Origin of the sequence: Lysinibacillus sp. NPDC086135 (genome assembly GCF_044746345.1) — a bacterium.
GTDB lineage: Bacteria > Bacillota > Bacilli > Bacillales_A > Planococcaceae > Lysinibacillus.
The window spans coordinates 1-57,671 of sequence record NZ_JBIVCA010000019.1 but is presented as its reverse complement, the minus strand read 5'-3'; the positions used below and the strand labels follow the sequence as shown (position 1 = coordinate 57,671).

Here is a 57,671-nt window from a genome sequence, read left to right as displayed (position 1 = left end):
AAAGTAGTTCGACAAATTACGCTGGATATTTTTACGCGCTAAACTAAATAACGTCATTTACTCCACCTCCGATGCCTCCAAGCACCTGTAAAATCTCTTGGAAGAATTGCTTTCTTGTTTGAGTACCACGGTGAATTTCCTTAGAAAGCTGTCCATCTTGAATAAATAGAATGCGCTGGCAAAAGCTTGCTGCGAATGCATCATGCGTCACCATCATAATAGTGGACGCTTGAGAATTATTCAAATCACTTAAACTTTCAAGTAAGTCTGTTGCTGATTTTGAATCAAGAGCACCAGTTGGCTCATCCGCAAATATTAATTTCGGCTCTGTAACTAATGCACGTGATGATGCTGTACGTTGTTTTTGCCCACCAGAAATTTGGTATGGGTATTTATCGAGTAACTCTTTTATCCCAAACAGTGTAGCTATGCGTTCTACCTTTGCGTTAATTGCCTTTGTTGGCACTTTTGCAATCGCAAGTGGCAGTACGATATTTTCACGAACGGTTAAAGAATCAAGTAAGTTATAGTCTTGGAAGATAAAACCTAGATTGTCGCGACGAAAATCTGCTAACTCTGCGTCCTTCATGCGCGCTAAGTTTGTATCACCAATAATGATTTCACCAGTCGTTGGTGTATCAATTGTCGCTAACACATTTAGTAGCGTCGATTTCCCAGCCCCCGAAGGCCCCATTACACCAACAAACTCTCCTTTTTCTACTTCAAATGATATATTCGATAGCGCTGTAAATGTATTTGCGCCTTTGCCGTAAGTTTTTTCTACATTTTGTACCTTTAATAATGGCGTCATAAACGCTCACCTCTTCTTTCTGACTTTAGTATACGACCCCAAACTTACAACAAAGTTGTCGCAAGCTTACAACAACCTTAAATCGTAGGCATAACGAGGGGGGTGATGTCCGTTCCGACTGGGGGCTTGTTGTTGCTGTCGCTTCGCTTTCGCACAAAGCAAAGCTTCCTCGGGGCGTCCAGTCGTCGAAGATCAACTTATCCACATGATATACGTTTTAACAAAATGTCATCCAACTTTTGGAGTTTTATCGGAGCACTTTTGCGTGTTATCGCCCAACTTTTGAAGTTTATCTACCAACTTTCACGTTTTATCAACCAACTTTTAATGTTTATCGACATCCACCTTTCTAATGAGCATAAAAAAGGATTCACACACAAAACTGTGCGTGAATCCTTTTTTATGCTAATGCTTTTTGTATATCATCCTCAAAGCTACTTGGCTTATCGGCCGACCCATAGCGTCCAATGACTTCACCATTACGATTCACAAGAAATTTTGTGAAGTTCCACTTTATACTGTTGCCTAGAAAGCCTTTAGAATGGGATGTCAAATGCTCAAAAATAGGGTGTGCATCTTTACCATTGACCTTTACTATTTCATGCATCGGGAATGTCACTCCATATGTCAAACGACATTGTGATGCTGCTTCCTCAGCAGTCGCAACTTCTTGCTTAAACTGATTTGATGGGAAGCCAAGAATAACAAGGCCTTTATCCTGATATTTTTTATATAGATCTTCTAATTCTTCAAACTGTGGTGTAAAACCACATTTGGAAGCCGTATTAACAATTAACATTGCCTTACCCTTATAACGATCTAAACTATATTCAGTACCATCGTCTAGAGCAACTTGAATGTCGTAAATGCTCATTTCTAATTACCCCCAATGTTATAAACGCCCATTTTTTCTGGCAATCTGCTGTAGAGGATCCCAAACACCATTGAATGGAGGCGCGTAGGCTAAATCTAAATCTAGTAAATCTGGTAATGTCATTTTATTGTATAAGGCGGTCGCAAACACATCGATCCGTTTATCAACACCTGCAGGTCCAACAATTTGTGCTCCTAAAAGTTGTTGATCTCGTTTACGAACAACAATTTTAATAAACATCCGTTGAGCACCAGGGTAATAACCTGCAATATGGCGGGCAGATAATTTAAAGGCCTCATACTCAAAGCCTAGCTCTTTAGCCTTGCGCTCATTAATACCTGTCGTAGCGATTGTTAAATTGAAAAACTTTAAGATTGAAGTACCTACAATACCACTAAACGGCGCAGATTTGCCTGACATATTGAGTCCCGCTAAACGACCTTGCTTGTTAGCAGTCGTGCCAAGAGGTACATAATCTAAACGTTCTTTTACAATATTAAAATGCGTTGCACAATCTCCCGCAGCATAAATATTTTCAACAGATGTCTCTAAATGTCGATTGACGATGACCGCACCATTTTTAGCTAGTGCTACACCTGTTCCCTCTAAAAATTGTGTATTCGGTTTAATTCCAACGGCCATAATGACTAAATCTGTATCAAAAGCGCCATTGTCCGTAATAACACGCTCAACACGGTGATTGCCCTCAAACGCCTCTACTTTTGTATTTAGCACAAGCTCGATGTCATTCTTTTTTGCTTCCTCATGAACATGTTGCGCAAACTCTTCGTCTAAAATTCTTGCAACATAGCTACCTCGTTGAATCAATCTTACTTTTTTACCGCAAGCATGTATCGTCTCGGCCATTTCTAGCCCAATATAGCCTGCACCTATAATTGTTACATTTTCTATATCTAACGTTAAATCAGCTAGTAAATCCTCTAGCTGCGGTATTGTTTTCACCGTGTGTATACCCGCTAAATTTGAACCCTTCTCCACTGGCATAATAGGATCTGCACCTGTTGCAATAAGTAGCTTATCATAAGGAATTTCAAACGCTTCCCCGGACGACTGCGTCCCAAAAACTAGCTTCTGTTCAACATCAATTCTGTTCACCTCATGACCAACACGGGCATCGATACGATACTTATCACGAAAAGTTTCTACATCTCTTGCTATAAGACGCTTTGTCGATGAAATACGCCCATCTACCACATAGGGTAAGCCACACTGCCCATATGAATAAATAAAGCCACGTTCTACAGATGTAATCTCTGCTCCTGGTACATTTCGATATATTTCCATTGCTGCTGACATTCCGGCAGCATCTCCTCCAATGATTACGTATTTCATCCAACAATCCCCCTTATTTTTTTCTCGTTGCTAGTAAGCCTGCGTAATAGTCCATAAATAAACGGCGTCTGCCTCCACTTACGATGACCCGTATTACATGAATAGCAATTACCATCGTTAGAACAAAATTCGCAATAAAGGCTAGCAATGTAATGACAATTTGCAGTACATAAAATGGTGAATCCATATCTAATTGAATATTTCCAAAAGTTGTTATCATTTCCGAAGTACATACTACCACGAGAATAGCAACACAACGGCGCCAAGATTGGCTTACAATACTTTTGCCGTTTTCACTGACCATTGTAAAACGCATAAATTTCATCCCTAATGTTGCCCCACTTGTTAAGCTTGGAACAACTCCAAATAGCAACATATACAAAGCAATTTTCACTAAAAACTCGAACATACCACTATAGCCTGTTACGACACCAACGAAGAACAAAATGAACTGTACGATAATCAAATCCACTGCTAGTGCTAACAAGATAGATAATGGCTTGATGATATCTTTTTCGACCATTTCTGCTGCTTTAGCCGCTACCTCTTCATGTGAAGGAAACAGCGCCCACACAACAGGGGCTAAAAAGAATCCTAATAGTGCACCAACACTGTTAAGCATTAAATCATCCACATCAAAGATTCGATACGCACAATTAAAGATGCCATAAATCCCCGTAAATTGAGTTACCTCATAAAACAATGTTAGCAAAAAGCTAAATAGAAATGCACGCTTCCAGTACTCCCTTTTTTTAAGAAAATAACGCAAGTATACACCGAATGGCATTAGCAGTAAGAAATTATAGAATGCTTGATAAAAAGCAGGCTGCTTTGGTATATAAATCCACGTTGATGGATTCGTCAGAACAATCCCACTATCCTTTAAAATATCCGTGACAAATTGAAAAGGATGTAAATTATAATGGACTGTATCTGCAGCTTGTAGAGAGCAAGTATCACGTGTTTCCGGGAAAGGTAGTAAAACTAAACATAATGCCGATAAAAAGTAAAAAATAAATGAGAACATAATAATCGTTTTGGATACTGATAAGTAGCCATATTTCCGATAGGTATAAATAAGCCAAGGTACAAATAGTACAAAGGATAAGAAAATTGTTATTAAAAAAGCTACCATAATAGAATTTGTATAAACTGACATAGAACACCTCTTCGTTTAAAAATCGGCTCTTCACCATAAAGTGTCGTTGATTTCCGTTTCGACTGGGCGCTTTCCTTGGGGCGTCCGATGAGCCGCTTCAGTGATAAACTTCAAAATAATCTTAAACTTAGTTTAGCACTTGAACACAACACGAATGTTTCACCAACCTTAAATAATCTTAACTAATGATGTAAAGTTAAAATTCCGCGTAGACTCCCAGGAGACAAACAAGAGTACGCCAATGTAGCTCGTGCCTGCCCACTGAAAGAAAAGCGGAATTTTACCAAATAAGAATATTAATTTTTGTTTGGAAAGGCTTTTACGCGAGCATATTATGCTTTTGCAATTTCCTCTTTACAAAATGCTAAAATTTCCTCTAGCTCTTCATCCTCTAATGCAAAGTCTAAATATTCGCCTTCAGCTTTTTCGATGATAAAGTAATTTAAAATAAATGACTCTTCACCTTTTTCAGCAATTAGTACACGAATTTCAATTCCTGCTTCGTGATAAAGCTCATCTTCTTCATCAATATCTACATCTAAAATAAATTCGTAGCGCTTGCCTTCAATAATGTTTGTTGGATCTAAAATTTCTTCCATCGAGAATTGTGTAATTTCCATTGTACGATCTCCTTTAAGTTAACCTGTTCTTATATATATTAAATCAAATTCAGCATGGGTCAAATAGAAAACTCATATACACTAGAAAGTAATTATGCCACAATGAAATAAAACTAGTTGAGAGATATGATTCTCATATGAATACTCTACATAAAGGGGGAGGCTTTTTCTTGAAAGAACTACTATATTATCAAGATGTTATGCTGCATGAATTTAATGCAACAGTTGTCAATAAAGGAATCGATATAGATGGCCGTAACTACGTGGTGCTATCAAATACTGCTTTTTATCCAACAGGAGGCGGACAACCTCATGACACAGGTACTTTAAATGATATCGAGGTCATCGATGTTGAGAAAATTAATGATGAAATTCGTCATTATATTCAAGGTGACTCTTCAAATTTAGTTGGAGAGGTGCATGGTAAATTGAATTGGCAACGACGCTTTGATCATATGCAGCAACATGCAGGTCAGCATATTTTAACAGCGGCTTTTGTCGAGCTTTTTGATGCACCTACCGTTAGCTTCCACTTGGGCACTGAGCAGGTCACAATTGATATTGCAGTGGATACCCTAACGGAAGAGCAGCTTGTAGCAGCAGAAGCTCGTGCTAATGAAATTATTCTAGAGAATCTTCCGATTGAAACGAAATGGATTACAGAAAAAGAACTTGAGAACTATAGCCTTCGTAAAGAGATAGCCGTCACAGGAGATATTCGACTTGTTATTATTCCTGATGTTGATTTCAACGGTTGTGGCGGTACACATCCAACATCCACAGGACAAGTAAGTGCGATAAAAATCCTTGGCACTGAAAAAATGAAGGGTAATATTCGTGTCTCCTTTGTCTGTGGTCACAGGGTTTTAGCAGAGCTTGCCATGCGAAAGAAAGTACTAGCTGACGTTGCAAGACAATTAAGTGTACCTGAGGTTGAAGCAGCTTCAGCACTTACAAAAATCTTAACAACACAGAAGAATACAGAAAAAGCACTCGTGGCAGTAAAAGAGGAGCTACTAAATTATGAAGCAAAGGCGCTAGTTTCTAGTAAAGAACGTATTATTACTGCAGCCTTTACTCAGCGTACTATGCAAGAGCTGCAAAAATTAGCAAGAACTATTGTCGCTGAGCAGACTGAAGCGATCGTATTACTTATTTCAGAAAATGAAGACAAGCTCCAGTTTGTCGCAGCGCGTGGTGCAAAAGTTGAGAAAAGTATGAAGGACATTGCTGCAAAAGCATTGCCACTCGTTAATGGAAAAGGTGGCGGCAGTGAGCAGATGGTACAAGGCGGTGGCGAGCGTATTATTTCTACCGAGCAACTTTTTGAAGCTATGCAAGAAGTAGTTAAATAACAAATCTTTTCGATGATAGGAGCTCCCCATTACTGGGGTAGCTCCTTTACTCATTTAGCACCTCATCATTGCTGAACATTCTATTGCTGCTATCTCCCCCATCGATGATTATCCACAGACATTTGCTCAGCTGCAGTAGTCGATATCTTATTTTCCCACATATTATCCACATTCAACGCACAACTTATCCACAATCTATCCCGATTACATTAAATTGAATCCTCAGTTGGATTAAATTATAAATTTTACCAAGGATACCTGATTATAATTTACTTTTTTTGCTGATTATAAAAAATAGAATAGTTTCTTTACATTTTGAGGGGAGGATTTCTATGAGTTCAGAAAAAGATATTTCACGTCGTGATTTTTTAAAAACGACAGGGATTGCAGCAGGTACATTAGTCGGCGGTGGATTAATAGGAGGCCTTGTAGGCTATAACATGCCTGGTAAAGGAACTGCCACGCTAGAGCATGGTCAGCATGGAACTGCTACTGAAGAGACTGGCTCGCCAAAAGCTAAAATGTTTTTTATGAATCAAAGAGATTTCAATATTTTAGCAAATGCTACTGAACGTATTTTCCCTGAGGACGATTTAGGTCCAGGGGCAAAGGGCTTAGATGTGCCTTACTTTATCGACCATCAGCTAGCAGGCCAATATGGTAGTAATTCTAAAGAATACATGCATGGACCATTCGGTGAGGGTGCTCCAACACAAGGTTATCAGAGTCGTTTAACGCGTGCGGAAATTTTTAAGCAAGGTGTCCAAAGGTTAGAGTCGGAAGCACAGAATCGCTATAAAAAGAGCTTCAATGATATAGATACTAAGCAAATGGATGAAATTTTAACTGCCTTCCAGAAAGGCGACGTACAAATGAGTGGCGTCACATCTGCTTTCTTCTTTACTTTATTACGTGCGGCAACATTAGAAGGTGCTTACTCTGACCCAATATATGGCGGTAATCGCAATATGGATGGCTGGCGTATGAAAGGCTTTCCCGGTCATCAAATGGCGTATATTACGCAAATCGAAGAACCGAAATTCCAAAAAATTGAGCCTAATTCATTAGGTAGCCACTAATAGGGGGTTAGTAAATGGCAAAAACATTACCAGGTGTAGACGTTGTAACAGTCGGGGTAGGTTGGACCGGCGGCATTATCGCTGCAGAGTGCTCGAAGGCTGGCTTAAAGGTCGTTGGCTTAGAGCGTGGACAAAAGCGCGGCACAGAAGATTATTTGACAATCCACGATGAGTATCGTTATGCAATTCGTTATGATTTAATGCAAAATCTCTCAAAGGAAACGATCAGCTTCCGTAATAATCGGAATATGAAGGCATTGCCTATGCGTCAGCTCGGTTCCTTTTTACTTGGTGAAGGGCTTGGCGGCTCTGGTACACATTGGAACGGTATGTCGTATCGCTTCTTACCATATGATTTTCAAATTAAAACAATGACAGACAAACGTTATGGTGCGAATAAGCTTGGACCTGATTATTTATTACAGGATTGGGCATTAACATACGATGAACTTGAGCCCTATTTCGACAAATTCGAAAAAACGTCCGGTATTTCCGGTGATGATAAAAATCCATTTAGCGGAAAACGTTCAAATCCTTATCCGACGGGGCCAATGAAAATGACACCGATGCTTACGCAATTTGAAACAGCTGCAAAAAAATTAAAACTATCGCCTTACATGGTACCTTCTGCAAATTTATCAGAAGTTTATAAGAACCCGGACGGTGAAACGATTAATGCTTGTCAATACTGCGGCTTCTGTGAACGCTTTGGTTGTGAATATGGCGCCAAATCATCTGCGGAGGTTACTGTTGTTCCTACTGCATTAAAAACAGGTAACTTTGACTTACGCTATAATTCCAATGTTGTTGAAATCTTAAAGAAAGGCAATAAAGTAACTGGTGTCCGATACATCGATACGATATCTGGTGAAGAATTTATTCAACCAGCAAACACTGTTGTACTTACTAGTTATGTCTTTAATAATGCCAAGTTATTGATGGTCTCTAACATTGGGGAACGATATGATCCAGCTACTGGAAAAGGGACACTTGGAAGAAACTATTGCTATCAAATACTCCCTGGAGCTGCAGGGTATTTCGATGAGCAGTTTAACACATTTATGGGTGCAGGTGCCCTTGGTATGAGTATAGATGACTATAATGGTGATAATTTCGATCATAGTGATTTAGATTTTATTCACGGTGGAAATATAGCTCTAACACAAACAGGTGCGCGTCCTATCGGCTCGAACCCAACACCTCCTGATACGCCAACATGGGGATCAGAATTTAAAAAACAATCTATTCATTACTATACACGCTCATTCGGGATTGGTGCACAGGGTGCTTCAATGCCACATAAAGAAAATTATTTATCTCTTGATTCTACGTATAAGGATGCTTACGGCTTACCTCTTGTACAGTTAACTTACAATTTTACGGATCAGGATCGCGCACTTCATAAATATATTTCAGCACGTGCAGCTGACATTATGAAAGAAATGGGCGCTAAAATTGTTGTCCCAAATGCTGAAATCACTGATTACAATATTGTACCGTATCAAACAACCCACAATACAGGCGGAACAGTTATGAGCTTAAAGCCAGAGGATGGCGTTGTGAATAACTACTTGCAACATTGGAATGCAGAAAATCTTTTTGCTGTGAGTGCCGGAAACTTTGCACACAATAGTGGCTATAACCCAACAGGTACTTTAGGGGCACTAGCCTACCGCTGTGCAGAGGGTATTGTGAAATATAGCAAATCAGGTGGTTCCTTAGTATAACTTCTTTTTAGCGGGTGTTTGGACACCCGCTAAAATAGAGGAACTCAGTCTAAGAACGCCACGTCCTTTGGCAACGACTAAGTGACCAACATCATGCTGCTGACGCTGCGTTGGCACTACGCTTTCGCGCAAAAGACATCTGTTGGCCCAAAGCCTCCGGCGAATGTCACCGAATCGGCAAGGAGCTCTTGGTGCTTGCACAAGGTCGATTCCAGACGCAATTATGCCGAGGCATGATTGCTATACTAATTTTATAAAAAGGAGGTAAGACTATGGGAGGTCTCGGAGCAATTGGTGTACCTGGGTTAATCATCATTTTAGTCATTGTTTTAATCGTGTTTGGTCCAAAGAAATTGCCGGAAATCGGCGGTGCAGTCGGTAAAACATTTGCGGAGTTCAAAAAGTCCACGAAGGGGCTTATCGATGATGAGGATGATTCAGTGAAAAAAGAAGAAAAAAAATCTGACGCTTCGTAGGAGGTTGTCCTATGGATCCATATGAAGAAGGAAAAAGAAAATATTTAAGTCCACTTGATAAGAAAGAAGCTGAGCCTCTCGCACCTGTGGAGGCTTTTGTTGAAGTTCCAGTTGAGACAATTGAACCGGATACGAAAGCCGATGGGCCACTTTTTCCAATAGCCTCATTGCTTGAACATCTTACGGAACTGCGAAAACAAATTATTAAAGGGCTTATCGTATTTATTTTATTTTTTATTATCACATTCTCTACTATTAATATTTGGTTTCCTTATGTAACCCGAGGGCATTCACTAATTATTTTAGGGCCGTTAGAGGTTGTCAAATTTTATATGACGATTTCTACAACACTAGCATTTGGGCTATCAATGCCATTTTTAGTTCATTTTTTGTGGAGTTTCGTAAAGCCAGGTTTAAAAGAAGAAGAAAGCCGTTTCCTCGGTCTTTATGCACCTGTCATGCTTTTCCTCTTTTTATTAGGCGTAGCTTTCGGTTACTTTATTGTGAATCCACTTAGCTATTCATTTTTAGTAAATGTAGGAGCAGCTAATTTTGATGTGATGGTATCCGCAAATGAATACATGCATTTTTTAGTGATGACAACTGTACCACTCGGACTACTCTTTGAATTACCAATTGTAGCCCTCTTTTTATCGTCCATTGGTGTACTAACGGCTGAATCCATGAAAAAAATACGGGGCTGGTCTTATATCGGGATGGGCGTTGGTTCTGCTGTAATTACGCCACCCGATTTTATTAGTCAGCTACTCGTCTTAATTCCGATGATTATTTTATATGAAATAAGTATCTACCTTGTTAAACGTGTAGAGCGTAAACAAATAGAAAGCACTGCGTAGCAAAGACGCAGTGCTTATTTTTTCTTTAATTCCATGACAACAATCTCTGGTGGATTAAAAATCCGCATAGGTACTGTACTATTGCCTAATCCTCTACTAACGGCCATCGTTGTTGTTCCTTCTTTAGAAAGACCAGCCGTATATTTCGGGAATATTCCCTGTCCTCGTGCGAAAAGACCGCCAATACCAGGGATTCGAACTTGTCCACCATGCGCATGTCCTGCAAATACTAAATCAATTCCAAACTCCACATACGTATTAAACACTTCTGGTCGATGTGCTAGTAATATCGTTAATATATTTGGTGGAACATTTTTTGTTGCTATCTCTAGCATTTCTTTCGTTGTTCTACCTGATAACGGATCTTCTATGCCAACAATCGCCAAGCGCTCCCCGTCGCGCTCAATGAAGGTCGATTCATTGGACAACACATGTACACCTAACAATGATAGCTCCTCATAAATTTCATTCACTTTATTCGTCGCTACTTCATGGTTTCCTAGTACATAATAGACATCCGCTAATTTAACTAATCCTCTAGCAGCTTGCAAGCTTCGCTCCAAATTATAACGATTACTATCAACTAAATCACCTGTAATAAAAATCAGGTCAGGATTTGTTGCTTTCACCTTTGCTACGAGCTTCTCTTGCTGTTCGCCAAAGAGAGCATCCTGTAAATCTGATATTTGTGTAATGCGTAGCCCATCGAAGCTGGCAGGCACTTTTTCTGACTCGAATTCATACTTGCTTACAACCAGCCAGTGATTGTTTACGTACAAAAAAATGACTATAAAAACAAGAAAAGAAGCTACATATAATAATTTTTTCAATCGCAATCGCTCACCCTAGGCTACTTTTTCATCAGATCAATTTCGCCTTGGCGTAATTGCCGCTGACGCTTTGCTTTCGCGCAGATAAACAATGCGTCCGGATTTTCAATTGTGCCCGCACATTTCATTCCTTTAAAAATCCGTGACATCCACCGGAGGCTTTGGCCAACATGATGTTGGTCACTCAGTCGTGTGCTGTTGTTGTTGCTGTCGCTTCGCTTTCGCACAGATAAAACCGTGTTGCTGTCGCTTCGCTTTCGCACAGATAACTTGCCACAGGACGTGGCGTTCTTAGCTTGAGTTCCTCTATTTCAGTAGGTATTTGGATATCCACTGAAAAGGAACACATGCACATTTATCTCATCACCTTCAGAGGTGGGAGATTCTACTGAATGAAGATAAAAATCTGACCCCCCTATTATAAGCATAAAATAAAATAATTGTAAGCACATACACATAAAATCATTAGATTGCACAAAAGAGTAACCCAAAAGTGCTACATTTAAAGAGTTCCCTCTAAAGTATTACAAACAAAATACTGTAGATATGAAATTCTATGTTTGCAACATCTTCTAGAATGTTAAAATCAAACTTTATTAAAAATTATTGATCTTTTTATATAACTCGAGCTTCAGTTAAAAACAATAGATATTCATTACCTTCATTCATTTTTTCATACCCGTGAAAACTATAATTAGTGCATTCTTAAAGACCTCTGTTTGAACATCCTCTTCCTTAATTCCCTTAACAATAATAGGTGATACCTAAAAGTAGGGTCTATCCAATAAAATGCGTCTTTTGGATTACTAAATTTTTTGCTATTTAATTTGTAGGCTTGTCCTCAAGTACTTGGGAACAAAATAGTACTGTTAAAAAAATACAAACAAGGTTTTTCATTTCGTAAAATACTCCCATATTTTCTGAATATTCCAATACGCGCCGTGATAAAATGTATAAAAAAATTATAAATAGGTGGTGCTTTATTTGTTAAAAAATACAACTATAGTTTCTTTTACTTTAGTACTCCTCTTTTTTTGTATCGGATGTTCTAATAATGCCCAAAAAATTATATTGGATATAGCCGATGACAAAGGAAATTATAAAGAACGTATAGAAATCCTAAATAATGACCAAGTTTCAATCGTAAATAAAATTCTTAATAACGCTGAATGGGAAGAAGAAAATGAGGCATCATTTGGGTTATTAAAATATAGAATGTCTTTTGCTTTTATAGATTCCAATAAAGAGGTTAAGTCTTCTTACTATTTAATTTATATATGTTCTAATGAACAATTAATTTTGGTAGAGAATGACGCGAAGTTTACTAAATTATCAATAGAAGATTCGAAAAAATTATTTGATATACTACCTAGCGAAACTTGAAGAGGATAGCTAAGGCGACTACGCCAGCTAATATCCACACACCAGTCATACAATAAAAAGAATTACCCATTGATAAGCAAACAAAGCCGTGGAAAGTTATGGAGGTCCCGAAGAGATAAAATAAAATGAATACTAAAACAAAAACAAAAAGCGCATTTAGACACTCCTTTAATTTAGTCTAAATGCGTTTTATCCCTTATAATATTTTTTCTAAGAAATCCTTCGCACGCTGAGTAGATGGTGCTGCGAAAAACTGTTCTGGTGATGTATCCTCAATTAACTTTCCGCCATCAAGGAATAGTATACGGTCAGCCACTTCACGTGCAAAGCCCATCTCATGCGTTACGATTAACATCGTCATCCCTGTATCAGCAAGATTTTTCATAACCGCTAATACCTCTTTTACCATTTCAGGATCAAGAGCAGAAGTAGGCTCATCAAATAACATTACTTTTGGATCCATTGCAAGTGCTCGGGCAATGGCAACACGTTGCTTCTGACCTCCTGATAGACGGTTTGGATATTCATTGCGCTTTTCAAATAGGCCAACCTTCGTTAATAAATCTTCAGCCTTTTTAATCGCAACTGCCTTATCCATTCCCTTCACATTAATCGGTGCATATGTTAAATTTTCAAGTACCGTTTTATGAGGGAAAAGATGAAAATGCTGAAATACCATACCGACTTCTTCACGGATCTTCATAATGTTTGTCCCTTTGTCCGTTAGAACGTCACCAGCAATTGTAATCTTTCCGCTCGTTGGCTCTTCTAATAAATTTAAGCAGCGCAGGAATGTTGATTTACCAGATCCTGATGGTCCAATAATAGCAATTACTTCTTTTTCTTTAATTTCTGTTGAAATACCTTTTAGTACTTCATTTTTTCCATATAATTTGTGTAAATCTTCAATTTTAATCACTTTTTCTCATTCCTTTCTCGATTCGTTTGCCAAGGAACGTTAATACAAGTGTCATAATGTAGTAGATTACACCTGCAAATAGTAAAGGTTCTAGATAGCGATATGTTGCACCACCAACAATGTAAGCACGACGCATAATATCAAGTGCACTAATAACTGTGACCACAGCGGTTTCTTTATTTAATGTAATAAACTCATTCACTAAAGATGGCAAAATATTTTTTATTGCTTGTGGGATAATAATATCTTTCATCATTTTTGCATACGGAATACCAAGTGCTTGTGCCGCTTCCATCTGTCCTTTATCTACCGCATTAATACCAGCGCGAATGATTTCAGAAATATAAGCACCTGAGTTTAACCCAAATGCAATAATAGCCGTTGGAACCGGGTCAATTTGAATATCTAATAACTGTGGCACTGCATAGTAAATAATCATTAATTGTAATACGAGCGGTGTGCCACGGAAAATCGATGTATAAAAATCTGCAAACCAACGCAAAACATTCACTTTACCAATTTTACATAACGCGAGTAATATACCAATTATAAAACCGATGATTGAAGCACCGATTGCAATTTGAAGTGTAACACCTATCCCTTTTAATATGTAAGGAATAGAGGGAATGATAGCTGTAAAATCTAAATTCACAGTGCCCCCTCCTTTCTTATGTTCTTTTAAAGAAATGAAAGTATAAGCGATAGCTCGAAATAGAGCTATCGCAGTTCAACTTGCTTATTTAACTTTTAACCATTTTTCTTCTAGCTCTTTAATTTTGCCTTCAGCAGCTAATTCTTTTAATGCTTTGTTAATTTTATCTTTAAGATCGCTACCTTTTTGAACAGCGATTGCTTTGAAGTCTTCAGGTTGCTCTTTAACAAGGAACGCCTCAAGTTTATCATTCGTATCAAGATAACCTTTTGCTACACCACTTTCTACAATCCCAGCATCTAAACGTTTAGACATCATGTCTTGAATAATTTCAGGAATTCGTGTACGTCCTTCAACTGTTGCATCTACTTCTTTAGCAATTTTGTTGCCTAATTTTTCTTGGACAGAAGCGTTTTGAACACCGATTTTTTTACCAGCTAAATCAGCTTCTTTTTTAATTCCACTATCCTTTTTCACGATAAACACTTGCTCTGTTTGATTGTATTTCTCAGAGAAATCTACAACTTTTTCACGTTCTTTATCAGGAGACATACCAGAAATAACAACATCCACTTTACCTGCTTGTAGAGCTGGTACTAGACTATTGAAGTCAATATCTTGAACTTGCATTTCTGCACCAATCTTGTCACCAACTAATTTAATTAAATCAATATCAAAACCAATAATGTCTTCACCTTTTGCAGCGTCAACATACTCAAATGGTGCATAATCAGATGAAGTACCTACTTTTAATACTTGCTTTTCTTCTGTGCCTTCGCTTGCATTTGATTTTTTATCGCTTGCCTTATCATCTTTTGCGCCACATGCTGCTAATACACCAATTACTAGAACAAGCATTAGCATGAAAATTTTGTTTTTCATATTCATGATCCCCTTTTTTTTATATTTTATTGTTTATGAAACTCGTGTTCTTGAAAATGATGAATGGATATTTATTCACTCTAGAGAATAAATATCTATCTGCTAATAAGATATACTTTTTTGAAGTAATAATCAAGCTAATCTGAAAATATCCCAATAAAACATTATATACTTAATCTTCTGATAAATCAATCTACTCAGATTTATCTATAAGAAAAAAAGCTCATCACCCTAACGTATTAACAAATGCAGCAGTTATATTCAACAAAAGACCCCCAAAAATGGAGGTCCGCCACTTATTTTATTTTTCATCTGGAAATAGCTTTTCCTTCAACTCATCCTCCCCAGACCCTTCTGCTAAAGGTACACGAGAGCGATACGCTGCACGACATATTAAATGCCCTGCTACAGGAGCTGTTACGAAGACGAAGATAATTCCTAAAATTAAACGTACACTCACATATCCATCATGCACCCAAAAGTAAATAAATGCACCTAGTAGACATGTTAAGACCGACAATGTTGAACTTTTCGTTGCAGCATGTGAGCGTGTGTAAACGTCCGGCAAACGAATCATCCCTAATGCACTAATAACACTTACAATGGAGCCAATCAATATAAGGGTAACTGCCGCCCATTCAATCATTTGATTTACGTTCAACAATCACACCTCTTTCAATATATTTCGTAAACGCAATCGTACCGATAAAAGCTAAAATACCCAATATTAAAATTGCTTCTAAATACGCCTTTGTTTTCAATATAATTGAGACGATAGCGATTGCTGAAAGTAAATTAACACCTATTGTATCAAGTGCTATGGCACGGTCGGGCAACGAAGGACCTCGAATCACGCGAAACAGCGACAACGCAATCGATACACTGAATAGCGCAAGAGCCAATAGCAAAATTTTTTCAGTCATTAACGTGTCACCTCCATGATTGCTTGTTCAAATTTCCCTATAGAACGAATGACAGCTTCTTTTGATTGTTCAATATCCATTGCATGAATATAAAACATATCTCCCTCTTCACAAACTTCCATCACTACTGAGCCCGGAGTAAGAGTGAGCAACAACGCAAGTGCTGTTATTTCCCAATCTCCTTTAAGCACTGTTTTATACGTAAATATACCAGGCGTAATATTGAGTTTCGGCGTAGTAATTTGTCTTATTACACTATAACTCGATAATAGTAGCTCCCAATTAAAGAGCCATAATAATTTAATAATTGAAAATACACGTCGTAAATAAAATTGCGTGCCGTAAAAGCGATGCATAGCATATAAAATTCCTATTCCGACGATAAACCCCATTAAAAATGTCGAAAACTGCGGTATAACTTCATCCTGTAACAAGAGCCAAAGTGTTGCGATAAATAAATTTAAGATAAATTGCATCGCCATTATTTATTCACCTCACCTTGCCATGTCGTACCATCCAGGACTGCATCAATATAGATGGATGGTGTGTAGAGCGTTTTTGCTGCATCTGTTACATACGGAGCCATCCATTCAGCTCCAATTCCTAAGCCAATTGTACAAGCTGCCAATAATGTTAGTGGCAAGACCATGCGCTTTGGTAACGGCTTTTCATCCTCTAGACTAATAATGGTTTCTCCAAAGAATGAGGAGAGGAATATTCGTAATAGTGAATACAAAACAATTAAACTAGATAAAAATCCTAATCCTAGTAGAACAAAATTTCCGCCCTCAATAGCTCCTTGTCCAATTAAAACCTTCCCTAAAAAGCCACTTAATGGTGGTATTCCAGCAAGGGAACACATGACAATAAAGAATAGCCAACCAAAAAGAGGGTAATTTCGAATGAGCCCACTCATTTTATCAATAACCGTTTCGCCAGTAACGTACATCATCATTCCAACTGCTAAAAACAGCATGGCCTTAGCTACCATATCATGCATCAAATAATAGGTTACACCTTGTAAAGCTGACTCCGTACCGATCGCCAGACCAGCTACTATAAAGCCGACACCAATTAAGACATTATAAGAGGCAATTGTTCTTACATCTCGCCCTGCTAACGCTCCCATACATCCAGCAATAATCGTAACTCCCGCCATAATCCCTAGCACCATATGAGTCACTTCAGTATTCGTTGGGAAAAGTAATGTAAAGGTACGGACGAGTGCATAAATTCCAACCTTCGTTAATAATGCTGCAAAAAGTGCAGCTATAGCTGTTGGAGGTACACTGTATGAGCCCGGAAGCCAGAAAAATAATAGTAGGCCAGCTTTCAAGCTAAAAACAATTAAGAAAATAAGAGCCACAGTCGTTATTAGTGGGTTAGCTCCTGCCTCCATAACACGGACAGAAATATGTGCCATATTCAACGTTCCAACTGTTCCATATAAAAAAGCTAATGCCACTAGGAAAATCCAAGATGCAACAATATTAATTAGTACATATTTTAACGCCTCGCGCAGTTGAACTTTATCGCCACCTAAACTAATAAGTGCATAAGAAGCAAGTAACATAACCTCAAAGCACACAAACAAGTTAAAAATATCCCCTGTTAGAAACGAACCGTTAACTCCCGCTACCATAAGTAGGACAAAGGGGTAAAAATACATCTTTTCAAAGCTCTTACCGATTGAAAAAATGGCATACAACAAACAAATGGCTGCGACAATATTCGCTACTAATACAAGAAGCATTGCGAATGAATCTGCAACAAATAAAATGCCGAATGGTGGTGCCCAGCCACTAAAATCAATACGCATCACACCTTGTTCTTGAATCTCTAGCAATAAAATGACACTAATAAGAACAACAAAGCTTAATGTCAATAAACTAATTATGCGCTGCAAAAAAACATTTTTACGTAAAAACACAAGTAAAATCGCCGTAATAACCGGCACAATTAATGGTAAGACAATCATATTACTCATCCGGCGTACCTCTCAATTCATCAAAATTCGCCGAATCGTTCGTTTTATACGCTCGGTAACCAAGAACGAGTACGAACGCCGTTACTGCAAAGCTAATGACGATTGCAGTTAAAATTAATGCTTGCGGCAAAGCATCTGTATAAGGACCTTCTGATTCTTCTAAGAGTGGTACATCCCCCTTTTTCAGTCCACCCATCGTTAATATCAGTAAATGTGCCGCATGCGATAAGACTGCCGTTCCTAAAATCACACGTAATAACTGTTTCGAGAGGATTAAGTACGTCGCAACAGCTACTAATACACCAACTAACACTAGTATTAAAGACTCCATTGGCTACTCATCCTCACTTATACTTAAAATAATTGTGACTACAACACCTACTACCGTTAAAGCCACGCCAGCCTCGAAAATTGTTACAGTCGAAAAGCCCATTTTCCCAAATATCGGGACATTTATATAACTATGTGTCTGCGTTAAAAACGGGACATCGAAAAATAATGAGCCGATTGCTGTGCCTGTCGCAAGTAATACGCCAAGCGCCGCAACTTTTTTAAAATCCAATGGCATTCCTTTATGCACCGTTTCAATGTCATATGCTAAATACAACAGAACAATGCCAGAAGCTAGCACGAGACCACCTATAAAACCTCCACCAGGAGCATGATGCCCTGCAAAGAATAGATAAATACCAAGGGTTAAAATAATGAAGACGACCGTCTTTGTGATAGTACGTAAAATGACGTCATTGATTTTCATGATCCGTTTCCTCCTTTCGTGGCTTTAGCTTCGTTAATGTATACACTCCTAAGCCTGCAATCAGAAGAACGACCACTTCTAGCATCGTATCAAATGCACGGAAATCGCCTAATATTGTGTTGACAATATTTGAACCACCCGCTAGTTCGTAGGAATCGTTGAAGTAAGTAGCCACTGGCTTAAAGCGATCAAAATGGACAACCGCTAAGCCGATTAATGTAACTGTGGCGCCAACGAAAATGGATATAATCGCCTTAGACCATTGCTTTTTTTTCTGAGAAGCTTCAGGCATTAAATCGGGTAAATATTTAAAGCATAGAAGGAATAATGCAGTTGTTACAGATTCAACGACTAATTGGGTTAATGCTAAATCAGGGGCACGGAAAATAACAAAGAAAAATGCAATTGAATAGCCGAGTACGCCATTTAATAACATGGCTGTTACACGTCCCTTAGCGAAAATTATCCATACTGCGGCGAACATCATTACAAATACTAAAATGAGCTCATAAGACTCAATTGTGGAATCCTTCGCAAAATTAAATGCACTAGCATCCGACCAAATAAAATATCCTGCAATTAGCGCAATAAAAAATACATAGATATAGACAAAATAATGCGTTAAATTGCCTGTCATATAACGATTAGTAAGCTTCGCACAACTATTTTCACTAAACTCAATCATACGATTGTAATACGTATTAAACGTATATCTTTGCGGGAATATCCGATACAAAGGCTTCCAGGTTTTTAACGTTTTAAATAAGATGACCCCAATAATAATTACACCGAGAGTCATTAACAATTCTGCATTTATGCCATGCCAAGCATGAATATGTGGTGTTAATTCACTAGTTGATGGGAATGTTGGATAAATACTCGCCATAGCAGGCTCTAAAATATAATGCCCTAGCACGTTTGGGAAAAAGAAAATCCCAACTACAAAAAGGCACAGAATGATTGGCGAAAATAGCATACCTAACGGAGCTTCATGCGGTTTTTTATCCAACTTATCTAGCCGTAGTTTTCCGAAAAATGTTCGACAGATCAAAATCATACAGTAAACAAATGTAAAGATACTTGCCACCCATGCCACTATTGGAAAGAGTAGTCCCAAATCAGCAATTGAAAATGCCTCTACGTTGCGAATCGCTAGTACCGCTGCGAAAAACATTTCTTTACTTAAGAAGCCATTAAATGGAGGTAAGCCTGCCATAGAAAATCCACCAATGACTGCAATTGTGAAAGTTATCGGCATTATGGCCATTAGCCCTCCGAGACGGCGAATATCGCGTGTGCCTGCTTCATGATCGACAATACCAACCATCATGAATAGTGCACCTTTAAACGTGGAGTGATTAATAAGATGGAACAACGCTGCAAAGCTTGCCTGCGTATAAAGAATAGTATCTGTAGCATAACCGTAATAATGACCTACCGATCCTAGCCCAAATAAGCTCATAATCAATCCAAGTTGACTAATCGTTGAAAAGGCCAGTAACGCCTTTAAATCGGTCTGACGCACAGCATTAAATGAACCCCAGAACAACGTTAGAAGGCCAATCACACTTACTAGCCAGAACCAAACAGCCTCTCCTCCAAATACTGGCGAAAAACGTGCAACTAAATATATACCGGCTTTTACCATCGTTGCCGAGTGTAAATAAGCACTAACTGGTGTTGGCGCCTCCATCGCATCTGGTAACCAAATATGGAAAGGAAACTGTGCGGATTTTGTAAATGCACCGATTAGAATAAGGATTAACGCTGGGATAAACAGTGTATGATCTCGTATAACGCCTACATTGGCTACGATTTCGCGAATACTAAATGTACCCGAAGCTACATAGAGCATCAAAAAGCCTGCTAACATTGAAAGGCCACCAAAAACGGTAATTGTCATAGCTTTCCTTGCACCAGCACGAGATGCTTTTCGATGATGCCAAAATGCAATTAACAGGAAAGATGACACACTTGTTAACTCCCAAAATGTGTATAAGACCATTAAATTATCTGAAAAGACGACGCCAAGCATAGCGCCCATGAATAGTAATAAATAGCAGTAAAAATGGTGAAGAGATTCTTTCGTTGATAAATAAAAAATAGAATATAAAATGACTAAACTACCTACGCCCGTAATCAGTAAACCAAAAATCATACTGAGTCCGTCGAGATAAGTTGTGAAATTTATATTAAAAGAGGGGATCCACTCATATGTATGCATAAACGTTTTACCCTCGGCAATTTGAGGAATGTAGCGCGCGAGTAAAAGAAACAAGATGAATGGAACGGATAACACAAACCAGCCTAGATGTGCAACACGCCTTAGTCGCCTATAAAGTAGTGGAATAAGTGCAGCACAGACAATTGGTAAAAGAATCGCAAAGAGAACTGTAACCAAGTGAAAACCTCCTACTAACAATTTCGTTCAACAACTGTATGATATGGTGCGAAAAACTTTGTATATGAGAAAATAACCGATAATAAAGTATTCCCAAATCTACTGAAGTTACTACTGTTTTATACTTTGCTTCACGCACAAAAATTTATAACAATTGCTGGAGATCCTTAAAAAAACTCACTAAAAATGAATAAAGCTAACTAACATATTAGAAATTCTCTTGAAATTTGATTCATGTAATAAAGTGTGTACTCCTTGAATCGGTAAACAAATGGTAAAGATCTAGCTCATTCAACATAGCACATATTTTATACAGGGAGAAGCTCTGGTGATTACACTGCATCAAACAAGGGGAATCTTTCAGGCTATGAACTTTATCTACTGAGAAGCCTAAATACCAATAGCGTATTGCCTTAGAAAATGGCATGACTTTTTGAGAGATAATATATACACACTATCCATGTCACTATGGTGTACCAAGTCACTTGACTAACTAATTAACTAACTGCATAATAGTGTGGCATATAGAGGCAATTGGCTTAAATGCACGGAATGCATAATTCAAATAACTGTAAAGTATAGTGATAACCCTGTTTCCTCAAGGTTTTCCCAATATATTATCATTAACTTTTATACGTTTTTTAGTATACAATATAAATGAGCATAATGCACTGTATCAGTATCGATTTTTGCTGTTTTAGGCTATTTTTTTCAAAATCGACTGTAGAAATGACAAAATAACGACAAGATAAGAGGTGTTAATTTTTATGAAGCATGTAAAAGGGCGTTTAGATGAAAGTATATTAGTTTGTGTCTACTATGGGCTTAACGGTGAGCGATTAATACGACGTGGTCATAAAATGGCTACAATGTTAGATTGTCCGCTCTATATTCTTTCGGTCGATTCGCAACCCCTTGATGCATTTGATGCAGAGAAATCTAGCTACATTGAGCAATGGAAAAAGTTATCTGATGAGCTTGAAATTGAAAAGTTCATATTACAAGATAATGAGAAGCGCCCCATCCAAAAGGTTATTGCAGAAGTGGCAAAAAATTACGGAATTTCCCAAATTATAGTAGGCCAAAGTGCACAAAGTCGCTGGGAAGAGATTACAAAGGGTTCCTTCTTAAACGTCTTACTAAAAGAGGTTCCTTTCGTTGATTTTCACATTGTAGCTGTCCAACGTCCAACTGACGACGATGCGAACGATACATACGAAAAAGGTGTACGTGCTTATTTAATCCAAGAACACGAAGATTTTAAAGTAGCATTTACATGTCCTAAATATGTATCAATTGAAGGTATATTTTTCAAAGAGATTGGCACTGACTTTGATAATGGTATTTTTAAATTCACTTACAACGATAAAATGCATGAAGTTCACATATCAGAGGGCTATGTACTAGATATAGAAAAACTTCCAGCTGAATTTTTATCTCCATTACGCCAATAATAAAAACGCGTTTCTCAAACTTGAGAACGCGTTTATTTTACGCCGCCGAAGCTGGTTTATCCTTAGGTAAGAAAAATGCTACTAGTAACAATAAAGGTAGCAAAGATACAACCATCATCGTAAAATCAATACCCCTGTGATCCATTAATACACCAATTACCATCGCACCGATTGCGCCCATTCCGAAAGCAAAACCAGTTGTTAAACCAGCCATTGTACCAATTTTTGTTGGAACAAGCTCCTGTGCGTAGACAACTGTTACTGAGAAGCTAATCATAATGAGTGTACCGATAATCACTAAAAATATCATTGCTGCCCATAACGGTACATAAGGTAATGCCAAACAAAATGGCATCGGCACAACAACGGACAGTAAAATAACGTTTTTTCTACCAACTCGATCTGATAATGAACCTCCGAAAAATGTGCCAACGACGCCAAAGGCCATAAAGGTGAAAATTAATATTTGTCCAAGACGAAGACTAACATCATAATGATCCATTAAATAAAACACATAAAAACTTGTAATATTAGTTGTATAAAATGATCTCGCAAAAATAATCGTAAATAGTAACGTCAACGCAATGCCTACTTGTTTCTTTGTTAATGGGGGTAAGTTAGAAACTAATACTCGTTTTTTCTTTGCCATACGTTCTTGCTCCAACTGCTTTTTATACCACTTTGCAATTTTACTTAATAGTAGAATACCAATTGCTGCCACTACTAAGACAATTGCGGCACCACGTTGTCCAAAAACAGCAAAAATATAAGCACTAATTAGTGGTGCGAGTGCTTGCCCAGAGTTACCTCCAACTTGATAAATCGATTGAGCAAGTCCTCTTTTTGAGCCTGCTGCCATAAATGAAACACGTGAACCCTCAGGATGGAAAATAGCTGAGCCAAACCCTAAAAATAATACTGCAATAATAATTATCCAATATTGTGATGTGAACGCTATAATAGCAATGCCTATGAATGAGCTTGCCATACCAATCGGTAGTGCGTAAGGCATCGGCTTTTTATCGCTAGCAAAACCAACAATTGGCTGTAAAGCAGAAGCAAACATATTTAATGCGAACGAAATAAGACCTATTTGTGTGAAAGTTAGCCCTAAATCACTCTTCAATATCGGGAACATCGCTGGAATAACTGCTTGCATCGTATCATTGATAAGATGGGCAAGAGCTATTGCAATCATAATTGGATAGACTGGATTATTTAAATTTTCTATTTTCTTATTCATGTCGCCACCTACTTCCAATTTTATTCAATCTCCATTTATAAGAGATCGTCGCATACTATTAACCTTTTTGCACAAGCTATTCATTGAAATAGCAGTTTTAAGGGAGTTGATTTATGTATGAATATAGACGAATTTTTTAAAGCTGATTTTTGGGAAATGATACTTAGGTCCACACTTTCCTTCTTTGCGTTACTCATCGTAACCCGACTACTAGGAAAAAAACAGCTTGGACAGCTTACATTCTTCCACTATACAACAGGTATCACATTCGGTTCCATTGCATCAGAAATAGCAGCACAGGCTGAGACACCCTTTTTAGATGGACTCATTGCCCTCATTTGGTGGAGCGTTTTAACATATTTAATGACCATCATTACCATTAAATCTAAAAAAGCTCGTGTAATTGTTGATGACAAGCCAACAATCCTTATTCAAAATGGAATTATTTTAGAGTCTGCCTTAAAGAAAAATCGTTTGCATATGGATGAATTAGCGATGATGCTAAGGGAACAAGCCGTATTCTCTGTACAAGATGTACAATATGCGTTACTTGAAACTACGGGTAAACTAAGTGTGCTACCAAGGCCTGCTGAACAACCAGCTACAAAACAAGATGTAAAGGCCGATGTCACACCACCAACCTATATACCAACAGAAGTAGCTTCAGATGGGAAAGTTATTTATGAAAACTTAGTTGAACTCCAATTAACTGAAGATTGGCTTATGAAAAAGCTGAAAAAGCAAAACGTCCAATCCGTAGAAGATGTTTATTTTGCTCAAGTTCAAGGAAACGGCTCCTTATATGTAAGCTTAAAGGATAAAGCAAGACGATCAAGCTCTTAACAGCTTGTCTCGTCTTGCTTAATCTATTTTTACAATATCTAATGGTGTAACAATGCCGATTAATTTTTGATGTGGTTTGCCATGCTCCGTTATTAATAAAGCTTCAAAGCGACGTCCCCGCTCCACACCTTGTTTAAAAATATCTTCGGCCTCGTAAATGGTTATGTATCTACTCACAAATTTATAATTCACCCTATTTTTTTCATGCATCAAAATATCATGTAAAGACGGAATCTTCTTAGGTATTTGATCGCCTCCCATCATCGTAGCTAGCCAATTTGTAATTCCTACTGTCGTCACAAGCCCTTTAAATTGATCTTTATGATATACGGGAAACTGTGTAAATTTACGATGACGTATAACTTTTAAGACATGTTTTAATGAATCTCTTTCCTGAAAAACTAATACTTTTTTATGAAACATTTGGCCAACAAGTGTTGGCTTAGCAAGTGTTGCATCTATATATTCAATTCTTTCCACAACATCTATATGTGGTTCAGCGATGACATACTCTAATGATATGCGATGATGAACAATTGCATTTCGTAAATCTGCATACGAGCGTAAATCGTCTTCGTATTTACGAACTAGTACTTCCTTCTTCTTCGCTTGATCGATAAGACGATAAAAGGGCATAAAGTCCTTTGCGCCAACAATATCTCTTAACCTATGATCTATCCGATTAAACGCTGTAAGAAAGCGATCGGAATTTTCTGTAGCCAATTTTTCCACATCCTCCTACTTATATTTTCATATTTTCCGAGTTATTTGACAAATTCTGTTTCATAGCTCCATTATATTCCTAAGTTATGGATATTCCAAGATAAGTGATTACATCATATAGCCTTGTAGCCGACAAATGTATTTTATTTAAGCTACTTTTTGGCAGTGTCTAAACACCCGCTAAAAGAAGATAAAGTTGAAGGAATTGAGAAGAAATTATAATGCAGATCAAATTCAGTGCAACGCATTATTAAACGAATGATGGAAAAAGTAGAGGAAGAATACAAAGGTGATGATTCCTTTTTTAGAAATATGCAGGAAATAAAGACGGCATTTTTTTGATGCTTGGCTTAGATGTTATTTTTGATCCAATTGCAAATGCATTAAATAATCACTCTGCTAGATTAGTAATGACAATTGTGAGGGCGATATTATTTGTCGGAAGTTGGCTAGTACCAAAGAAAAAAACATCGGGATCTCTTAAGCCGAAATCGTTTAGTATAGGAGCAATGATTGCTTTAGGATTTACGACTTCTCTTTTAGAAGTGGCAACAGCTTTACCCTATTTCGCAGCAATAGGTATTTTAACGAGCAATCATTTAGCCTTTTACGAATAGTTGCCCATCATAGCCGGATATAACCTAATAATGATACGCAAGCCTACCTGTTACTCGGCTTACACATACTGTTCAAACGCTCGTTCTTATTTTGCTGATGCATGGTCGTATGATTTAAAAAATAATATAGTAAAAATCCGCTATAGTTTTTCATCGATAGCGCCGCTGGTTTTAGTGCTCGTGCCCTATCTTAAAAGTTTACGCGGATTTTCACCTCAATACTTCCTTTAAATTTTCGTCATCGATGCGTTTTTCTTCATTGTCCAAATTCCTATACTCATACAGATTATGGTGATAACTAATGTAATAGATAGGCTCCACCAATAATCCGACATCTCCATCGTGCCCCTCATTAATTGAACACCATATACCGGTAATTTCCAAGGTGATATTGTCCAAAATGCCCCAACTAAAGCATCCAATATTTGCCCAATAAATATGACAGCAAATGCACATGCTGTTGCAACCACTGTTTTAAAAGTTGCACTCATCATTAATGTCAAAGCTATCACAAAGAGCAGCCAAGAAAAATACGTAAAAAGGCTTGCCATAAGTGTCCCTATCTCAAATGTCCCATAAAGTACAACCGTATAGTATACGCTCGCGGTAAAACCAGCTAAAATACTAACAAGGCCAACAGTACTCATGACGATAAATTTACTCATAAAATAAGCGCCGAACGATATTGGACGGACATACAATAAAGTAGCCATTCCACTTGCTCTTTCTTTACTTATGGCTCCTACGAAAGTAGCCATTAATACGAGTAAACCTATCGTTTGAAACTGTCCAATGGAAGCTTGTAATAGGTCCACTGGCATTAATTCTGGCATCAACATTTCAAAGCCTTCTGGTACGTTACCAACAGCATTTAAAATATCCATCATATAATAGTTCGTCAGTGGATCGCTCATCCCGAGCAAAGCAAATACAAGAGGTATCCATAAAAACTTCCAGCTTCGCCAAGCTTCTCTGAATTCCTTTTGAAGAAGTACAGTAAATCCTCTCATATCTTTCTCGCCACCTTCATGAAAATCTCTTCAAGCGATGCTGTTTGACGCTCCACTTTTCGTATTTTATAAGGACAACTACTCAAATGTTGAAGCAGCCCCTGCATACTTGGTTGTTCATCAATAATTTCTATATATACATGACTGCCCTTAGCTTTTCCTATAAGTTCAGATTGACTGGCAAAAAGTTGTGCTTCTTTTTCGGTGCTAAATTCTACAACATAATTTGATTCTTCGAAACGTTGTCGAACTTCACGTAATGTCCCCTGCTCTACTAGCTTTCCATCACGTAAAAACAGTAATTGATCTGTCATCTCTTCAGCATCATTTAAAATATGTGTCGAATATAAAATCGTTGTTTCTTGCTGTAAGCCCTTCAATAAATCAAGAACTTCCCTACGACCTACTGGATCCAATGCAGACACAGGTTCATCTAATAACAGTAATTTAGGCGTATGAACAATCGCCTGGGAAATGCCAAGCCGTTGCTTCATGCCACCAGAAAACGTAGAAATTTTCTTATTTAAATCATTACCAAGACCTACAAACTCAAGTGTTTTTTGGGCTTCTGCTTGTGCTTTTTTTGCGGGCACACCATTTAGCTTTGCTGCCATTTCAGTAAACTCTAACGCACTTAACCAAGGATGGAATTGCGGATATTGTGGCAAGAAGCCAATATTAGCTCTTAAATCACCATCTAGCATTTTTACACTTCCAGAGGTTGGTTTTAATAAACCTGTTAGCATCGATAATGTCGTTGTTTTGCCAGCGCCATTAGGTCCAATTAAAGCTGTTGATGTATTTTTTTCTAAAGAGAACTCAATCCCATCCACAACTACTTTTTCTGCAAATTGCTTTGTAAGTCCTGTTACCTGAAGTAATATCGTCATGATTGTTTTCTCCCAACTATAAAGTACGCAATCGATCCAATAATATTTGTAAAAATAATAAGAAACGCCCATAAAACTTTAGGCCCATTTGTTGCATGGACTTTACGTAAATCAACTAAAGCTACAATCATTAAAATAAATTGAACCACTATTAGTGGTGCTATGACTGCCCACGGAACTTTCGCTAATTCCTCCATCATATAGATTCACCTCATCTTTGTTATATTATCACTATAACAAAATCTGTTCTAATATGTATAGCACAAATTTATGTATCTGCTGTTAAAAATAATCCGGCTAAGCACTTTCTCGGGACGTCCAATGAGTCGCATCGCTTGTGCTACAAGATCTCATCCGTGACGCTGATCCCCAAGGAGTCACTTAGCCTTCACTCTGATCAATTTAACAAATATCATCTATATGTTTCTTCCACCTAAATCGGGTATGCATTAATTTGAAGCAAAACCGTTAGAACCATCGACTGCTAACGCCATAGCTAAAGCGTAGAATGTGCGACGTGCTCCAGCACAGTTTGGAGATTCTTTATCAGTAGTAGTTAGGTCTGTAGCCGAGCTAACAGTCCCATCTGTATTTGAAGCATCGGCTAATATATCTAAGCGAGCTAAATCCCAAAGACCTGAACGACCGTGTGATGGGAAGGCATTTTGACCATGTAATGCTCGACCAACTTCAAGTTGGAGTTTAATTGCTTCCCCGATTTTATTATTAATACTTGTAAATCCTTGACCTGCGAATCCAGGATAAACATTGAACAATCCGACCATGGCTTGATTGATCCCCTCGCCCTTATTAGGTATTTGCCATGGATTTTTAATCAACTCGGATGAACCTAACATTGCGTTTTCTGGAATGTACATACCCCAATATTTAGCTTGGCTAAGCGAATTATTCATTAAAGTGTTTTTGATAATTGAATAGTTTGTAAATATATCTTGGTAGGTATTAATCATCTGAACTACCATAATTCCAGAATCTGAATCAGAATTTGGAACAAGATTGTACCATGATGAAACTGTTGGATTTTCAATCAAGCTTGCAAAGATTTGTAAGAATGTTATTGCAAATGTATTATATGCCGGAGAATCAAATCGAGATCGCAGCATATTATTCGTTAAGTTTACTTCGGAATATCCATGAACCGGAAGAACTCTTTTAGCAGTTAATGCATCGTTAAATGGCTCTTGTTGGAAACACCCTTTAGCATCATTAGCAACTAACGTATTTGAACCCCAATGAGTATAGCTAAGAACATCTCTGATTGCATTTTTTAAGTTATATGCAGGATTTAATGAAGCTCCAGTCTTATTCACTTTTACATCATAAACATGTGCCGCCATCCATAATGCAATTGTATTTAGCGATTCGTTAAGAATAAATCGCTCGTTTTTAGTGTTGAAATAGGAATGGTGATCTATATAATCTCTATCACTTGTTCCTGGTTGAATACCAGCAAAAGAAACTTGTCCTGAGCTATCAAGAACTGTTGGCATCTCTAAGTATTTTTTTTGAGGATCTGTGGATAAATCTGCGGTAGTTATCCAGTATCCTATTTGACCCGAATAGGGTCCAGTAGCAAAACGGTACGCTTTTTCTGAGTCATTATATGTCCAAGCAGACGGAGTCCGATGATACATTAACGCATAGTTTTCTTTATAACTTAATACTTCATTAGCAAAATAGTCTCGGTATCGCACTAACAACTCATCTACATTAGAAAGTGATACATCGCTTTGAGATTCATCCAACTTCTTAAGCATCGCTACACCAAGATAAATAAAGCCTGCTAATGGATTGATTGACGGGAAATTATATGTTCTTTTCAAAAGTTTAGGAATAACAGCATTAACCATTTCTTTGTAAACTGCATCACGCTCTCCAACCAATGCCTTTTGTTGAGCGAACTGGGCACAGAACATCATTAATTGCCCAACACCTTGTTGATATGTGGAAGCATCACTTGTACCATTTAATAAATGATTCTGGAAAAATTTCCGCACTCGTGGATATCGACCTTTATCCTTCTTATAGGGATGGTTTACAGATACCTGCTCGTTAGACAATAGAAAAGCTTCAGTAAAGGCTTGAGCCTCTTGTAAGGGTGTAAATGTAGTCAATTGATTCACTCCTAAATTTGTATTTTTAACTTACAAACATAAAAGTGAATTATATTTTCAAAAATAAACCAATTTATTAATTTTGATCACCATAGTATGGGGTTATACATCCACCCTGCAAAGAACAAAAATGTATAATTCACTAACAAAAAAAGAAGATGTACCAAAGTTGAAAAAACTTTTGGTACATCTTCTCTTTTATTTGTATAGCTTCTGCAAAGCATCTGCCATTTTTGGACGAATTGTTACTTGTGAACGGGCTTTCTTTACCGCCCCTTCCGCTTCCTCTAGAGAATTGGCCATGCCAAGCTCCATTAATACAGCAGTGGCAGCCACTCCTGCGCGACCTCCCCCGCTTCCGCAATGGAAGTACACTTTTTGTCCATTCTCATAGGCAGAAACAATTTCTTTCGCAACTTTTCCAATTGATGGTGCAACTTCAATGTCCTCATCTGCAATTGGCATATGCTTGTACGCATATGAAGCCGCTTCTTGCTCCTCTTTAGATAAGCCATTTACTCGAACATCAATCACGATATCAACCGTTTCTTGTTCAAAAGCTAAATCTGCATCTTTCGCACCGCCAAAGAATAATCGATCCTTCACTAATACATCGTAATTTTTCTCCATTGTATGCACGCTCCAAACGACTATTTAAGTAAATGTTTAATATCATCATAAAATGGAAGAGCTGTTAATGCCCCTGCTTTAGTGGCTGCTAAAGCACCCAGCTTATTGCCAAAGCTTACACAACGAACAAGTTCCTCTTCCGTTGTAGGGAAACCATTGTAATGAACATCGCGTAATACACCAGCCATAAATGCATCTCCAGCACCTGTAGTATCTACTGGCACAACCTTTTCTGTCGGTACATGGCTAACCTCACCATTTAATACCGCATATGTGCCATTTTCCCCTACTGTTACTAAAATAATGGGCACTAAATAACTGTTTAATTGCTCAATGCCCTCTTCCAAGCTAGTTGTTTCTGTTAGGAAAAATAATTCTTCATCAGTAACCTTTAAAATATCTACGTGCTCAAAAAATGACGTGATCGTTTCACGGCAAATCTGCTCACTGCTCCAGCGTAGAGGGCGAATATTCGCGTCCATTGCGATAATTGCCCCTTTTTCCTTTGCCATCTCTACAGCAGCACGTGTAGTATCAAGGGCTGTAGGATGGAACATTGTACCTGAGCACACAGTTAAAGCAGATGCATGTTTAAAAGCTGCTTCATTTAATTGGGTTGCTTCTACTTGTAAATCTGGCGTCTCATCGACATAATCCTTAAAAATTCGCTCACATGCTTCCGTTAAATGTACATAGACACCGCTAACACGCTTCGCAGGGTTAAATACCGCATAATCCAGGCTTACCCCTTCTTGTGCAAGGCCATCTCGAACAAACTGAGATCCTTCGTCATCTCCTGTGATCGTAATTAATGCAGATGGAGCACCGATACGGCTAATTCCCGCAGCAACATTTACCGTTGCACCACCCATATATTTAGTAAAAGATGTATTTGTTACATCATCAGCGATATAGTCAATAAAAGCATCTCCATAAACTAAAATATAATCCTTATCTTCCTTTGTCATTGTTGTCCTCCCGAAACTCTAGTCATTATAGATTAACATGAAAATCGATGTCGTATAAAGTTTTAAACTTTCGGAATAATAATCAACTATGCCTTGGCATAATTGCGTCTGGAATCGGCTTTGTGCTTAGGCCTGCACGATGCAGGTCAGTTAGCCATTATCGCATGGATGCGATGGTTTTAGGCTAACATCCCCTAAGAACTTCTTTCCGATTCCGTGACATCCGCCGGAGGCTTTAACTTCTTTCGGCGGGTGTTTGGCACCCGCCGAAAGAAGTTAATGATGCCATCAGAATATCACCATTTACTCAAAAACTTGAGTCATCCTCTATCTTTGTTATACTTGCCTATAGAAAGGTAGGGATTTTGACAATGAGTATTACAATTCGACAAGCGCAACCACAGGATGCCCATGCCGTTGTACCATTAATTATTGATGCGATTGGTGATATTGCAAACCGTTTAACAGGTGAACAAACAGCGAAAGCCGTTGAACAAGAACTTACTGTACTATTCAAACGTGAGGACAATCGACATTCCTATTTAAATACTTTTGTTACTGCCCTGAATGGGCAAGTATTAGGAACTCTTGTTTACTATAATGGTGTCGAAGCCATTCATATGGATGCAAATCTCGTAAAATGGCTTGAAGAGAAAAATGCGCCTTCTATCATCATCGATAAAGAGGCTCATGAAGATGAATATTATATTGATACTATTTGTGTAGCACCAGAAGCTCGTGGTAAAGGAATAGGAACATTATTACTGCAATTTGCCGTAGAGGAAACACAAAAACGAGGCTATACAAAATTATCATTAAATGTTGAAACGGAAAAAGAGGACGCTCGTCGCCTTTATGAACGCATGGGCTTTGTCATTACAGAGCCATGGTCCATAATTGATGAACCATTTCATCATATGGTAAAGCAATTTTAGGAAGTGAAACAAAAAAACATGAAGAAAAATTTATTATATCCTCTTTTAATTGTCATTGCTTCTAGTAGCTACGGTGTACTATCGACAATTGTCAAAGTAGCTATGCAGCATGGCTTTACAACAGGAGAGGCAGTATCAAGTCAATATATTATTGGCTTTATGCTTGTTGCAACAATTTTTATAGTGACACAAAGACAATTGCCGAAGCTTTCTAAAAAGGGACTGCTTATTTTGGTGTGCGCCGGGATATTTACCGGAACTACAGGAATTATATACGGCGAATCATTAAAGTATCTACCAGCTTCTCTTGCAGTAGTAATGCTCTTCCAATTCACGTGGATCGGCTTATTAATAGATTGCGCCCTTCATAAACGCTTTCCAAGTCGGACTGAAGTGATTTCCATCATTGTATTATTTGCTGGAACGATTTTAGCCGCTGGCGTACTAAATGTAGATTTAAGCGATATTCCTATTCAAGGCTGGCTACTAGGTTTTGCTGCTGCCTTTACTTTTGCTTGCTTTATTCAATTTAACTCTCGTCATGTGGAGGGTATTACAACGACATCACGCGTGTTGATTGTTTCTTTTGTCGCCCTTATCATTATTGGTATTTTCCTAAACCCTGAAGTTCTTTGGAACGGCAAATTATTCGCCGGGGGGTTATGGAAATTTGGACTAGCACTGGGGCTATTCGGTATTATTTTGCCAATTTATTTATTCTCTATAGCTGTTCCGAAAGTGGGAGGAGCTCTTGCCTCTATTTTAAGTGCTATGGAGTTGCCCGTTGCCGTAACCGTTTCAGTTATTGTTCTCCATGAGCCATTAACTTCTTTACAAATAGCGGGTATTATTTTAGTTATTTTAGGTATGATGCTACCGACAATACTTTCGCAGCGACGACAAAAGGGAAAATCTTTAGAGCCTGTCAGTAAGTAAATACTTTAATCTAAATTAGAAAGGGAGATGGATCATTTTTTTGATACATCTCCCTTAATTTAAGTATGAACTTTTATAAACCAAGCGCTCGATACATGAACACTGTAAATTGTGCACGTGTTACGTTTTCATTTGGTCTAAAATTGCCGTTTTCATCACCTAGTGCAATGTTATGGTCCGCTAGTGCGGCAATATTTTCACTCGTCCAGTATGATGGATCGATACGCTTTAGAAAATTTTGAGGATTCCTATTCTCTCCTTGATAGAGAGCGGATCACAACCGAACCCTGTTTGCCTAGAATCATGAATTAGGGATCCCTTTCAAAATCACCAAAATCAATATTTGTTCACTTACATATTCGCTATTCTATCCCTCAAAACTCTTATACTTTAAACCTCCGCTACTTTAAAACGTTTCCAACTTTAGTGAAGCACCATCGCTATCTAATATTTACCTAGCTACGATGAATATAATTATAATTTTTTAATTTTTCTAACATTAACGCTAAGTTTTAGGATTATACTAATAGTATGTAAGTTTTTCACTATTAGGGAGGGGGAAGATTATGCAGAAAACACGAATTTTCGGTTTTTTACTTGTGCTGATGCTTCTTGTCTTAGCTGCTTGTAGTAGTGACAAGGCTGCTACAAAAGATAGCGACAAAACGTCCAGTTCTGAAAAGACCGATGTAGCAGCTAAGCCATCTGGAAAGCTCGTTATTTATACAGGGCGCGATGAAGAAATGGTGCAAAAAGTAATCGATCAGTTTAATGAAAAGTACCCGGACATTGAAGTGGAATTTTTAACGATGGGCGCACAGCAAATTTTAGAACGCCTACGTGGTGAAAAAGCAAATCCTCAGGCTGATTTTTGGTGGGGCGGTACGCAATCTGCACTAACTGTCGGTGCCAATGAAGGTTTACTTCAAGCTTGGAAGCCTAGTTTTAACGACTCCATTGATGCAGCTTATAAAGATGCGGATGGTCGTTGGTTTGGTGAAATGTTACTGCCAGAAGTCATTATGATTAACAGTGATGTGTTAAAGAAAGATACAGGTCCACAAGATTGGGATGAATTATTAGATCCAAAGTGGAAAGATAAAATTTTAATTCGTGGTGTGTTAGCATCTGGGACGATGCGTACTATTTATTCATCTATGATTTTACGTCAAGGTGCAGATACACCTGAGAAAGGCTATGATTGGTTATTAAAATTAGATGCCAACACGAAGGAATATACACAAGATCCGAATGCACTTTATTTAAAGATGACAAGACAAGAAGGCAGTGTTTCTTTATGGAATTTGCAAGATATTTTATTAAAGAAATATACGACTGATTATCCGTTTGATTATATTTATCCGAAAAGTGGTGCACCGATTTTAGTTGATGGTGTTGCTGTTGTCAACAATGCTAAAAACCTAGAAAATGCAAAGCTCTTCGTAGAGTTTTTATTTGGAAAGGGAATGGTGACTCAACTAGCAAACGATTACTATCAAATTCCTACTCGCTCAGATATCGATAAAGCTTCAATGCCTGAGTGGTATAAAGAATTAGACTTAAAAACTTTTGATATAGACTGGAAACTCATGTCTGATAAAGAAGCAGAATGGATGGAGTATTGGGATAACAATATTAAAGGACGCGGAAAAAAGTGACCGATTTTTAAAGATTTTTGACTCAAAAACACCTACAAATATTGTTCATATTTTTAAGCCTCGAGTATATTTTTGCTCGAGGCTTCATGTAACTAATTTTCTAACGAGAAAGGAGCATTTCAGTTGAAAAGTGTCAAAATAAAAAATGTCTCTAAGAAATTCGGTCACATTCATGGCGTAAAAGATTTAGATCTTCATATTAAAGCTGGTGAATTTTTCACCTTCCTCGGCCCAAGTGGTTGCGGGAAAACGACTACACTAAGAATGATAGCCGGCTTTTATTACCCAACAGAAGGGAAAATTCTTTTTGATGATTTTGATGTGACAAGGCTTCAACCTAATAAACGGAATATCGGTATGGTGTTTCAAAATTATGCCCTCTTTCCACATATGACGGTAGATGAAAATATCGCCTTTGGATTACAAGTACGAAAATTTTCGAAGTCGGAAATCAAACAAAAGGTCGACCGTATTAGAGGGCTTGTTCATTTATCGCAATATGGGAATCGGAAAATTAATGAATTATCTGGTGGTCAGCAGCAACGGGTTGCATTGGCAAGAGCACTTGTGATAGAGCCTGATATTTTATTGTTAGACGAGCCATTGTCGAATTTAGATGCTAAATTACGCGAAGAAACGCGCGTAGAAATAAAACGTATTCAATCCGAGCTTGGTGTTACAACCATCTATGTTACGCATGATCAAATGGAAGCTATGTCCATGTCAGATCGGATCATGGTCATGGAAAATGGGAACGTCAGACAAATCGGTACTCCGCTAGAAATTTATAATCGACCTTCTAACCGCTTCGTCGCAGATTTTATTGGTGAGACAAACTTAATTGAGGCGACAATTGATGCTGTTAATGGTGACGATATACAAGTAAAAACGGCAAGTGGACTTGTTTTGACTGGGCGAAAGCAACAAAGCTCCCCCACTTTCACGCATATGATTGGAGACAAAGTATTTATTTCTATTCGCCCTGAATCCATTAATCAAGGTATTGGTGAAAACACATTAACAGGTAAAATCACTTTTGTTGAATTTACAGGAATAAGTGTGAACTACATTGTAGAATGCCTAGATTTTTCACTAAAAGTAATGATTATCAATATGAACGGTCAACTTAAAAAAATTGGTGAAGACATCACCTTAAATATAGCCCAAGATTCACTGTATTTTTTGGGAGAATAGGAGGGTAACAACATGGAAAAAACACACCTCAATCCTTCTGAAGGAAATGCATGGACACGACTAACTAGCTCAAATTGGTTTGTCTATATTTTAGTTGCACCTTTATTTTTAGTGTTGTTTGCCTATGTAGTATACCCATTCTATCAAACTTTTACAGAAAGCTTTTCTGGTGATGATGTACTATCTAATTATAAAAATTTTTTTAATATAGCTAGCCCAGCAAATATAGAAGCATTATGGACTAGTATTTATATATCCGTTATCAGTGTTATTTGCTGTGCAATCGTCGGTGTAACTATGGCATTTTTACTGGAACGCTATGATTTCCCAGGCAGACGGATACTCTCTGTTTTAGTATTGATACCCATGGCTCTTCCGCCGCTAGTAGGTGTGCTGTCCTTTACATTTTTGTATGGAGAGAGTGGGATTTTCCCACGTGCGTTTCAGCACCTATTCGGTTTAGAGCAAGTTCCATTTTCATTAAAAGGCATATGGGGGGTTATCGTAGTACATACATTCACTATGTACACTTACTTCTACTTAACCGCCTCAGCAGCTATAAAAGGTCTTGATCCAGCTTTAGAAGAAGCCGCAACTAGCTTAGGTGCCGGGCGTGTTCGAGTATGGACAAAGGTTATTCTGCCCATGTTAACACCCTCGATTGTTGCCTCATCCCTACTCGTATTTATGATTTCTATGGCATCCTACACTGCACCTTTAATGTTCGGTGTTGAACGCACAATGACTATGCAAATCTATTTATCACGTACGAATGGGAATTTAAATATGGCAGCGACACAATCTATGATTTTATCCTTTGTTTCCATTACCTTTTTAATTATTATGCGCTGGTATCAAAACCGCCGAAATTACCAAAATCTTAGCAAAGGTATTAGTGTTCATCGATCTGAAGTGTCTTCAAGAGGCATGAAAGTTATGGCGACTATTGCATCTTTCATAGGTACATTAATTTTAATTTTGCCGATTTTAGTGCTTATATTAATTTCATTTTCCGTTGATGGTGCATGGAAAACGCAAATTCTCCCAACAGACTATACATTGGATCATTATCATGCTCTTTTTACAGATGAACGGACGTGGCGACCGATTTGGAATTCTGTTCGAATGGGGATTGTTGCCACGCTCGGCAATATCATTTTCGGTGTTGCTGCAGCCTATGCTATGGTACGGTTAAATTTTAAAGGTAAAACATTACTCGATATTTTAATCATGGTTCCTTGGGCATTGCCGGGTACGGTTGTAGCTGTCAATCTGATTGCAGCCTTTAGTACGGAAAATATATTCTCTTTTAATCAGGTTCTTATCGGGACATTTTGGATTTTGCCGTTAGCTTATTTTATTAGACATTTACCTCTTGTTTTCCGATCGACATCTGCATCACTTGTGCAATTAGATCAATCTATCGAAGAAGCATCACGAAGTTTAGGTGCAACATGGTGGTATTCATTTAGACGTATTGTACTACCACTTACATTTACGGGCATTTTGGCGGGTACATTACTAGCACTTGTTCAAAGCTTTGGCGAATTCGTAGCGTCTATTCTTCTTTACAGTACGTCAACGATCCCATTATCAGTGGCGATATTCCAAAAATTGTATTCTTTTAAATTTGGAACTGCTTGTGCATACGGTGTCTTACAAATTTGTTTAATTTTAATTGTACTTATTATTTCCGAGAAGTTATCTAAAGGCAGTGCTGGTTCGGCCATATAACTGCTAATCTACTAGGAGGCAATAACTATGTTTGAAGATTTCCGCAACAAGACCCAGCGGGAAGATGGGATGACCTTCCCTTCTAATATTTATCGTAAAATTGTCTTGCAACCGGCTTACGATGAAGCCAAGAAAAATTTTTTAACAATTATGTTGCAAATCAATATTGCACACTTAAAAATGTTAGAAGAACAGGGTCTAGTTAAACAAGAAGAAGCTAAAGAAATTGGTACTGCTTTAAAAAAACTAGACTTGAACTATTATCGTATAGAGGATTACAGCCCGCGATATGAGGATTTGTTTTTCCGCATCGAAAATAAATTAATAGAGCTTGCTGGTGATGTTGCAGGGAATCTTCACATTGGTAGAAGTCGTAATGATATGGGCATTGCCATCTATCGCATGACTTTAAGAAAAAAATTGTTATTGCTTATGCAAGAATTACTGACATTACGAGATGATTTAATCGCAGCTGCTGAGGAGCACGTTGATACGATTATGATTGGCTATACACATACGCAGCAGGCACAGCCAACAACCTTTGCGCATTATTTGAAAGCTGTCATCGATCAACTTGAACGAGATTTTGAACGTTTACAGCATGTCTATAAAACGGTGAATCGCAGTAGTATGGGGGCTGCGGCATTAACGACAACAGGCTTCAATATTAGTCGAGAGCGCATGCGTGAGTTATTGGCATTCGATGATATTATCGAAAATGCGTGGGATGCTGTTGCAGGAGCAGATTATATTGCTGAGGCAGCGAGTATCGTGCAACTTGCGGCACTTAATCTTGGCCGCACATCCCAAGATTTCTTACTTTGGGCTACACAGGAATTCAATGCATTTACGCTAGCAAGCCCGTACGTGCAAGTGAGCTCTATCATGCCACAAAAGCGCAATCCTGTTTCGATAGAGCATACGCGTTCATTGCTATCAGCAGTTGTTGGTGATGCTAGTACAGTATTACAAATGGTACATAATACACCTTTTGGAGATATCGTAGACACAGAGGATGATATGCAACCTTATTTATGGCGCGCCATCGACCGTTTAATAGGTATTTACAAACTATTTGGTTCACTTGTTGTCACGATGGATGTAAACAAGAAAAAACTAAGAAATCGAGCAGAAAATAGCTTTGCCAATGTGACAGAGCTCGCAGATACGTTTGTGCGCTCTGAAGGGATTTCCTTCCGCCAAGCACATAGTATTGTTAGTAAATGTATTAAAGTATTGCTCTCTCATGGGGAGGAATCTCTAGCAAGTCTTACATGGGGTCTTGCCAATACACAATCTAAATTAATTACTGGTAAGCCATTAAAAATTTCTGAGGAAGATTTTTATAGCACATTAAAACCAGAAACTTTCGTTGGTGTACGTACATTACTTGGTGGTCCAGCGCCCGCAACGATGAAAGAATCTCTGGAACGCTCCAAGGCAAATTCTCATAACCTTAAAGAGTGGGTTAGTTTGAAAGAGTCTAAGATTGTTGAGGCAGAAAAACAATTAACAGTAATTTTCGAGGAATGGAATCAATGATGGAATGGCTACTTATTATTGACGGTGGTGCTACAAAAACGGCATGTGCGCTCGTACATGCCGAGTCTGGTGAAATAAAATATACAACATCAACCAGTGGCTCGAATTATCAAGCGATCGGTGCTACAGCTGCTACAGAAATATTGCAAGCATTATTAGCAAATGTGCAAGGTTTTTTACAACAGCAAGATGACTCAAATATTGCTGTTGCTACATTTGCAATGGCTGGGATTGATTCTCCTAAAGATCATGAAGCCGTATCAGCAATCGTTCATAGTGCGCTATCTACATTACAGTTAAAGATAGATACGCTTATTATAGAAAATGATGCACAAGCCACTTTACTTGGTGTTACTGCTGGACAGGCAGGCGCGTTACTCATTGCTGGAACAGGAGCTATTGCGTATGCATTTGATGGTACACAAATAGTACGTGCAGGTGGTTGGGGGCATCGTGCAGGAGATGAAGGCAGTGGCTATTGGTTAGGACAAGAAATTATACGCGCCATTTTCCGTATGGAAGACGGGCGTGGTGAGCCGACCATATTAAAAAGTGCTGTCTATGATTACTTACGGATCCAAGATGTTACAGAGCTAGCTTCATGGCTATTCCGTCCATCCTACACAAACGCGAAGCTTGCAAAAATGGGTGCATTTTTGGCAGGGGCCGTGACCAAAAAGGATTCATGCGCTATTCAAATATCAATGCGTGCTGCTCATGAATTAGTACTCCTTGCATGCGCTGTGGTGAAAAAAATTGACTATAAGGGCGAAGCACTCAGCCTTTATTGTAATGGTGGTGCCATAAAGCATAATCCATTAATTTTTAAAACTTTTTCATATGAAATGAAATCGATGTATCCACAAATTGAAGTTTCTCTGTGTCAGCATTCGCCAATCCATTATCTTATAGAACGATCAAAAAAGGCCTATGACAATCTGTAATGTCATAGGCTCTTCATGTTGTTGAAAACTATTATGTTCAATGAAATCAAGGTGTCTATTTAAACAAAGTACTACTCTTCTGTAAGACGAGGGGTTGATTTCCGTTCCGACTGGGCGCTTTCCTGGGGGCGTCCGATGAGCCGCTTCACATAACGTGTATCTTCTGGCATGTCACTCATATCATTTTATTGATCAAGTTAAAGCGCCATTTTCTTTAGTTCATTTGTCGTGAAATATAAATAGTTGTCCTGCACAAATAAATCCTTCGTTTCTTCCCTATTTAATACTTTTTCGCCGCTTCCATCCGGGCGAATCTTTGTTAAATACGCTCCTTGTGAATAATTACTAAAATATAGCCAGCCATCTGCATAAACGATGTACTGTGCACGTGATTTAGTGACGCGTTTCGATTTACCAGTTTGTAAATCAAGCACGTACAACTTATTATCATCAGCAACATTACTATAAAATATTTGTTGCCCTACTTGTGCAGCGAAATCTACATTATGAAAGTAGCTATACATTGTACTCGTTGCTTTCGGGTAATCTTTAGCAATCCACGTATGATCCTTTGCCATCGTTCGATCATCCACTAAAAAGTATTGATAGCGAACCGCCCCTTTACGATCAGGTACCGGGTCATTCCATGTTGTATCGAGGTGATACCATCGACCATCCAACTTTACTAAATTCCAAGCATGTCCTTCCTGTCCGACATAGCCTATGATATATTTCGTTTCTATACCTAGCTTTTGTAACATCGAATGAACCAACAACGCATAGCCCTGACAAACACCACCATGTTCTGCAAGCACTGTATAAGCGCTATGTGGACTTGAATTCGTTTGATCCGTATAGGCGGTATTGGCGACGATATAATCATTGACAGCCCTAACCTTCTCTACATCACTTAATGATTTCTTATTGATTGAGGCTACAATCTCTTGCACATTCATTTCAACAAATGATGCCTGTTCTGGTGTCATTAAATAACTTTGCTCTCCAAAGATTTTGGCTGTTTTTCTCCCATATTCAAAACGAATTGAATGCTTACTAATATGTCCATATACATAATCATCCCGTTTTATAGCATTTTCATAGGCTTCTTCCACTAACTGTTCAAATCGTTGTGTATCGCCTTTATATTGAATCTCAAACGTAGGTGAAAAACTACTATAGTACGCATACATCGCATCAGCCATTTCCTTTGCATTTGTTACAACTAACTTTGCTTCAGGTTTTTTGGCTACAGGAGCTGTAACGGCTCCTCCTTCTGGCTTTTCTTCTATAGGTGTGGCCGTTTCAATGGAGGTATTCTCTGAAAGTTTAGCAGTAACATCTATGATTTTGTCCTTTGTTGAAAGAAGCACCGTTTCTATTTCATCATTATTTGCCCAAGTTATTACTTGTTGTACAACTGCTTTACCAGCCGTATAAATGGGGTCAATAAAAATAATTAAAATTACAATAATGGCTAATTTTTTCCACAAAATCCTCACCTCCAACCGTTTTCCTGTTTTCATTATATACAAAAAAAGCACAAAGGACTCACTCGGAAGTCCTTTTGTGCTGTCATTTTATAAATAGAAAAGAATATTTGAAGTTTATTTTATTTTAAGCTTCTGTTCTTTGCCATTAACAATATAAACTAAGTAATTATCATTAATTCTTAAATCAGAAACTACTTGCTTCACGAGCACCTCAGTTTTTAATGTTTTAAGATTTAATTTTGTTAAGTAGCCACTGTTACTGTAATCACTGAAATATAAAAAACTATCCGCTCCTGTAATATACAAAGCACGTTTATCAATGACCTTTGTTTTTTTACCACTTGCTAAATCCAGCGTATACAATTTATCTTTGTCTGCCGTATTGCTAAAGTACAGTGTATTATTAACCTGATATGCAAAATGAACATTTTGCATATAGCTATATTTTGTACTTGTTGCAGCAGGATAATTTGATGCTATCCATTTATGATCTTTCTTTAGCTGTGCATCCGTTACTAAAAAATAATCATACGAAGAAGCACCGAAACGATTTGGTAATGGATCATTCCATGTTGTATCTAAATGATACCATTTACCATCAATCTTCACTAAATTCCATGCATGTGCCTCGTTATTATTAACAGTACCAACAACATATTTTACATCGAATCCAGCTTGTTCTAACATTTTATAAGCTGTTAACGCGTAGCCCTGACATACAGCTTGTCCTTCCATTAACAATGCATAAGCACTATGAGGACTAGCCTTTGTTTTAGTACCATATGTAGTATTTGACACAATATAATCATTAATCGCTTTTACTTTTTCGAATTCTGTTTTCATTGAAGGCTTAATAATCGTTTTTAATATTTGATCCACTTTTTTTTGTACGGCCGCTTCTTGCGTTTGGTTTGTCAAATATTTCACTTTAAATGTCACATTACCCATTGAGTCTGCAGAAATAGCCGTACTCTCCATATGACCACTCGCGTAGACTGCTTGTTCCTGTGCTTTTTCAAAGGACTTCATAAAATTCTTTTTGAAATCAGTCATTGATCCACTATATGTAATTTTAATTTCAGGAGCGAAATTATTTAATTGCTTTACGATTTCTGTTGTGAATTGATCCCAAGTTGTTACTTTATTATCAGCTACTACATTATAAGCAAACACAGAGGAAGTATTTACTGAGCGAGCGTCTGCATGTTGAGCATAGGCTGCTGTTGGACTTAACATCAATAATGCTGCTCCGCTTATCAACCATTTCTTCACAATAAATCACCTTCCATTTGTTATATGTTGTAATTAGAATAACAGAGAAAGGAACTACAAATCTATCGGACAAGTTCACTATCCATGACTTTCAACGATATGTACAACACGTAATCAATAGGTATAAATACCTCGAAATAAAATATAAGTATCGAATTAAACTATATTTTTGTAAAAAAATAAAAACTCACCTGTTTTAAAGTGAGTTTTATGATGATCTTTTTTATAAGGTAGGCTTCCCTTTATTTAACGGCTTTTCACCACTAAATTAACTGCTTCTTGAATAGCTTCATTCATTTTCTCGCCATCACCTTCAGCATTTTGTACACATTCTAAAAGATTCGTACTAACAATAACACCAACTGTACGATCTACTGCTGAGCGTACTGCCGATAATTGAGTAATGACTGCCTTACAGTCCTTTTCTTCTTCCATCATTTTTAAAATTCCACGTAGCTGACCTTCCATCCGTTTCACACGATTTTTCACTTGATCTGAATATTCCATCATCATAGCTCTCCTTCTTTCTATACTTGCTACGTTCTTGAGTAATTTTTATTCTTTATCCTAGCATATTACTTCACCTATAGTTATTTTTCCTTGGATTTAAATAATTCATAAGCATTTTAGCAATAATTGACCCTGCATTTGTTATTTCATCATACTGGATCACTGTATTTTTCTTTATTCGTAGCTGGCCTATCTCTACTTCAAAAATTGGACACTTTCTTTTAATTGCCGCAACTAACATATTTGTGTCGTAGTCATATCGTTCACCTTTTACTTTCATCAGCCACGGTAGCTCTTTTTTAGAAATAAAGCGTAAACCAGTTTGTGTATCCATCAGTTTTCTATGATAAAGGATTTCAAAAAACAAACTTGTTGTTCGATTACCCCAATATGATAAAAACGTGCTGTCCGAGGAATGGAAATTACGTACGCCTAACACAATTCCTTCAGAAAATACCTTTGTCATTGTTAAAACTAGCTTCACATCCTGTAAAGAATGTTGCCTATGAGCACCTACTGTTATAACACCTTGAAACATCCCTCTTTGCTCCATTACATAGGCAAAGGCTGTTTTTAGTGCGCCTCCCTTTCCAATATTGTTGTCATGCTCTAGTACTCGACAGCAGTCAATCTTTTGTAATTCTTCAAATACATTTGCATATTTTTGGTCGCTACCATCATTGACAATAATAACTTGGCTAATAGCGGTGGCTAATAATTGGTGGACATAGGTTATAAGTGACTGTTGTGGATTATAGGCTGGTATAATTGCTGCAATATTTTTCATCATTTCTATCCCCCGGATAATATGAAACTTTGGCATATGCGCTCTCTAATAATCGTTACTGAATTTCAACAAATCTCCTTATAACAAATAGTATCATGTATCGAGGACAATTCAACAATAACGGTATTTTCCCGATATATGAAAAAAGAGGATATCATCGTAGTGTATTGTTGATTTCCGTTCCGACAGCAACAGCACGATATTGGTCACGAAGGCGTTACCATAGGATGTGATGGTTTTAGCCTTCGTTCCTCTATCGCTGATCTTCAAGGGTTCACCCAGTCGGAACAGAAATCAACTAATATACTCGGTGTTAACAAATTAAATATCCAGATTTTTAGTGAAGAGCATACAAAGAATGAAAGAGGTGATTGCTATCGTTGTACAATATGAAATCCTCCAAGATCAATGTAAGAAGTTAAAAGCTTTGTGCTTGGTGAAATTGGCTAATAATTTACAGGATGCTAGCTCGCTCGCCATTGCAAAGCCAGCTCTATCTCTTCAAAAATCACTCCTAGTACTGGAGGAAGTTTTATATGAACTTTATAAGCTGGAAATGCATACCGAACCGAAGCTAAAAAATATTCGATCATTACTCAATAATCGTAGCTTTGTTGCAAAAGTTCATCCACGTCGCATTTATTTATTAATGAATCTTGTAAGCAAAATGACTTCTAGTAATAGAAGTGAAGTTGTGGAGGCAAAGGCAGCAAAAATTGTTCTTGATTATATAAGTGATATTGTAGAATGGTTTATCGAACGCTATGACCGTACCTTCAAGGCAAAGTTGATGCGGCAAAGCTCCCGCTTTGAAGATATAACTTCAGCTTTTGATATAAATACGCTACTTCAAGATGACCAATCAACCGAGGCCTATAAAACTGCTGCAGACTGGTTTGAGCTTGCCGCAAAACAAGGGAATGCAAGTGCTCAATATAATTTAGGCGCTCTTTATAATCAAGGGCGTGGTGTTAAGAAAGATTATGCAGTTGCAAAAATGTGGTATGAACGTGCCGCTGCGCAAAATGATGCAAACGCGCTTTATAGCTTAGGCGTGTTCTATCATTTAGGTCACGGTGTTATCCAAAATTATGAAGAAGCCGCTCACTATTATAAAGCTGCTGCAGATTTAGATAACGCAGATGCGCAGTACAATCTAGGAGTCCTATACAATCAAGGACTCGGTATGCCACTAAACTTTTTCGAGGCGGCAAAATGGTACATGCTAGCAGCCAATTCAGGGAATACAAGCGCTCAAAATAATCTTGGATTCCTTTATCACAATGGAACTGGTGTCGAGCAAAGCTATGAGGAAGCTATAACCTATTTTGAAATGGCTGCATTAGCAGGTGATGCTAGTGCTCAATATAATCTTGGCTATATGTACCTTAAAGGTCGTGGCATCTCGCAAAATTTTGAAGAAGCTGCGCAATGGTTCCATTTAGCTGCACTTCAAGACCATACAAATGCAGAATTTCAATTCGCTATGCTATATAACACTGGACAAGGTATTCCTTATGATCACCTAGAGGCTATAAAATGGTTTAAGCTCGCAGCACATAAAGGACACTTGAATGCTCAATACTGTCTTGGTGTGCTCTATGTTAAAGAAAACGACATAACTTTAGCTAAAAAATGGTTACAGCTAGCCGCTAACAATGGACATATAAGTGCGGGCTTTGAGCTTGGACGTATTTATATATACCACCTCCAGCAACCAGAGGAAGCTCTCCCTTACTTCAAAGCGGCTGCTGAAAAGGGTTATGCTGATGCTCAGTACGAGCTCGGATTATTATATGAAGCTGAATTGAACTATGATGAAGCAGTAAAATGGTGGAGGGCCGCTACTGATCAATCCCATATTCAGTCTGAATATCAATTAGGCTTATTATATGAGCACGGATTAGGGATCGAGCAGGACCTAGAAGAGGCCCGACGCTGCTATCGACTAGCAGCGACCCAAGGACATGCCGGTGCTCAATATCAGCTCGGTAATTTATTTGATAAGGGTAAAGGTGTCGAACAGGATTATACTGAGGCTGCGAAATGGATTGAACAAGCTGCCACTAAGGGACATGCCAAAGCACAATATCAATTGGCTCAAATGCACAGTCATGGGCAAGGGGTACCAAAGGATTTTGTGAAGGCCGCCCAGCTGTATCGACTCGCTGCCAATCAAGGGCATCAAAAAGCACAATTCCAGCTTGGTATGCTTTACAAAAAAGGACACGGTGTTGCACAGGATTATACTGAGGCAACAAAATGGCTTAAGAAGTCTCTTGAAAATATTAAATAAAGGACTCGTTAGCTAAAGTGGGGTTGATTTCCGTTCCGACTGGGCGCTTTGTTGCTGACGCTTCGCTTTCGCACAGAAAAACATTTGTTGCTGACGCTTCGCTTCCGCACAGAAAAACATTTGTTGCTGACGCTTCGCTTTCGCGCAGAGCAAAGCTTTCTGAGGGCGTCCGATGAACCACTTCACTCAACCTATCCACATGAATACATTTTAACAGAATGTCATCCAACTTTTTGTTTTAGCGATTAACTTTCATGTTTTATCAAATGTCATATCTAGCTTTTGATAACGAGCCAAACAAAACTGTTCTTCATAAAAAATACCGTGTCACTCTTATTAAAGACGGTGACGCGGTATGTTGATTAGTTTTTCATTTCTTCTTTTTGATCTACCATAAACGTTACAACGATGAATAAAGCAAAGCTGTTATCCCACCTACGATAAAGAAAATCATTGTAAATGTTCTGCTAAAACTAAATGGACTCAAATTGTAAAACCACATGCCTAGCGTTAAGCCAAAAACACCGAGAACCGCGGATCAACCATGTACTGTCACTAATTTTTGTAATTTCACTTTAAAGGTACGATAGCAAAAACCCCATGCAAACATACTTAACCAATCTATGAGTAATTATGTGCATGTATCGGTTTATATTCGTAACTACCTGAGCTAGACATATGTGAGCCTAGATACGTATCAAATAAGGCAAAAATCGCAGCAAGACGAATAAGGCGTATACTCCATTTTTGTTCCAAAACGATACCCCCCTAAGCTTTTTCAACTTATTTAGCAGTTTATCTTGTGAACATAAACTTTACAGGTACTCCTCATTACAGTTTAGGTAAGTGGACACGCACCTTCGTACCGGAATTTATAACACTATCCATATGAACCGTTCCTCCATGTAATTCAGCAATTTGCTTCACGATGGCTAGTCCAAGCCCAGTACCTTGCTTTGTTCTGGACGCATCTACTCGATAAAAGCGATCAAATACCTTTTGTAGTTGCTCGACAGTCATTCCTATGCCGCTATCCTCAATAAGCACTTCAACTGAGGTTGAGGATTCTTGTATGTGAATATGAATTTCTCCACCTTCGACATTGTATTTAATGGCATTTGTCAATAAATTATCCCACACATTTTGTAATAACCCAGCATCGCCATCATATGTTACTGGTTCAAGCTGATACGATAATTGTACATTAGCGTCTTCAAGCTGCCAGCGATATTTCCTTACGGTTTCCTTTAATTGCTCATCTAAACGATAAGGTTCACACTTTAACAACCTTGTAGATTGATCGAGTGACGTTAGTAATAGTAATTGCTTCGTTAATGTCGACATACGCTTCGTCTCTAGTTCAATAATCGTTGTATATTCCTGCCTTTCCTTGTCGGTCAGCAAGGGATTCTTTAGTAAATCTACATAGCCTCGAATATTCAACAATGGTGACTGAAAATCATGCGATACATTACTGATAAACTCTTTACGTATTCGATCATTTTCCTGTAATTTTTCTGTCATGACATTAAAGCTAACCGCTAATTGTCCAATCTCATCTGCTCGATCTATATCCAGTAGCGTATCGAATTTTTCATGTGCAAGCTGATGTGTTGCCTCTGTTAGTTGTGTAATAGGGCGAATTAGAGCCTTAGCAAAAAGTAGCATTGCCAATAGACTAAGTACTGTCATCGTAAGCATAAGTCCACCAAGTATCGTATGCACTTCAGAGAACAACAAGCGAATATCAGGTCTAATGAACAGTGCATACTGCTTATTTTCATAAGTAAACGACACACCTATCGTATTAATTAACTCATTCGCAAAAAAGCCTGTCACAAAAGTCTCTTTTGGAAAATCACGCATACCATGATAAATTTCCCCGTTTAAAACACGCTTGACTGTATTTGATGGTAATGTTTTATCACGATACTCACCTCCGAAAAAATGCCCTTCGCCATCAGTTGTTACATAAATTTGATAACCTATTTCACCAAGAGTCGCTAAATAATTATCTAAATCGTTAGGCTTTGAAGACTCAATGTATTTCGCAATATCCTGCGCAATTTTCACATTTTTAGCATCGTTTTTTTCCTTTACAACTTGATGATAATACGTATTTGTCGCTAAAAAGCCGATACATAAGCTGCCAATCATAACGAGCATCGTCGTGACAACAAATCTACTATATAACGTTTTTATCATGTACTAACCTCAAGCTTATAGCCAACACCACGCACTGTTGTAATCTCAACACCTGATTTATAACGATGAAGACGTTCACGAATCCGCTTCACATGCGTATTTAAAGTCTGCTCATCCCCATCGTAATCATAGCCCCACACCTGCTCCATAATAAAGCTACGTGTAAACACCTGATTCGAGCGAGATGCTAGTAATGCCAATAGTTCAAATTCCTTTAGAGGTAGAACAAGTGTATCTTCCCCAATGACAACCTCAAAGCTTCGACGATCAATAACGAGTCTACCCACCTGGATGGTTACCTGATTTTTCTTATCGAATCTACGCAATATCGCGGCTATGCGAAACAGCAATTCTTTAGGTTCAAAAGGCTTTACAACATAGTCGTCTGAGCCTGCCAAAAACCCTCGTTCTTTGTCCTCAAGCTCGCCTTTTGCTGTTAATAACAATACGGGGATATCGTACTCCTGGCTCAATGTCTCGGTTAATGTAAAACCATCCATTCCTGGCATCATAACATCTACAACTGCCAAATCAGGCAAGTTTCCTTCAAGTAGTTTAAGAGCCTGTTGTCCGTTTTCCGCCTGTATCACCTGATAGCCCTCTCTTATCAGATAAATATTCACTAGCTGTAAAATATGTACATCATCATCTACAACGAGAATTTTCATTCAGGTCAACCTCCGTCCAACTTGTTTCTGGTACACTATTTTAACAAAAAATCCGCCGAAAAAAGTTAAAGTCTCCGGCGGATGTCACAGAATTATGCCGAGGCATAATTGATAACTTCATTTTTTCATATTATAACGAAAAGAAAGAAATAAACAGCAATATAAGTAACGGCAAACCAATTACGATATAGCCACGTGGATTTGCAAAATTCATCGTCCAACCGACCCCAAAGCGTTTCTCTACAAAAACGGAAGGATCTTGACGATTCGCATAAATTAATCCACCCCTCCAATAGCGATCCTCATCAACATCCATTACTTCTGAAACGACATTGTCTCCATAGCTCACCCTCAGCTTGCGTTTCTTCCAGGCGTAAACAAGGACTAAGCCAAGAACAAGCAATAAGAACAAAATAAATACCGGTAGTAGACTTTTTGCTGTAGCCATTGAAGGGTAGATGTTGCTTAGCTGTAATACTGTAAATAATATTGTAAAGGCATAGCTTAATAACATAATGCTCCAACTCATATACTTTCGGCTTTTTAACTGCTCTTCCAATGATTCTTCCTTACGATTAACAGCCAACCTGATTGCTGAACGCTTTATAGAATCTACAATTCCCCACATCATACATTGCATCATCAACATAACAAGTGGCAGTGAAACAGCAGTAAAATATGTTTTGCTTCTCCATGAATCCGCTTCACCACTAGGTCCCCAGTGTACAGCAATGTGATCTGGTATTTGATCATAATGGCGGAATGTAAAGATAATTAGAAACGCCGTAACACCAAAAGGGATTACATAAAATGGCCACGGAAGCATTTCATCACGACTACGTGCTGTTAAGTCAACAGCACGAACTTGTTTTATAGTTAAGCCCCATTGCCCTTCCTTTTTAAGTTTTAAAATTTTTTGATGGTTTATCCAATATAATGTCATACTGACTGCAAGCATTGCAAATAAGCATCCAAGCAGTAAAATACTTTGCATAAACTCAGATTGTGCAAAATAATAATAGCTAAAAATCATTATCATTAATAATATGACACCAAATATTCCAACGATTTGAGCATAATGCTTTTTCATATTACGTAATACAGGATGTTTTACATTTTGTTCAGGTACAGTAACGCCAAAAATGATTGTCTCACGTACTATATATGGAACAAATACTTGTAGAGCTAATGTTAAGAGGTAGACGGTTAAGAAAACGAAAAGTAGCATGTGCTACACCCCTTCTGCAGGTATTTGCAAATCAGAAAATACCTTTTTTATCATGTGCTCGATTTGTTCAGCTGTTGCGCCGAGCACCATTCCTTCTACCACAACAGGCTTTAGGTTTTTTTCAATTTGTTGAAATTGTTCAGGAGTTAATGCTCGCTCCTCAGTTGAACGAATAATAGCACCTGATTTGGCTCTTATAGTAATGATCCCCTTTTCCTCTAGCTCATGATAGCTTTTATTAACTGTGTGCATATTGACGCCCAGATCTGCCGCTAAACTACGTACAGATGGTAGGGTATCTCCTGGTTTCATTTCTCCTCTTGCAATACCTTCAATAATTTGCCGTGTTACCTGTTCATAGATTGGTACATCAGATTGTGGCTCTATTTGAATAAACATTCATATCATCTCCATTTTTGTTATACAAACAGTATAACAAACAATCATTACTTGTGCACAAAGGAGGGATATTGAAATTATAGAGAGTTCTTAATAGTTTCTATAAACTTTTGCACAAGTAAGCTATGCCTTTCATTCTTTCTTGTGCAAATTGCAATTTTATGTTTAATATGAACATCCTTTACATAAACCCTTGCCAATTGCCCACTATCAACATACTCTCGAACAGCTAGTGACGAAATAAAATTTGCACCGTAGCCCGCGATTACCGAACGAATCGTTTCATTGATTCCATTAAATTGTAGTGCGATTTTAGGTGGTTTGACTTGATAAGTTTTACATAAAGAAAAAAGATGCTCTCTCATTGAGCTCCCTTCCTCTCGCATAATAAATGGCTCTCTCATCATGTCAGCAAGTGAAATGGATTGATTTGCATAAGGATGTTCAGGTGCGACTACAAACCATAATTCATCCTCAAAAAGCTCCTCCCACGCTACTTCTTCTGGTCTTTCTGAGATACCACCTCCATAAATAGCAATATCAGCTTTATACTGTATTAACTGCTTGAAGGCATCTTGGGTATTAGTTGTCGTAATGACTAAATTAATATCTTCATTTGTACCTTTAAAGGTAGCGGCCCACTTAGGAATTAGAAAGTTAGCTGGTAAGTATGTAGCAACTATATGTATTGTTCCTGCTTTAGCAAGTCGATAATCTCCAATGAATGATTCAATATGTTCTTCAAGCATAACGAGTTTTTTGGCCTTTTCTGCTAAAGCCTCTCCAAATTCAGTTAATACTACGCCCCGTCCTTGCTGTTTAAATAATTGAACGCCAATCTCATGCTCAAATTTTTTTATTTGGCTTGAAACTGCCGGTTGACTTATACGAAGTAATTCCGCTGCTTTCGTAAAACTGCCTGTAGTAGCAACTTGATAAAACAATTTTAATCCATGAATATTCATGATTTCACCTCATACCCATAATCTAAAGTTATGAGTTAATAATAATAATATATTTTCATTATGATTCATTCTATCATACACTTTACATGCAAGCTTGCACGAAAAAATGCGGAAATGGGGACTGTTTGATGACCAATTTTAATGTTTGGAATAATGTAGATGAGTACTTTATGAAAAAACTAATACCGGCAGACACAGAACTTGAAGAAGTATTACAAGCTAATAAAGCAGCGGGTATTCCGGAGATTGATGTATCACCAACTCAAGGCAAACTATTATATTTACTAGCTAAAATAAAAGGAGCAAAAAACATTTTAGAAATTGGAACACTTGGTGGCTATAGTAGTATTTGGATGGCCCGTGCACTACCGAACGAGGGTAAAGTTTATACACTCGAAATTGATCCCGAGTATGCCTCAGTAGCTAAGGAAAATATTAAAAGAGCTGGTTGTGAAGATAAAGTTGAAATTATCGTTGGAAAGGCCTTAGATACGTTACCTACTTTGAAAAAAATAGCCCCACCGTTCGATTTAGTATTTATCGATGCAGATAAGCCTAATAATCCACACTATTTGAAGTGGGCATTAGAATTGGTTAAAACAGGAGCAATAATTATCGCTGATAATGTAGTTCGTGATGGTGCTGTAATTGATGAAAAAAATGAAGATGGAAGGGTTCAAGGTGTGAGACAGTTTATGGATTTATTGCAAGAAGAATCTCGAATTGAATCCACAGCAATACAAACAGTTGGCAATAAAGGCTATGATGGCTTTGTGCTCGCCGTAGTTAAATAATTGAAAAAGGAGATGTCTCATGTTTAATTCGAGACATCTCCTTTCAGCGATAGCTTTTTCGAAGCTATTGCAAATTTTTCTTTCAAACATGTAACAGCTTGTTCTGTACCAACTGTACATCCTATTTCATTTAATGTTTCCCTTATTAATCGGTCCAGGAACCAATAATATTTCGTTATTTCGTATGTTATACTCCTCCTTACAAGCTCCCATCTAAGCTCGTAAGACATCTTTCCATTTAATTCTCTTTACTTTTATTAATAGACCCCTTTTTTGTAACCGTGCTCATTTTTCAGTAAGGAACGAGGGAACAGACCTCGCTCGTTAGTAGAATAAGGTGGACTCCATTCGAGTTTAGTCCACAACAATTTAGGAAAGTTGGATATGTTCATTTAGTAGATCTCAAATCAATTATCAGCGATTGCTGAAAGAAGTTAAGCTAATTTTTCGTATCCTGGAAGCGTCAAGAATTCGGCAAACTCATCTTGCTCAATTAAAGATTTAAACAGCTCAGCAGCTTCTTCATAGCGTCCGCTGTTATAGGCTTGTTCCCCAACAGCCTCTTTAATTTTTACAAGCTCTTCCTCCAAGATATCTAGTACAAAGGCCAATGTAATACCACGGCCATCATCTAAGACCCCTTTTGGATGACGAATCCATTGCCATACTTGTGTACGAGAGATTTCTGCAGTTGCAGCATCCTCCATTAAATTGTTAATCGGTGCAGCTCCATTGCCTCGTAGCCAAGAAGCAATGTACTGAACCCCTACACTACAGTTAATACGAAGACCTTCAAGTGTAATTGTACCTTCTGGAACAGCAACTAAATCTTCCGCTATAACATTTACATCCTCACGCTTTTTATGGATTTGGTTTGGTGTCGCCATAATCGCGTCAAACTGTTCCATTGCCGTTGCAACCATACCCGGGTGCGCTACCCAAGTACCATCGTGGCCATCTGTTGCCTCGCGACGTTTATCTTCTGCAACCTTTGCAAATGCTACAGCATTCGCGTCGTCATCCCCTTTAACAGGGATTTGTGCTGCCATACCGCCCATCGCAGGAGCATTACGTTTATGACATGTTTGAATACATAAAGATGTATATGCCTTCATGAATGGTACAGTCATTGTCACTTGCCCACGGTCCGGTAAAATTACATCAGGCTGATTGCGCAGACGTTTGATATAACTGAAAATGTAATCCCAGCGCCCACAATTCAGACCAGCCGAATGTTCACGTAGTTCATATAAAATTTCATCCATTTCAAATGCTGCTAAAATTGTTTCAATTAATACAGTAGCCTTAATTGTCCCTTGTGGAATTCCGATATAATCTTGTGCAAACACAAAGACATCATTCCATAAGCGTGCCTCCAAATAGCTTTCAAGCTTCGGTAGGTAGAAATAAGGTCCCGTACCTTGCGCCAATGCATTTTTAGCATTGTGGAATAAATACAGACCGAAATCAAAGAAACTACCAGAGATCGGTTCGCCATCCACTAGTACATGCTTTTCAAGTAAATGAAGACCACGTGGACGAACTAATAACACAGCTGTGTTTTCGTTTAATTTATACGTTTTACCATTAGATGCTTGTGTAAATTCAATTGTCTTATTAATAGCATCACGCATATTAATTTGACCGCCAATCATGTTTTCCCATGTCGGGGCAGATGCATCCTCGAAGCAAGCCATAAACATTCTTGCACCAGAGTTTAATGCATTAATAACCATCTTACGGTCAACAGGTCCTGTAATTTCTACACGACGGTCTTGCAAATCTGCTGGAAGTGGTGCAATTGTCCAATCCCCCTCACGGATATGCTTTGTGTCTGGTAAGAAGTTAAGTTTCTCACCTGCATCAAGACGCTTTTGGCGTTCTTGACGAGCCTCTAACAGCTCTTTTCGACGGGCATCAAATTTTTCGTGCAGGGCAAGAACAAACTCAATGGCTTCTGGTGTTAAAATTTCTTTTGTCTGCTCGTTTTGTTCCCCAACAATTTTAAGCTTACCTGTTGTTGCTTGTTCCATCAGTTATTTCCCCCACCTTTGCGAATTTAAGTAGTCATCCCCCGCTTTAGGAGGAGCGGAGGAGACTAATCTATGATTATGAATTTAGGAATACGCGTACTTTGTGAAACTTAAACGAATTGTTCTGTCTCTGTAGAACCAGCCATTGCCGTTGTAGAAGAAGTACCACCAGAGATAACTTGAGATACATCATCAAAGTAACCAGTACCTACTTCACGTTGGTGACGTGTAGCTGTGTAGCCTTTTGATTCTGATGCAAACTCAGCTTGTTGTAGCTTAGAGTATGCAGCCATACCATTATCTTTATAATCATGTGCAAGCTCAAACATAGAGTGGTTTAATGCGTGGAAACCAGCTAATGTTACGAATTGGAATTTATAACCCAATTTACCTAGCTCGCGTTGATATTCTGCGATTTCTTCTTCTGATAAATTTGCTTTCCAGTTGAATGAAGGTGAGCAGTTGTATGCTAGTAATTTACCTGGGAATTCAGCATGAATAGCTGCCGCAAATTCACGAGCTTCCTCAAGGGATGGTTTAGAAGTTTCACACCAAATCAAGTCTGCATATGGCGCGTAAGCTAAACCACGAGCAATCGCTTGTTTGATGCCTGGTTTTGTACGGAAGAAGCCTTCTGGAGTACGTTCACCCGTAATAAACTCAGCATCACGCGGATCGATATCAGATGTTACCATATCAGCAGCATCAGCATCTGTACGAGCGATTAAAATCGTATCCACACCCATTACGTCTGTTGCAAGACGAGCAGCGATTAAGTTACGAACAGCATTTTGTGTTGGAAGTAACACTTTACCACCTAAGTGACCGCACTTTTTCTCAGAAGCTAATTGGTCTTCTAAGTGAACACCAGCGGCTCCAGCTTCAATCATTCCTTTTACAAGCTCAAATACGTTTAGAGGGCCACCGAAGCCAGCCTCAGCATCTGCTACGATCGGAGCGAACCAATCAAATTGATCTACACGCCCTTCAGCATGATCAATTTGGTCTGCACGTTGTAAAGCTTGGTTAATACGCTTAACTACTGCTGGAACAGAGTTTGCTGGATATAAGGATTGGTCAGGGTACATTTGACCAGAAAGATTAGCATCAGCAGCTACTTGCCAACCCGATAAGTAGATTGCTTTTAATCCTGCTTTTACTTGCTGTACAGCTTGATTACCAGTCAATGCACCTAATGCATTAATGAACGGTTCTTCTTGTAAAGACTTCCAAAGTCGAGCCGCACCTTTAGTTGCTAAAGTTTGTTCAAGTACTACAGAGCCCTGTAGCTTAATAACCTCTTCAGCTGAATATGCGCGTTCAATACCAGCCCAACGAGGGTTCTCTGCCCATTGTTTTTCTAATGCTTGGATTTTTTCTTGACGTGTTGACATATTGAAATTCCACCTTCCCCTTTGTATACAATATACTCTGTTAAAAAACTTTTAATCAACTGTTCCATAACAGGTTTATTTGTTATAAATTAATATATAACAGCACATCTGAATTTTCATTATTTTTAGATAAAATACCAAATTTTAATGACAAAACTGCTTTTTTGGGCGACGAAATTTGGTAAACTGTTTACAAACAAGGGGGATATTCACAATGAAAAATGAGTTTAATTCTTTGCCAAAAGATATATCGCAACAGTTTATTTCAATGTTAAAAGACTGGGTTCCAGCCAATTCATCCATTGCAATTGCTGCTGAAAACTCCTATATCTATTTTCATTCTGGACATCAAAACATTAACTTGGAAATAGGTCAACAAGTACATTCTGGTAGCATTGCCGAGCAAGTACTACGCACAAGGACACGAACAGATGCCGTTTTAGATAATTCCTTATTCGAAACACCCTATTATGGAATAGGTTACCCTATAAACATATTAGATGTGCCTGCAGCACTTGTTGTAGTTTTACCTTCAACCTTTACCGAAAAGAAATTGGAGCCCTTTCAATTTTTAACTGGAAAGCAAGAAGAGGAATGGAATCCTGTTGCAATTGAAAAAATCTCTCATATTGAAAGCCTGCAGAAAAAAACGTGGTTTTATGTAGATGGGGAACAATTTAAAACAAGTATTACTCTTAAAGAACTTCAAATGCGTCTACCGTCATCTTTTATTCGCATTCACAGGTCTTATATTGTTAATATTCATTTCATAAAAAAAATGGCTCGTGATCTTACTTCTAATTTTATTGTCACTCTAAAGGATGGTAGTGAACTACCTGTTAGCCAATCTTATTTAAATAATCTTCGAAACGCCCTTGAATTTTAGATTTTGCCTTGCGTAATTGTTGTTGCTGTCGCTTCGCTTTCGCACAGAAAACATTGCTGATTGAAGATAAAAGGCTGTCCTATACATTTATTGTATAAGACAGCCTAAAAAATAAAAAAGCCTGAGAAAAAAATCTCAGACTTTAGATTGCCTAGCGACGTCCTACTCTCACAGGGGGAAGCCCCCAACTACCATCGGCGCTAAAGAGCTTAACTTCCGTGTTCGGTATGGGAACGGGTGTGA

56 protein-coding genes, 1 rRNA gene and 1 pseudogene (1 of these 58 running past the window's edge) are annotated in these 57,671 nt (G+C 38.1%); 19 read left to right on the top strand and 39 right to left on the bottom strand.

The annotated features are described in order from the left end of the window. The 6 genes from ACIPKN_RS21175 to ACIPKN_RS21150 form a co-directional block, all read right to left on the bottom strand. A protein-coding gene (locus tag ACIPKN_RS21175; protein WP_400939810.1) for an ABC transporter permease crosses the window boundary here: on the bottom strand, window positions 1–57 show its beginning. It extends 1,812 nt beyond the left edge of the window; only the first 57 of its 1,869 coding nucleotides appear in the window; the start codon lies at window positions 55–57; its stop codon lies off the left edge, out of view. Next, window positions 44–811, bottom strand: a complete 768-nt coding sequence (locus tag ACIPKN_RS21170; RefSeq protein ID WP_142509604.1) for an ABC transporter ATP-binding protein — start codon at window positions 809–811, stop codon at window positions 44–46. Before ACIPKN_RS21170 ends, ACIPKN_RS21175 begins: the two co-directional genes overlap by 14 nt. Before the next feature lie 400 nt (window positions 812–1,211). After that, on the bottom strand, window positions 1,212–1,685 hold the full coding sequence (locus tag ACIPKN_RS21165; protein ID WP_400939807.1) for a glutathione peroxidase: 474 nt from the start codon (window positions 1,683–1,685) through the stop codon (window positions 1,212–1,214). 18 nt (window positions 1,686–1,703) lie between these two features. Continuing rightward, complete coding sequence (locus tag ACIPKN_RS21160; RefSeq protein WP_400939805.1) at window positions 1,704–3,038, bottom strand: FAD-dependent oxidoreductase; 1,335 nt, start codon at window positions 3,036–3,038, stop codon at window positions 1,704–1,706. A gap of 13 nt (window positions 3,039–3,051) precedes the next feature. Then, window positions 3,052–4,197 carry a VanZ family protein gene (locus ACIPKN_RS21155; protein ID WP_400939802.1) on the bottom strand — a complete coding sequence of 382 codons (1,146 nt, stop codon included), beginning with the start codon at window positions 4,195–4,197 and terminating at the stop codon, window positions 3,052–3,054. Window positions 4,198–4,529: 332 nt separating this feature from the next. Further along, window positions 4,530–4,817 carry a DUF6509 family protein gene (locus ACIPKN_RS21150; RefSeq protein ID WP_387096702.1) on the bottom strand — a complete coding sequence of 96 codons (288 nt, stop codon included), beginning with the start codon at window positions 4,815–4,817 and terminating at the stop codon, window positions 4,530–4,532. A gap of 170 nt (window positions 4,818–4,987) precedes the next feature. Here ACIPKN_RS21150 and ACIPKN_RS21145 point away from each other — a divergent pair, with 170 nt between their 5' ends. The 5 genes from ACIPKN_RS21145 to tatC all read left to right on the top strand — a co-directional run bounded on the left by ACIPKN_RS21145 (window position 4,988) and on the right by tatC (window position 10,311). Then, on the top strand, window positions 4,988–6,172 hold the full coding sequence (locus ACIPKN_RS21145) for an alanyl-tRNA editing protein (protein WP_400939799.1): 1,185 nt from the start codon (window positions 4,988–4,990) through the stop codon (window positions 6,170–6,172). A gap of 332 nt (window positions 6,173–6,504) precedes the next feature. Then, window positions 6,505–7,251, top strand: a complete 747-nt coding sequence (locus ACIPKN_RS21140; RefSeq protein ID WP_400939796.1) for a gluconate 2-dehydrogenase subunit 3 family protein — start codon at window positions 6,505–6,507, stop codon at window positions 7,249–7,251. A gap of 14 nt (window positions 7,252–7,265) precedes the next feature. Continuing rightward, window positions 7,266–8,978: a GMC family oxidoreductase gene (locus ACIPKN_RS21135; protein WP_400939793.1), complete on the top strand. Its 1,713-nt coding sequence runs from the start codon at window positions 7,266–7,268 to the stop codon at window positions 8,976–8,978. A gap of 272 nt (window positions 8,979–9,250) precedes the next feature. Next, complete coding sequence (gene tatA / locus ACIPKN_RS21130; protein WP_132363581.1) at window positions 9,251–9,454, top strand: twin-arginine translocase TatA/TatE family subunit; 204 nt, start codon at window positions 9,251–9,253, stop codon at window positions 9,452–9,454. 11 nt (window positions 9,455–9,465) lie between these two features. Then, window positions 9,466–10,311, top strand: a complete 846-nt coding sequence (gene tatC, locus ACIPKN_RS21125; protein WP_400939790.1) for a twin-arginine translocase subunit TatC — start codon at window positions 9,466–9,468, stop codon at window positions 10,309–10,311. A gap of 14 nt (window positions 10,312–10,325) precedes the next feature. Here the strand turns inward: tatC and ACIPKN_RS21120 are convergent, their stop codons facing one another. After that, window positions 10,326–11,141, bottom strand: a complete 816-nt coding sequence (locus tag ACIPKN_RS21120) for a metallophosphoesterase (RefSeq protein ID WP_400939788.1) — start codon at window positions 11,139–11,141, stop codon at window positions 10,326–10,328. A gap of 984 nt (window positions 11,142–12,125) precedes the next feature. Between ACIPKN_RS21120 and ACIPKN_RS21115 the strand changes: the two genes are divergently transcribed. Further along, window positions 12,126–12,524 (top strand): hypothetical protein, encoded by a 399-nt coding sequence (locus ACIPKN_RS21115; RefSeq protein ID WP_400939786.1) that lies wholly within the window; start codon window positions 12,126–12,128, stop codon window positions 12,522–12,524. 196 nt (window positions 12,525–12,720) lie between these two features. On the opposite strand, the gene ACIPKN_RS21110 is transcribed toward ACIPKN_RS21115, so the two are convergent. The 10 genes from ACIPKN_RS21110 to ACIPKN_RS21065 all read right to left on the bottom strand — a co-directional run bounded on the left by ACIPKN_RS21110 (window position 12,721) and on the right by ACIPKN_RS21065 (window position 21,045). Next, on the bottom strand, window positions 12,721–13,443 hold the full coding sequence (locus ACIPKN_RS21110; protein WP_400939783.1) for an amino acid ABC transporter ATP-binding protein: 723 nt from the start codon (window positions 13,441–13,443) through the stop codon (window positions 12,721–12,723). After that, a complete protein-coding gene (locus ACIPKN_RS21105; RefSeq protein WP_132363591.1) occupies window positions 13,436–14,095 on the bottom strand; it encodes an amino acid ABC transporter permease in 660 nt (219 codons plus the stop codon). Before ACIPKN_RS21105 ends, ACIPKN_RS21110 begins: the two co-directional genes overlap by 8 nt. 84 nt (window positions 14,096–14,179) lie before the next feature. Continuing rightward, complete coding sequence (locus ACIPKN_RS21100) at window positions 14,180–14,977, bottom strand: transporter substrate-binding domain-containing protein (protein ID WP_400939780.1); 798 nt, start codon at window positions 14,975–14,977, stop codon at window positions 14,180–14,182. Window positions 14,978–15,278: 301 nt separating this feature from the next. Continuing rightward, window positions 15,279–15,638, bottom strand: coding sequence for a Na+/H+ antiporter subunit G (locus tag ACIPKN_RS21095; RefSeq protein WP_142509619.1), 360 nt, complete (start codon window positions 15,636–15,638; stop codon window positions 15,279–15,281). Continuing rightward, the gene (locus ACIPKN_RS21090) at window positions 15,616–15,900 is read right to left on the bottom strand and encodes a Na(+)/H(+) antiporter subunit F1 (RefSeq protein WP_049663615.1); all 285 of its coding nucleotides are present in this window, start codon (window positions 15,898–15,900) and stop codon (window positions 15,616–15,618) included. The genes ACIPKN_RS21095 and ACIPKN_RS21090 overlap by 23 nt, the downstream gene beginning before the upstream one ends. Then, entirely contained in the window at window positions 15,900–16,382 is a 483-nt protein-coding gene (locus ACIPKN_RS21085) for a Na+/H+ antiporter subunit E (protein WP_142509620.1), read from the bottom strand. The genes ACIPKN_RS21090 and ACIPKN_RS21085 overlap by 1 nt, the downstream gene beginning before the upstream one ends. Continuing rightward, the gene (locus tag ACIPKN_RS21080) at window positions 16,382–17,887 is read right to left on the bottom strand and encodes a Na+/H+ antiporter subunit D (protein WP_400939777.1); all 1,506 of its coding nucleotides are present in this window, start codon (window positions 17,885–17,887) and stop codon (window positions 16,382–16,384) included. The genes ACIPKN_RS21085 and ACIPKN_RS21080 overlap by 1 nt, the downstream gene beginning before the upstream one ends. Continuing rightward, entirely contained in the window at window positions 17,880–18,218 is a 339-nt protein-coding gene (locus ACIPKN_RS21075; protein ID WP_132363601.1) for a Na(+)/H(+) antiporter subunit C, read from the bottom strand. Before ACIPKN_RS21075 ends, ACIPKN_RS21080 begins: the two co-directional genes overlap by 8 nt. Before the next feature lie 3 nt (window positions 18,219–18,221). Then, window positions 18,222–18,644 (bottom strand): Na(+)/H(+) antiporter subunit B, encoded by a 423-nt coding sequence (locus ACIPKN_RS21070; protein ID WP_132363603.1) that lies wholly within the window; start codon window positions 18,642–18,644, stop codon window positions 18,222–18,224. Continuing rightward, the gene (locus ACIPKN_RS21065; RefSeq protein WP_400939775.1) at window positions 18,631–21,045 is read right to left on the bottom strand and encodes a Na+/H+ antiporter subunit A; all 2,415 of its coding nucleotides are present in this window, start codon (window positions 21,043–21,045) and stop codon (window positions 18,631–18,633) included. Before ACIPKN_RS21065 ends, ACIPKN_RS21070 begins: the two co-directional genes overlap by 14 nt. Before the next feature lie 767 nt (window positions 21,046–21,812). Between ACIPKN_RS21065 and ACIPKN_RS21060 the strand changes: the two genes are divergently transcribed. Beyond that, window positions 21,813–22,499, top strand: coding sequence for an adenine nucleotide alpha hydrolase family protein (locus ACIPKN_RS21060; RefSeq protein WP_142509623.1), 687 nt, complete (start codon window positions 21,813–21,815; stop codon window positions 22,497–22,499). 37 nt (window positions 22,500–22,536) lie between these two features. Here ACIPKN_RS21060 and ACIPKN_RS21055 read toward each other — a convergent pair whose 3' ends face one another. After that, window positions 22,537–23,742: an MFS transporter gene (locus ACIPKN_RS21055; protein WP_400939773.1), complete on the bottom strand. Its 1,206-nt coding sequence runs from the start codon at window positions 23,740–23,742 to the stop codon at window positions 22,537–22,539. Window positions 23,743–23,859: 117 nt separating this feature from the next. On the opposite strand from ACIPKN_RS21055, the gene ACIPKN_RS21050 reads away from it, so the two are divergent. Beyond that, window positions 23,860–24,585, top strand: a complete 726-nt coding sequence (locus tag ACIPKN_RS21050) for a DUF421 domain-containing protein (RefSeq protein WP_370079579.1) — start codon at window positions 23,860–23,862, stop codon at window positions 24,583–24,585. Between the two features lie 18 nt (window positions 24,586–24,603). On the opposite strand, the gene ACIPKN_RS21045 is transcribed toward ACIPKN_RS21050, so the two are convergent. Further along, window positions 24,604–25,317, bottom strand: coding sequence for a CBS domain-containing protein (locus ACIPKN_RS21045; protein WP_400939770.1), 714 nt, complete (start codon window positions 25,315–25,317; stop codon window positions 24,604–24,606). 329 nt (window positions 25,318–25,646) lie between these two features. Between ACIPKN_RS21045 and ACIPKN_RS21040 the strand changes: the two genes are divergently transcribed. Then, a complete protein-coding gene (locus tag ACIPKN_RS21040) occupies window positions 25,647–25,925 on the top strand; it encodes a hypothetical protein (protein WP_400939768.1) in 279 nt (92 codons plus the stop codon). Window positions 25,926–26,152: 227 nt separating this feature from the next. Here ACIPKN_RS21040 and ACIPKN_RS21035 read toward each other — a convergent pair whose 3' ends face one another. From ACIPKN_RS21035 to ACIPKN_RS21010, 6 genes are all read right to left on the bottom strand, one after another. Further along, window positions 26,153–26,935 carry an ABC transporter permease gene (locus ACIPKN_RS21035; RefSeq protein ID WP_400939766.1) on the bottom strand — a complete coding sequence of 261 codons (783 nt, stop codon included), beginning with the start codon at window positions 26,933–26,935 and terminating at the stop codon, window positions 26,153–26,155. Further along, complete coding sequence (locus ACIPKN_RS21030) at window positions 26,932–27,825, bottom strand: ABC transporter ATP-binding protein (RefSeq protein WP_400939763.1); 894 nt, start codon at window positions 27,823–27,825, stop codon at window positions 26,932–26,934. Before ACIPKN_RS21030 ends, ACIPKN_RS21035 begins: the two co-directional genes overlap by 4 nt. Further along, the gene (locus ACIPKN_RS21025) at window positions 27,822–28,025 is read right to left on the bottom strand and encodes a PLD nuclease N-terminal domain-containing protein (RefSeq protein ID WP_142509628.1); all 204 of its coding nucleotides are present in this window, start codon (window positions 28,023–28,025) and stop codon (window positions 27,822–27,824) included. Before ACIPKN_RS21025 ends, ACIPKN_RS21030 begins: the two co-directional genes overlap by 4 nt. A 249-nt stretch (window positions 28,026–28,274) precedes the next feature. Next, complete coding sequence (locus ACIPKN_RS21020) at window positions 28,275–29,960, bottom strand: hypothetical protein (protein WP_400939761.1); 1,686 nt, start codon at window positions 29,958–29,960, stop codon at window positions 28,275–28,277. Between the two features lie 198 nt (window positions 29,961–30,158). After that, window positions 30,159–30,590 (bottom strand): protein-tyrosine phosphatase family protein, encoded by a 432-nt coding sequence (locus ACIPKN_RS21015; RefSeq protein ID WP_400939758.1) that lies wholly within the window; start codon window positions 30,588–30,590, stop codon window positions 30,159–30,161. Window positions 30,591–30,610: 20 nt separating this feature from the next. Next, on the bottom strand, window positions 30,611–31,558 hold the full coding sequence (locus tag ACIPKN_RS21010) for a carbohydrate kinase family protein (protein WP_400939755.1): 948 nt from the start codon (window positions 31,556–31,558) through the stop codon (window positions 30,611–30,613). A 371-nt stretch (window positions 31,559–31,929) separates the two neighbouring features. Here ACIPKN_RS21010 and ACIPKN_RS21005 point away from each other — a divergent pair, with 371 nt between their 5' ends. Continuing rightward, a complete protein-coding gene (locus ACIPKN_RS21005) occupies window positions 31,930–32,493 on the top strand; it encodes a GNAT family N-acetyltransferase (protein ID WP_400939752.1) in 564 nt (187 codons plus the stop codon). Window positions 32,494–32,511: 18 nt separating this feature from the next. Continuing rightward, entirely contained in the window at window positions 32,512–33,429 is a 918-nt protein-coding gene (locus ACIPKN_RS21000; RefSeq protein ID WP_400939749.1) for an EamA family transporter, read from the top strand. Window positions 33,430–33,502: 73 nt separating this feature from the next. Here the strand turns inward: ACIPKN_RS21000 and ACIPKN_RS20995 are convergent, their stop codons facing one another. Beyond that, entirely contained in the window at window positions 33,503–33,652 is a 150-nt protein-coding gene (locus tag ACIPKN_RS20995; protein ID WP_400939892.1) for an S-layer homology domain-containing protein, read from the bottom strand. Between the two features lie 343 nt (window positions 33,653–33,995). On the opposite strand from ACIPKN_RS20995, the gene ACIPKN_RS20990 reads away from it, so the two are divergent. The 5 genes from ACIPKN_RS20990 (at window position 33,996) to ACIPKN_RS20970 (ending at window position 40,501) form a co-directional block, all read left to right on the top strand. Then, entirely contained in the window at window positions 33,996–35,087 is a 1,092-nt protein-coding gene (locus tag ACIPKN_RS20990) for an extracellular solute-binding protein (RefSeq protein ID WP_400939746.1), read from the top strand. Between the two features lie 123 nt (window positions 35,088–35,210). Next, entirely contained in the window at window positions 35,211–36,281 is a 1,071-nt protein-coding gene (locus ACIPKN_RS20985) for an ABC transporter ATP-binding protein (RefSeq protein WP_400939743.1), read from the top strand. A 12-nt stretch (window positions 36,282–36,293) separates the two neighbouring features. After that, window positions 36,294–38,015, top strand: coding sequence for an ABC transporter permease (locus ACIPKN_RS20980; protein WP_400939742.1), 1,722 nt, complete (start codon window positions 36,294–36,296; stop codon window positions 38,013–38,015). A gap of 27 nt (window positions 38,016–38,042) precedes the next feature. After that, a complete protein-coding gene (argH, locus tag ACIPKN_RS20975; protein WP_400939740.1) occupies window positions 38,043–39,557 on the top strand; it encodes an argininosuccinate lyase in 1,515 nt (504 codons plus the stop codon). After that, window positions 39,554–40,501 (top strand): N-acetylglucosamine kinase, encoded by a 948-nt coding sequence (locus ACIPKN_RS20970; protein WP_400939738.1) that lies wholly within the window; start codon window positions 39,554–39,556, stop codon window positions 40,499–40,501. Before argH ends, ACIPKN_RS20970 begins: the two co-directional genes overlap by 4 nt. Window positions 40,502–40,698: 197 nt before the next feature. On the opposite strand, the gene ACIPKN_RS20965 is transcribed toward ACIPKN_RS20970, so the two are convergent. The 4 genes from ACIPKN_RS20965 to ACIPKN_RS20950 all read right to left on the bottom strand — a co-directional run bounded on the left by ACIPKN_RS20965 (window position 40,699) and on the right by ACIPKN_RS20950 (window position 44,563). Further along, a complete protein-coding gene (locus ACIPKN_RS20965; protein ID WP_400939735.1) occupies window positions 40,699–42,000 on the bottom strand; it encodes a transglutaminase domain-containing protein in 1,302 nt (433 codons plus the stop codon). A 105-nt stretch (window positions 42,001–42,105) separates the two neighbouring features. Beyond that, window positions 42,106–43,263, bottom strand: a complete 1,158-nt coding sequence (locus ACIPKN_RS20960) for a transglutaminase domain-containing protein (protein WP_400939732.1) — start codon at window positions 43,261–43,263, stop codon at window positions 42,106–42,108. Window positions 43,264–43,509: 246 nt separating this feature from the next. Next, on the bottom strand, window positions 43,510–43,770 hold the full coding sequence (locus tag ACIPKN_RS20955; protein WP_004233098.1) for a metal-sensitive transcriptional regulator: 261 nt from the start codon (window positions 43,768–43,770) through the stop codon (window positions 43,510–43,512). A 73-nt stretch (window positions 43,771–43,843) separates the two neighbouring features. After that, window positions 43,844–44,563, bottom strand: a complete 720-nt coding sequence (locus ACIPKN_RS20950; protein ID WP_400939731.1) for a glycosyltransferase family 2 protein — start codon at window positions 44,561–44,563, stop codon at window positions 43,844–43,846. Window positions 44,564–44,918: 355 nt separating this feature from the next. On the opposite strand from ACIPKN_RS20950, the gene ACIPKN_RS20945 reads away from it, so the two are divergent. Beyond that, entirely contained in the window at window positions 44,919–46,856 is a 1,938-nt protein-coding gene (locus ACIPKN_RS20945) for a suppressor of lin-12 (Sel-1L) (RefSeq protein ID WP_400939728.1), read from the top strand. 362 nt (window positions 46,857–47,218) lie between these two features. Here ACIPKN_RS20945 and ACIPKN_RS20940 read toward each other — a convergent pair. The 6 genes and pseudogenes from ACIPKN_RS20940 to ACIPKN_RS20915 all read right to left on the bottom strand — a co-directional run bounded on the left by ACIPKN_RS20940 (window position 47,219) and on the right by ACIPKN_RS20915 (window position 52,321). After that, window positions 47,219–47,612, bottom strand: a pseudogene (locus ACIPKN_RS20940) (hypothetical protein). 75 nt (window positions 47,613–47,687) lie between these two features. Next, window positions 47,688–49,058, bottom strand: a complete 1,371-nt coding sequence (locus ACIPKN_RS20935) for a sensor histidine kinase (RefSeq protein ID WP_400939890.1) — start codon at window positions 49,056–49,058, stop codon at window positions 47,688–47,690. Then, entirely contained in the window at window positions 49,058–49,729 is a 672-nt protein-coding gene (locus ACIPKN_RS20930; RefSeq protein ID WP_400939726.1) for a response regulator transcription factor, read from the bottom strand. The genes ACIPKN_RS20935 and ACIPKN_RS20930 overlap by 1 nt, the downstream gene beginning before the upstream one ends. A gap of 130 nt (window positions 49,730–49,859) precedes the next feature. Continuing rightward, a complete protein-coding gene (locus ACIPKN_RS20925) occupies window positions 49,860–50,957 on the bottom strand; it encodes a DUF1648 domain-containing protein (RefSeq protein ID WP_400939723.1) in 1,098 nt (365 codons plus the stop codon). A gap of 3 nt (window positions 50,958–50,960) precedes the next feature. After that, window positions 50,961–51,356 carry a GntR family transcriptional regulator gene (locus ACIPKN_RS20920; protein ID WP_142509646.1) on the bottom strand — a complete coding sequence of 132 codons (396 nt, stop codon included), beginning with the start codon at window positions 51,354–51,356 and terminating at the stop codon, window positions 50,961–50,963. Between the two features lie 77 nt (window positions 51,357–51,433). After that, entirely contained in the window at window positions 51,434–52,321 is an 888-nt protein-coding gene (locus ACIPKN_RS20915; protein ID WP_400939720.1) for a LysR family transcriptional regulator, read from the bottom strand. Window positions 52,322–52,449: 128 nt separating this feature from the next. On the opposite strand from ACIPKN_RS20915, the gene ACIPKN_RS20910 reads away from it, so the two are divergent. Continuing rightward, entirely contained in the window at window positions 52,450–53,115 is a 666-nt protein-coding gene (locus ACIPKN_RS20910; protein ID WP_400939717.1) for an O-methyltransferase, read from the top strand. Between the two features lie 434 nt (window positions 53,116–53,549). On the opposite strand, the gene aceB is transcribed toward ACIPKN_RS20910, so the two are convergent. After that, entirely contained in the window at window positions 53,550–55,148 is a 1,599-nt protein-coding gene (gene aceB / locus ACIPKN_RS20905) for a malate synthase A (RefSeq protein WP_400939714.1), read from the bottom strand. A gap of 110 nt (window positions 55,149–55,258) precedes the next feature. Then, complete coding sequence (aceA, locus tag ACIPKN_RS20900; RefSeq protein WP_323656111.1) at window positions 55,259–56,542, bottom strand: isocitrate lyase; 1,284 nt, start codon at window positions 56,540–56,542, stop codon at window positions 55,259–55,261. A 214-nt stretch (window positions 56,543–56,756) separates the two neighbouring features. Between aceA and ACIPKN_RS20895 the strand changes: the two genes are divergently transcribed. Beyond that, window positions 56,757–57,428 carry a LytTR family DNA-binding domain-containing protein gene (locus ACIPKN_RS20895; protein ID WP_400939712.1) on the top strand — a complete coding sequence of 224 codons (672 nt, stop codon included), beginning with the start codon at window positions 56,757–56,759 and terminating at the stop codon, window positions 57,426–57,428. A gap of 149 nt (window positions 57,429–57,577) precedes the next feature. Here the strand turns inward: ACIPKN_RS20895 and rrf are convergent. Further along, window positions 57,578–57,671 (bottom strand): 5S ribosomal RNA (rrf, locus tag ACIPKN_RS20890); the annotation flags it as partial.

Excerpts from the sequence above, each read along its gene's own strand:
- ACIPKN_RS21170 (WP_142509604.1), bottom strand. The coding sequence starts at position 811 with ATGACGCCATTATTAAAGGTACAAAATGTAGAAAAAACTTACGGCAAA.
- ACIPKN_RS21165 (WP_400939807.1), bottom strand. The coding sequence starts at position 1,685 with ATGAGCATTTACGACATTCAAGTTGCTCTAGACGATGGTACTGAATAT.
- ACIPKN_RS21160 (WP_400939805.1), bottom strand. The coding sequence starts at position 3,038 with ATGAAATACGTAATCATTGGAGGAGATGCTGCCGGAATGTCAGCAGCA.
- ACIPKN_RS21155 (WP_400939802.1), bottom strand. The coding sequence starts at position 4,197 with ATGTCAGTTTATACAAATTCTATTATGGTAGCTTTTTTAATAACAATT.
- ACIPKN_RS21150 (WP_387096702.1), bottom strand. The coding sequence starts at position 4,817 with ATGGAAATTACACAATTCTCGATGGAAGAAATTTTAGATCCAACAAAC.
- ACIPKN_RS21140 (WP_400939796.1), top strand. The coding sequence starts at position 6,505 with ATGAGTTCAGAAAAAGATATTTCACGTCGTGATTTTTTAAAAACGACA.
- ACIPKN_RS21135 (WP_400939793.1), top strand. The coding sequence starts at position 7,266 with ATGGCAAAAACATTACCAGGTGTAGACGTTGTAACAGTCGGGGTAGGT.
- tatA (WP_132363581.1), top strand. The coding sequence starts at position 9,251 with ATGGGAGGTCTCGGAGCAATTGGTGTACCTGGGTTAATCATCATTTTA.
- tatC (WP_400939790.1), top strand. The coding sequence starts at position 9,466 with ATGGATCCATATGAAGAAGGAAAAAGAAAATATTTAAGTCCACTTGAT.
- ACIPKN_RS21100 (WP_400939780.1), bottom strand. The coding sequence starts at position 14,977 with ATGAAAAACAAAATTTTCATGCTAATGCTTGTTCTAGTAATTGGTGTA.
- ACIPKN_RS21090 (WP_049663615.1), bottom strand. The coding sequence starts at position 15,900 with ATGACTGAAAAAATTTTGCTATTGGCTCTTGCGCTATTCAGTGTATCG.
- ACIPKN_RS21085 (WP_142509620.1), bottom strand. The coding sequence starts at position 16,382 with ATGGCGATGCAATTTATCTTAAATTTATTTATCGCAACACTTTGGCTC.
- ACIPKN_RS21080 (WP_400939777.1), bottom strand. The coding sequence starts at position 17,887 with ATGAGTAATATGATTGTCTTACCATTAATTGTGCCGGTTATTACGGCG.
- ACIPKN_RS21075 (WP_132363601.1), bottom strand. The coding sequence starts at position 18,218 with ATGGAGTCTTTAATACTAGTGTTAGTTGGTGTATTAGTAGCTGTTGCG.
- ACIPKN_RS21070 (WP_132363603.1), bottom strand. The coding sequence starts at position 18,644 with ATGAAAATCAATGACGTCATTTTACGTACTATCACAAAGACGGTCGTC.
- ACIPKN_RS21060 (WP_142509623.1), top strand. The coding sequence starts at position 21,813 with ATGAAGCATGTAAAAGGGCGTTTAGATGAAAGTATATTAGTTTGTGTC.
- ACIPKN_RS21055 (WP_400939773.1), bottom strand. The coding sequence starts at position 23,742 with ATGAATAAGAAAATAGAAAATTTAAATAATCCAGTCTATCCAATTATG.
- ACIPKN_RS21050 (WP_370079579.1), top strand. The coding sequence starts at position 23,860 with ATGAATATAGACGAATTTTTTAAAGCTGATTTTTGGGAAATGATACTT.
- ACIPKN_RS21035 (WP_400939766.1), bottom strand. The coding sequence starts at position 26,935 with ATGAGAGGATTTACTGTACTTCTTCAAAAGGAATTCAGAGAAGCTTGG.
- ACIPKN_RS21030 (WP_400939763.1), bottom strand. The coding sequence starts at position 27,825 with ATGACGATATTACTTCAGGTAACAGGACTTACAAAGCAATTTGCAGAA.
- ACIPKN_RS21025 (WP_142509628.1), bottom strand. The coding sequence starts at position 28,025 with ATGATGGAGGAATTAGCGAAAGTTCCGTGGGCAGTCATAGCACCACTA.
- ACIPKN_RS21015 (WP_400939758.1), bottom strand. The coding sequence starts at position 30,590 with ATGGAGAAAAATTACGATGTATTAGTGAAGGATCGATTATTCTTTGGC.
- ACIPKN_RS21010 (WP_400939755.1), bottom strand. The coding sequence starts at position 31,558 with ATGACAAAGGAAGATAAGGATTATATTTTAGTTTATGGAGATGCTTTT.
- ACIPKN_RS21005 (WP_400939752.1), top strand. The coding sequence starts at position 31,930 with ATGAGTATTACAATTCGACAAGCGCAACCACAGGATGCCCATGCCGTT.
- ACIPKN_RS21000 (WP_400939749.1), top strand. The coding sequence starts at position 32,512 with ATGAAGAAAAATTTATTATATCCTCTTTTAATTGTCATTGCTTCTAGT.
- ACIPKN_RS20990 (WP_400939746.1), top strand. The coding sequence starts at position 33,996 with ATGCAGAAAACACGAATTTTCGGTTTTTTACTTGTGCTGATGCTTCTT.
- ACIPKN_RS20980 (WP_400939742.1), top strand. The coding sequence starts at position 36,294 with ATGGAAAAAACACACCTCAATCCTTCTGAAGGAAATGCATGGACACGA.
- argH (WP_400939740.1), top strand. The coding sequence starts at position 38,043 with ATGTTTGAAGATTTCCGCAACAAGACCCAGCGGGAAGATGGGATGACC.
- ACIPKN_RS20970 (WP_400939738.1), top strand. The coding sequence starts at position 39,554 with ATGATGGAATGGCTACTTATTATTGACGGTGGTGCTACAAAAACGGCA.
- ACIPKN_RS20955 (WP_004233098.1), bottom strand. The coding sequence starts at position 43,770 with ATGGAATATTCAGATCAAGTGAAAAATCGTGTGAAACGGATGGAAGGT.
- ACIPKN_RS20950 (WP_400939731.1), bottom strand. The coding sequence starts at position 44,563 with ATGATGAAAAATATTGCAGCAATTATACCAGCCTATAATCCACAACAG.
- ACIPKN_RS20945 (WP_400939728.1), top strand. The coding sequence starts at position 44,919 with ATGAAAGAGGTGATTGCTATCGTTGTACAATATGAAATCCTCCAAGAT.
- ACIPKN_RS20930 (WP_400939726.1), bottom strand. The coding sequence starts at position 49,729 with ATGAAAATTCTCGTTGTAGATGATGATGTACATATTTTACAGCTAGTG.
- ACIPKN_RS20925 (WP_400939723.1), bottom strand. The coding sequence starts at position 50,957 with ATGCTACTTTTCGTTTTCTTAACCGTCTACCTCTTAACATTAGCTCTA.
- ACIPKN_RS20920 (WP_142509646.1), bottom strand. The coding sequence starts at position 51,356 with ATGTTTATTCAAATAGAGCCACAATCTGATGTACCAATCTATGAACAG.
- ACIPKN_RS20915 (WP_400939720.1), bottom strand. The coding sequence starts at position 52,321 with ATGAATATTCATGGATTAAAATTGTTTTATCAAGTTGCTACTACAGGC.
- ACIPKN_RS20910 (WP_400939717.1), top strand. The coding sequence starts at position 52,450 with ATGACCAATTTTAATGTTTGGAATAATGTAGATGAGTACTTTATGAAA.
- aceB (WP_400939714.1), bottom strand. The coding sequence starts at position 55,148 with ATGGAACAAGCAACAACAGGTAAGCTTAAAATTGTTGGGGAACAAAAC.
- aceA (WP_323656111.1), bottom strand. The coding sequence starts at position 56,542 with ATGTCAACACGTCAAGAAAAAATCCAAGCATTAGAAAAACAATGGGCA.
- ACIPKN_RS20895 (WP_400939712.1), top strand. The coding sequence starts at position 56,757 with ATGAAAAATGAGTTTAATTCTTTGCCAAAAGATATATCGCAACAGTTT.